Source organism: Intestinimonas sp. RTP31139st1_F5_RTP31139_211217 (assembly GCF_040226735.1).
In the GTDB taxonomy this organism is placed as follows: domain Bacteria; phylum Bacillota; class Clostridia; order Oscillospirales; family Oscillospiraceae; genus Intestinimonas; species Intestinimonas butyriciproducens.
Window position 1 is genome coordinate 4,222 of the sequence record NZ_JBCOAQ010000026.1, and the last position, 42,337, is coordinate 46,558.

Genomic DNA, 42,337 nt, shown 5'->3' on the forward strand with positions numbered 1-42,337 from the left:
CCCGGCAAACTGCCCGGCCCTGATGCTTCACAGGACCGCGGCCCGGACGGGCTCAGCCCAGATCCTGCCCCAAGTCCTGGAGAGAGCCGTACATGCCGCCGAAAATAGCGTTTACCAGCTCGAACGACGGGGCGATCTTCCAGTGGTCCTCCTCATAGGTGAGCTCCAGAGTCACGGTGTTGGTCACCGTCTGGATGTCCTGGCTGTCCAGAAGGCCGGAGAGGATATCCGCCAGGGCGGCGGTCTGCTCCTCCTCGGTGGGCTGCTGGTCTTCGGGCAGGAAAATGGTGGACATCATCTGGCTGAAGGCCTCCTGGAGAAAGGCCGCGATCAGTGCGCCCAGGTCCCGGTTGGTGATCTCCGCCGTTATGGCGGCGCTGTCGCCCTCCTCCTTGACATCGGTGAAGGTCCAGGACAACCCCTCGGTGAAGCGGGGCATCATCTGCTCCATCGCGTCGTCAGCGGCGGAAGCCGTCTCTTCCGGCGCTTCCTCTCCGCCCTGCAGAATTTCGGAGCCGAAGTAGGCGCCCGCCGTCTTTTCATCCCACTTCTGCACCGCCGTCAGGGCGTTGTCCGCCGCCTGTTCGGCGCTCTCCCGAGAGGGCGCGCAGCCCGTTAGTCCCAGGAGCAGCGCCAGGGCCGTCAGGCCGGCCGCAAGTTTCCGGTTCATTTTGTCTCCTCCTCCAAAATCATGTTTGGGGTCCAGGGCTATCGTAGCACAAGGGACGGGAAGGCGCAACCGGAAACCCGCCTCCCTTCTTGTCGTTTGCGCTGCAGCCGGCCATCCGCACGAGGAGGCGCCAATGGAGCGCACATCATGTCGCTTTTTCCCGGCACTCGCTGCACGCGCCGTCGTGAACAGAAATAATGCCGCCGCATTTGGAACAGGTATAGGTCTCTTTCTGTATCTGCATAAACATATCTAACCCGTGCCGCTGTACGAACCTGCTGTTTTCAATAAGGCTTGCCTGATATCTTTTGTTGTAGCTTTTTTCAAGATTTTTTATAAATTTACAGGGAAAATCGGAACACGCAAAACAGTACGGCAGCCCTTTTTGTCCAACGCAGTCCTTTATCCCGCATTTTCGGCAGTGCCCGGGCTTCCCCATATCGCTGTTCAGACAGCCGGCGCATGGCTTGGGGTGGGAACAGTGCCGATAGCAAACCATACAATTCATTCCGCAGGGAGCGAACATAGCGGTATCGATCTTTTCTTCCGGCATTTTCATAACGCGCGTCTCCTCTCCTGTGACCCCCGGCTTGTCGGGTTTATTATACCATGCCGCAGGACCCTCCTCAACCGGGACTTTTGCCGGAGTCGGTCCGGACGGGATACGGTGCCTGACGCAAAACGGGACGGGCGCTTCGCCCTTTTACCTTTCGTGTTGCTACTGCTCTACTTCCTAAATTCTTCGTCAAAGTGACGGTTCAGAATGTATAAAATACAGGGGGAGTGAATGTTAGCAATCACCCTATCTTTTTGCAAGCATCCCATATAATTCCGGACGTCTGTTTCCCAAATTCTGATGCTCCCGTTTTTGAAATTCCCTTAACATATCGATATCTAGCTCGGCAAGGAACAGTCCTTCTGACTCATCCGTCTCTAATATGCAGGTATCTCTTGATCCTGATAGTTTCGGCAGATATACCACACCGTCAAACAACGTAGAATGACCATTACAATCCAGGTGTGGGGCTGGGTAATTGCAGGTTGCAATCGCAAACATATTTTCATATGCGCGTCCCCGGAGTTGTGACAGGCGATTGATCTCCATCGGGCAGGCGTTCGGCACAAGCACCAACTCTGCCCCTTTGAGCATTAGTATTCTGGCACTTTCCGGAAATTCACGGTCATAGCATATCATGGAACCCACTTTGAGTTTTCCCTTTGCCGTATCCAACTCGGCAACAATAAACTCATCCCCTGCACACAATACACTCTCATCATCCGCTTCTCCAAAATTGCAGATATGCACTTTGGAATACTTGTAAACAGATTTTCCATAATGGTCATAAAGACAGATTGTATTTCGCGGCCTGGACTTGCGTCTTTCCAGAAAGGTGATTCCAATCGCCATATCCAACTCCTTTGCAAGTTCCGCATAGCATGTGACAAATTCACCGTCGGTCGGAATTGCCAGCTCGTTCAACTTTTTCAAATCGTGAGGGATATGATACCCACAGCTCCACATCTCTGGAAACAAGGCAATATCGGCGCCCAGTTTTCTAGCCTCTTTACAATAATGAATACCTTTTTCCATATTTTCTTCCACGCACTCAGATGGGAGCAGTTGGAGAAATGCAATTTTTATCATACTATGGACATCTCCTCAAAGATTGCTTTGTTTCTCTGAGTATAACACGGTAAATTTGACTTTCAAACTGTGGTTAGTGAAATCGACGGAGTTTAATTCCAGCAACACTTAAGGTAAAAGGGGAGGCGCTTTCCACCCTTGTGTTTTCCCGGGGGAAATGATAAAATAATCTGAAAAATTGTTTTCCAATGGAGGCGCCGCTTTGAATCAGACCACCACACGGATCTCCGGGGAGGAGATCGCCCGACAGAAGGATTTCTGCGCCCAGATCAAGGCCATGAACGCCCCCCTCCCGGCCCGGCCTCTGGCCTTTGTGGACACCTACGGCTGCCAGCAGAACGAGGCCGACTCCGAGCGCATCCGGGGGTACCTCACCGAGATGGGGTACGGCTTTACTCAGGACGAGGCCGCGGCGGACGTAATCGTCATCAACACCTGCGCCGTCCGGGAGCACGCCGAGCAGCGGGTGCTGGGCAATGTGGGGGCCCTCACCCACACCAAGCGCAAGAATCCCAATCAGATCATCTGCCTATGCGGCTGCATGATGCAGGAGCCCCATGTGGCGGAGAAGATCCGGCAGTCCTTCCGCCATGTGGACCTGGTCTTCGGGCCCCATGCCCTTTGGCGCTTTCCTGAGCTCCTCTGGCGCATCCAGACGAGGAGAGGGCGCATCTTCGAGACCCCCGACGAGCCCGGCTCCATCGCCGAGGGACTTCCCGTCCGGCGGGAGGGGACGGTCAAGGCCTGGGCCTCCATCATGTATGGGTGCAATAACTTCTGTTCCTACTGCATCGTCCCCTATGTCCGGGGCCGGGAGCGCTCCCGCCGCCCGGAGGACATCCTGTCCGAGGTAAGGGAGCTGGCCCGGGCCGGATACAAGGATATCACCCTGCTGGGGCAGAATGTGAACTCCTACGGCAAGGACCTGCCTGAGGATGTGGACTTTGCCTGGCTCCTGCGGGACGTGAACGCCGTTCCCGGCGATTTCCTCATCCGGTTCATGACCAGCCACCCAAAGGACGCCTCGGAGCGGCTCTTCGACGCCATGGCGGCATGCGAAAAGGTGGCCCCCCATCTCCACCTCCCCTTCCAGGCGGGAAACGACCGGGTGCTCCGCGCCATGAACCGGGGCTACACCCGGGAGCACTATCTGGGCCTTATCCGGGCGCTGCGCGCGCGCATCCCGGACATCGTGCTCACCTCTGACATCATTGTGGGTTTCCCCGGTGAGACCACGGAGGAATTTGAGGACACGCTGAAGGTGCTGAAGGAGGTGCGCTTCGACGCCCTCTTTACGTTTATCTACTCCCCCCGGGAGGGGACACCGGCCGCCCGGCTGCCCGACCCGCTCTCCAGAGAGGAAAAGGCAGCCAATTTCCAGCGCCTGGTGGAGCTCCAGAACGCCATTTCGGCGGAAAAGCAGGCCGCCTATGTGGGAAAGACCCTGCGCTGCCTGGTGGACGTGGTGTCCGAGGACCCCCGTCACAACCTCAATGCCCGGACGGCGGGGGGCAGGCTGGTCCACTTCTCGGGCGACCCCGCGCTGCTGGGCAGCTATGTGCGGCTGAAGATCACGGGGGCCTCTACCTGGGCCCTCTTTGGGGAACCGGCGGACTGATCCGCCGGCCTCTCCGCCCCGGCGCAAATCCGGAAAAAGGAGAAAAAGAGCATGGCTGAGCTGACCCCCATGATGAAGCAGTACAATCAGATGAAGGCGGAGCACCCCGACTGCATCCTGATGTTCCGGCTGGGCGACTTTTATGAGATGTTCAACGAGGACGCCAAGCTGGTGTCCAAGGAGCTGGACCTCACCCTCACCACCCGGGACCGGAACAAGCCCGCCGAGGAGCGCACCCCCATGTGCGGCGTGCCCTACCACTCGGCGGAGGCCTATCTGGCCCGGCTCATCGCCAAGGGGTACAAGGTGGCTATCTGCGAGCAGATGGAGGACCCTGCCCTGGCCAAGGGGCTGGTGGACCGGGATATCATCCGCATCGTCACCCCCGGTACCGTGATCGACGCCTCCATGCTGGAGGAGGGGAAGAACAACTTCATCGCCGCCGTCTGCCGGACCGGGTCCGGCGCGGGGGCATGCTTCTGCGACATCTCCACCGGCGAGGTGTCCGCCACCGCCTTTTCGGGGCGGGACTGGCAGGAGCACCTCTTCAACGAGCTGGGGCGCTTCGCCCCCCGGGAGGCGGTGCTGGACACGGCCGCCTGGGAGGATGTGGAGCTGCGGGAATTCCTGCGCCTCCGGCTGGACTGCCGCTGTGAGCTGGGCCGGGAGGAGGATTTCGCCCCCGACCGGGCCATGGAGACGGCCCGAAAGCAGTTCCGCACCGGCCTGGAGGACCTTCCCGGCGAGGCGGAGGCCGCGGTCCGGGCCTGCGGAGGACTGCTCATCTATCTCTATGAGACCCAGAAGACCGACCTGTCCCATCTCACCGCCTTCCGGTACTACACCGGGGGGGAGTTTATGGAGCTGGACCTTACCGCCCGGCGAAATCTGGAGCTCACCGAGACCATGCGCGGCAAGGAGAAGAAGGGCTCCCTCCTCTGGGTGCTGGACAAGACCCGCACCGCTATGGGGCACCGGCTCATCCGCTCCTGGATGGAGCGGCCCCTCCTCTCCCCGGTGCAGGTGAACAAGCGCCTGGACGCCGTGGAGGATCTGGTGGGGGACGCCATCGCCCGGCAGGAGATCGCCGAGTGCCTCCGGGAGGTGACGGACCTGGAGCGGCTCATCGGGCGCATCGTTTACGGCACCGCAGGGGCCCGGGACTTGGTGGCCCTCTCCGGCGGCCTGGGGAAGCTGCCCCGGCTCCGGGCGCTCCTCGCTCCGTTCCGCTCCTCCCTGCTCACGGTCCTGCGGGAGTCCATCGACGACCTCCAGGACCTGCGGGAGCACATTGCCCGGGCGCTGGTGGAGGAGCCGCCCTTCTCCGTCCGGGAGGGCGGCTTCATCAAAGCGGGCTACAATAGCGACGTGGACTACCTCCGGGACATCATGACCAACGGCAAGTCCATGGTGGCCTCCATCGAACAGTCGGAGCGGGAAAAGACCGGCATCAAGAACCTGAAGGTGGGCTACAACAAGGTGTTCGGGTATTACATCGAGGTCTCCAAGGCCAATTACGACCTGGTGCCCGACACCTATATCCGCAAGCAGACCCTGGTGAACTGCGAGCGGTTCATCACCCAGGAGCTCAAGGACATGGAGCACACCATCCTCTCCGCCCAGGACCGGATCGTGGCGCTGGAGTACGAGCTCTTCTGCGCCCTTCGGGAGACGGTGGCCAAAGAGGTCAGCCGCATCCAGCAGACCGCCGCCGCCGTGGCCCAGGTGGACGTGCTGACCTCCTTCGCCACCGTGGCTGCCGCCGGCGGCTACTGCAAGCCCACGGTGGACCTCTCCGACAAGCTGGACATCACGGAGGGCCGCCATCCGGTGGTGGAGAAGGTCCTCAAAGACGCCCTCTTCGTTCCCAACGACGTACATATGGACGCGGGGGAAAACCTGGTGGCCATCATTACGGGCCCCAACATGGCGGGCAAATCCACCTACATGCGGCAGACCGCCCTCATCGTCCTCATGGCCCAGATGGGCGCCTTCGTCCCCGCCAGGAGCGCCCATGTGGGCATTGTGGACCGGGTATTCACCCGGGTGGGCGCCTCGGACGATCTGGCCGCCGGGCAGTCCACGTTCATGGTGGAGATGACCGAGGTGGCCGAGCTGCTGCGCAACGCCACGGCCAAGAGCCTGCTGATCCTGGACGAGATCGGCCGGGGCACCAGCACCTACGACGGCATGTCCATCGCCCGCGCGGTGCTGGAATACTGCGCCGACAAACGCCGCCTGGGGTGCAAGACCCTCTTTGCCACCCACTACCATGAGCTCACCTGCCTGGAGGGACAGATCCCCGGGGTGAAGAACTACAATGTGGCCGCCAAGAAGCGGAAGGACGATGTGATTTTCCTGCGCAAGATCGTCCCCGGCCCCGCCGACCAGAGCTACGGCATCGAGGTTGCGGGCCTGGCGGGAGTGCCGAGCCGGGTCATCGACCGGGCCCGGGACATCCTCTCCGAGCTGGAGGCCGAGGGCTGCCCTGCGCCGGCGCCCGCGGCCCCGGCGGCGGACAGCGGCCAGGTGTCCTTTCTGGATATGGGGGCCTCCGAGGTGGCGGACCGCCTGCGGCAGGTGGATATCGACACGCTGACCCCCATCGAGGCGATGAATCTGCTGTACGAGCTGAAAAAGAAGCTGTAAACCCTGTCTGAGAAAGGAGCCCTGCCCATGTCAAGCCGGCGCCAATGGCGGCCCCAGTTCTCCCCCTCTGAATTTCGGCGGGGATGGGTGTTCTTCGCCCTCTATCTGGTGGTGTTCCCCGTGCTCATGGGGCAGATCCAGCGGATGCTCAGCCAGCGGTTTGAGTTTTTCCTCCAGGCCCCTGAGTTCAGCCTCATCTATTATTTCCTTCTGCTCTGCGCCACGGTGTTCCTCTTTTGGGGCTTTCTCCGGCACAGCTTCGATATCCTCCTGGACTGGCTGCCGGAAAACCTGTTCGCCTTCGCGGCGGGGCTTGTGGGGGCCGGGGCGCTCCACTTCCTGGCGATGCGCCTGCCCTATCCGGTGGAGAACCCCAATGCGCTCCTCTACCCCGAGCAGTTTGCCGCGGCGCCCCAGGCCACCGTCCTGATCCTGGTGGTCCTGATGCCCCTCATCGAGGAGGTGCTGTTCCGGGGGCTCCTCTTCGGCGGCCTGCGGCGCTACAGCCGCCCCATGGCCTTTGCGGTCTCCACCCTGGGCTATGCTCTCTTCTGCGTGGCCTCCTTCGTGTTTCAGCCGGAGGGGGCGGACCTCCGGTATCTGCTGCTGGCCGTCCAGTACCTGCCCATGAGTCTGGCCCTCTCCTGGTGCTACGACCACGGGGGCTCCATCTGGTCGGCGGTGGCCCTCCATATGGCCGTCAACGGCGCTTCCCTCTTCCTGGCGGTGGGCTGAGGTCCACTGCACATGCAGCGCAGGACGGGCTCGCCTGTTTCAGAAAAGCCCTAAGAAAGGTGGTGGCACAGTGCCCCGCATTCAGGTATTGGAATCCCACGTTGCCGACCTCATTGCCGCCGGCGAGGTGGTGGAACGTCCCGCCTCCGTGGTAAAGGAGCTGGTGGAAAACGCCATCGACGCCGGAGCGTCCGCCCTCACGGTGGAGATCCAGCACGGCGGCATGACCTATATCCGTATCACCGACGACGGCTGCGGCATGGAACCCGGCGACGTGGAGACGGCCTTCCTCCGCCACGCCACCAGCAAGATCCGCACGGAGTACGACCTGGAGGCCATCGGCACCCTGGGATTCCGGGGAGAGGCTCTGGCCGCCATCGCCGCCGTGGCCCGGGTGGAGGTGCTCACCCGGACGGCGGAGCGGGATTTCGGCGTCTCCCTCACGCTGGAGGGAGGCGCGGTTCCGGGCCGGGAGGAGGCCGGCTGTCCCAAGGCCACCACCAAGGTGGTGCGGGACCTCTTTTACAATACGCCAGCCCGCCTCAACTATATGAAAAAGGACGCCGCCGAGGGGGCCGCCGTTTTCGCCGCCGTCCAGCGGGAGGCGCTGGCCCACCCCGAGGTGTCCATGCGTTTCCTCCGGGATGGGAAACAGGAGCTGCTCACCCCCGGGGACGGACAGCTCCGCTCTGCCGTTTACGCGGTCCTGGGACGGGACCTGGCGCTGGGCTTTACGGAGGTAAAGGGCTCCGGGGAGGATGGCGTCACTGTGGAGGGCTTCGCCTCCCTCCCGGCCTGCTGCCGGGGCTCCCGGAGCTGTCAGTATTTTTTTGTCAACGGGCGCTTCATCAAATCCCGCACGCTGATGGCCGCCCTGGAGGAGGCCTACCGCAACCAGCACATGGTAGGGAAGTTTCCCGGCTGCGTCCTCCACGTGCACACCCGGCTCAACGGCGTGGATGTGAACGTCCACCCCGCCAAGACCGAGGTGAAGTTCGTCAGTGAAAAACGGGCCTTTGACGCGGTGTATCACGCGGTAAGGGGCGCCCTGGAGGGGGAGGTCCGCCGCCCGCAGGCGGTGATCCCCGCTGCCCGGCCCCGGGCCCATGATACCGTGACCCCCAATCAGACCGCCTTTTCCGCCGTCCGCGCGGACCCGGTCCGCCCGGTCCGGCCCGCCTCTCCGCCCCCCGCCGCCCGGCCCGCTGCTTACGCCGCCGGTCCTCTGGAGCCCACCGGCGGGCTGCCCCTCCACGATTTTGCCCGGCCCCGGTTCGAGTCCCGGCCGGTCCCCGAGACGGCGGACAAGGGCGCCGCGGCCGCGCCGGCAGAGTGCGGGAAGCCGCCCGCCCCGTCCTCCCCGGCGGGGGCCGCACCCCGGCCGGCCGGCCCCTCCCCCGCACCGGAGAGACCGGCGCCCGCCCCCGGGCCGCAGCGGGCGCCGGCGCCGGAGACCGACACCTGGGCGGTGCGGGGAGAACTCTTTCACACCTATATCCTGGTGGAACAGGGGGAGAAGGCCTACTTCATCGACAAGCACGCCGCCCATGAGCGGATGAACTTTGATCGGCTGAAGGCGGCGGGCTATACCCCCATGGTCCAGCGGCTCCTCACCCCTGTGGTGTTCACTCCCGCCCCCGAGGAGGGGGCGGCGCTCCTCCAAAACCTGGATGTCCTATCCGCCTTTGGGTTTGAGTGCGAGGATTTCGGCGGCGGCGCCGTTCTGGTCCGCCAGTGCCCGGACTATGTGGACGCCGGAGACGTGGAGGCCACCCTCCTGGAGCTGGCCGGTACCCTGGCCGAGGGGGGGCGGGCCGACCCCGACGGGGCCCGGGACGCCCTGATGGCCACCATGTCCTGCAAGGCGGCCATCAAAGGGGGACAGAAAAACGGCCCCGAGGAGCTGCGGCGGGTGGCCGAGGCGGTGATGAGCGGCGCCGTCAAGTACTGCCCCCACGGCCGCCCCGTGGCCGTTGAGCTCACCCGGAACCAGTTGGAGAAGCTCTTCAAGCGAGCATGATCCGGAAGAGCCGGCCCGCCGTCTGCATGCCCTGCCGGAAGGCGGCGCGGCAGCGCAGTTCGGAGAGCTCTTCGGCGGCGTTCCGGACCTTCTCCGCGAATTCCTCCCCCATCCCCTCCTGGAGCCGCCGGTCCAGGGATCGGGTAAGGTGATCCAGCTCCTCCAGGTTTTCCTCCCAGGGGGAGTCTGTTATACTGTTCCACAGCAGCTCCAGCAAGGCATGATCCACAGCAAACACTCCTTAGTTATTTTCTAAATTAAGTATATTAGAAAATAACTAATATGTCAAGGAGGGCCGGCATGTTCACAAAAAAAATGTTTGGGGAACGATTTCGCCGGCTTCGGAAGGCAAAAGGAGAAGCGCAGACGGCCATCGCGCAGGTCTTGGGGGTGACTGTGACCCAAATCAGCGATATGGACAATGGGAAGACCATGACGACGCTGGAAAAGCTTACAATCATTTGCCAGCACTATCATGTCTCGGCAGACTATCTGCTGGGCCTGACCGACGACCCGGCGCCCCACGGGAGAAAAGAACCATAGGAGGAGATGGGAGTGGCCCCGAACATCCTTGTCATCTGCGGCCCGACCGCCTCGGGCAAGACCGCCCTGGCGGTGGAGCTGGCCCTGCTGCTGGGAGGCGAGGTGGTCTCCGCCGACTCCATGCAGATCTACCGCGGTATGGACATCGGCACCGCCAAGCCCACCCCGGAGGAGATGCGGGGGGTGCCCCACCACATGCTGGACGTGGCGGACCCGGCGGAGGACTACTCCGTGGCCCGGTATGTCCGGGCGGCCTCCGCCTGTGTGGACGACATCCTCTCCCGGGGGCGGCTGCCCATTGTGGCCGGGGGCACCGGACTCTACATCGACAACCTGGTGGCCGGACGGGAATTTGCCTCCTTTACGGGCCGGTGGCGGGAGCGTCTCCAGGCCAGGGCACGGGAGGAGGGCCTGCCTGCCCTCTATGAGGAGCTGCGGCGGGTGGACCCCCAGCGGGCGGAGCGGCTCCCCCTCAGCGATGAAAAGCGCATCCTCCGGGCTCTGGAGGTCTGGTACGAGACCGGGGAGACCATCACCGACCACGACCGCCGGACCGCCCAGCTTCCCTCCAGGTACCGCGCCCTGCGGATCGGCCTGGACTTCGCCCAGCGCCCCGACCTGTGGGTGCGCATCGACGCCCGGGTGGACGAGATGATGGACCGGGGGCTGGAGGGGGAGGTCCGCAGGCTGCTCTCCGCCGGTGTGCCGGAGGGCTGTACCGCCATGCAGGCCATCGGCTATAAGGAGTTTGCCGCCGCCCTTCGGGGGGAGGAGCCCCTGTCCGACGCGGTGGCGGCGGTGAAGCTCCGCTCCCGGCAGTACGCCAAGCGCCAGCGCACCTGGTTCCGGCGGAACCGGGATACGAACTGGATCTTTTGGGAAAAATCGCCCGACCTTGCAGCGGCGCGACAGAAAGCGACAGCATTTCTGGAAGATCTTGGATTATCATAGGTGCATTCCAATAGATAGAGGAGTGTACATAGACTATGCAGAACAAGATCAATCTCCAGGACAACTTTCTCACCCGCGCCCGCCGGGGCAAGCTGAACGTAACGGTCTTTTTGATGAACGGCTACCAACTCCGGGGGGTCATCGCCGGATTCGACCCCTTTGTGGTGGTGCTCATGACCGACAACAAGCAGCAGGTCATCTACAAGCACGCCATCTCCACCATCGTGCCCGAGCGGGCCCTGGAACTGGAGGCGGCGGTGGACTGAGGACCTGCGGAGATCGATAAGAGGGTTTTCTACGTATGAAGCAAGGCACCGTTCTCACCCGCGCCGTCATGCTGCTGCTCTTTGCCGCGGTGTGCGCTTATTTCGCGGTGGCCGCCTGGCAGAGCTTTCACCAGAGCGAGTACACCATGGCCACCTACGCCTACACGGTGGACGACGCCGTGGAGGCCACCGGGCTCCTGGTGCGGCAGGAGGAGGTCATTCTCTCCGGGCAGGCGGCGGCCATCGTGGATGTGATCCCCGACCAGGGGGAAAAGGTGAACGCGGGGGGAACGGTCGCCTATCTCTATCGGGACGAGGCGGCCTTGGAGCGCAAGCGGGAGCTGCGGACCCTGGAGCTGGAGCGGGAACAGCTCATCTACTCCCTCCAGCGGGGGGACACGGGCTGGGACAACGCCCGGCTGGACCAGAGCATCGTGGACGCGATGGTAGGGCTCAAGACCTCCGCCGCCTATGGGGATCTCACCGGCCTGGAGGACCAGGTCCTCTCCTTCAAGAGCCTGGTCATCCGGCGGGGGGCCTCCTCCGCCGGCGGCGCGGCGGACATCCAGCCCAAGGTGGAGGAGATCGACGCCCAGCACGCGGCGCTTCAGGCCGCGGCGGGACAGGACACCACCCCCATCCGGGTGGACAAGTCCGGCAGCTTTTCCGCCGTGGCGGACGGGTACGAGGCCCTGCTCACGCCGGATATGCTCTCCACCCTCACCGTCTCCGATCTGACCGCGCTGCTGGTCCGGAAACCGGAGGCACCGGAGGGCGCGGTGGGAAAGCTCATCACCAGCTCCACCTGGTACTTCACCGCCGCCCTGCCCGTAAAGACGGCGGAGCGGCTGGTGGAAGGGCGCTCCGTGAAGGTGCGCTTTTCCCGGGATTGGTCCGGCGAGGTGAGCATGACCATAGAGCGGGTGGGCGAGGAGGAGGACGGAAAGTGCCCGGTGGTGCTCTCGTCCAGCCGGAGCCTGGCGGATACCAGCCTTTTGCGGAAACAGACGGTGGACATCATATTCAGCAGCACCACCGGCATCCGCGTGCCCAAAAAGGCGGTGCGGGACGGACTGGTGACCTCCACCGACCCGGAGACACAGGCCGAGGTCACCACCCGGGTCATCGGAGTCTATGTCCTCACCGGCGCCCAGTCGGAATTCAAGCAGGTGGAGATCCTGGCGGACGACGGGGACTTTTATCTCGTCCGGGCCTCTCTGCCGGACAACCCCACCGAGCTTCAGATCAAAAAGGCCTTCCGGGCCGGGGACGAGGTGATCGTCTCCTCGGAAGAGATCTACGACGGCAAGGTCATCCTTGCCCCCAGATAGAGAATGGAGGGATCCTTATGTCGCCGTTGGCGGAAAACATTGCGAAGGTAAAGGAAGCGATCGTCCGGGCGGCCCGGGAGGCGGGCCGCGATCCGGCGGAGGTCACGCTGGTGGCAGCCACCAAGGTCCAGACATCGGACACCATCCGGGCGGCCATTGCCGCCGGGGTGACGGTCTGCGGGGAGAACCGGGTGCAGGAGCTCACCGGGCACCTGGACGATTACGCCTACGACGGGGCCCGGGTCCATTTCATCGGGCACCTCCAGACCAACAAGGTAAAGTATGTGGTGGGCCGGGTGGACCTCATCGAGTCGGTGGACTCCCCGCGCCTGCTGGAGGCGGTGGACAGGCAGGCCGAGAAGCTGGGCATCGTCCAGGATATCCTCCTGGAGGTGAACATCGGCCGAGAGGAGAGCAAGGGGGGCTGTATGCCCGAGGATATCCCGGCCCTGGCCCGGCTGGCCCTCCAGGCGGAGCATGTCCGGCTGCGGGGACTGATGTGCATCCCCCCTGTCGCGGAGGGTCCCGGCGGGAACAGACCCTTTTTTCAGGAGACACACCAGCTTTTTGTTGACATAAGAAACAAAATAGAGGATAATAAGTCCGATATCAATTGCCTGTCCATGGGTATGAGCGGCGACTACGAGGACGCGGTCCGGGAGGGGGCCACCCTGGTGCGGGTGGGCACCGCCTTGTTCGGGCCCCGCCCGCCTCTGCACCGTCCCGAGTGAGCCCTTACGACACGAAAGGATGTACATCATATGGGATTCATTGACGAGATCAAGCGGCTGGCCCGCCCCTATGAGGATGAGGAAGACGAGGAGGAGTTCGACGACTTCGAGCCCCCCGTCTCCCGTGTGGAGCGCAAGGAGAAGGCCCGGGATGCCCGGGAGTCCACCGGCACGCTCTATTCCGCGGACCCTGAGCCCCGCCGCAGCAACAAGGTGGTCAACATCCACACCACCACCCAGCTTCAGGTGGTGCTGGTAAAGCCCGACCGCTTTGAGAACGCGGCGGAGATCGCCGACCACCTGCGGGAGAAGCGCACGGTGGTGCTCAATCTGGAGCAGACCAACAAGGACATTGCCCGCCGTCTGCTGGACTTTCTCTCCGGCGTGGCCTATGCCAACGAGGGGAAGATCAAAAAGGTTGCCATTTCCACCTATATCATCACGCCCTATAATGTGGATATCCTGGGCGACCTGATCGACGAGCTGGAGAACAACGGATTGTATTTCTAAGAAGCGCGGAGGCCGCGAGCAGGGCAAATAAGACCGAGCGGAGGCAAAAACAGGTGCGCGGAGCGCACGGCATTTTTGCGAAGCGGCAGGCTTATTTGCCCGAATGCGAGCGAGCCGCAGCGTGACAGGAGAGAAGCGCGGAGCGCACGGGAACAGGCACACAGAGGGCCGCCCAAAGGGGCCCCGTAAAGCCGCAAGGCTTTGTGGGGAGAGGAGGAAGAACGGAGCGCAGCGGATGCCGGACGCAAGACCGGCGGGGCAGAGCGGAGTTTCTTCCGACAACGAAGCGCGGAGGCGCAAAGAGCGGTTTGCGCTCCGCCACACTTGTCCGATCACCTTTTACAGATAGAGAAATGAGGGATTACCATGCTGACGCCTCAGGAGGTCTCTGAGCACGCCTTTGCAAAAGCCGGTTTCGGCGGCTACAATATGGCCATGGTGGACGAGTTCTTGGATCAGTTGACCGAGGACTATACCACCCTGTATAAGGAAAATGCGGCGCTTAAGAGCAAGATGAAGGTGCTGGTGGACAAGGTGGAGGAATACCGCTCCACCGAGGACGCCATGCGTAAGACACTGCTCACCGCCCAGAAGATGGCGGACGACATGGTGAAGGAGGCCGAGGAAAAGCGGGCCTCCCTGGTGTCTCACGCGGAGGAGGAGGCCCGGAAACGGGTGAGCGGCCTCCGCCAGGAGGTGGAGGCGGAGCAGCTCCGCCTCACCGCCGCCCAGAACGCCACCGCGGCCTATGTGGCCAAGCTCAAGGAGCTCTACCAGCATGAGCTGGACTATATGAACAGCCTCTCTCAGCTCACGCCGTCCGCGCCCAAGGCGCCCGATCCGGTGGTGACCGCGGTGCAGGACATCGAGGCCTCGGTGCAGCGCATCGTGGAGGAAGAACAGGAGGACCTGGAGGACACCAAGGAGTTGCCCACGGAGGAGCTGGACGCCGAGATCTCAGAGGAGAAGCCAGGCGGTCTGTACGGTGAACTGACCGCCACCTTCCTGGACCGGGATGGCGAGACCGAGCGGAAGATGAAGGTAAACCCGGAGCGCCGGGCGGCCGACCGGGCGGAGGGCGCGCCTTCCGCGGAGGAGCCCACCAAGCGCCTGAACATCGATTTGGAGCATCTTCAGTTCGGGAAAGATTACGAAATCAAGTAAACCCCCTTGACAAAGAGGGCGGAAGCGGATAAAATGCACTGGCAATAGGAAAAACGCGTGGAAAAGGACGAGTAGCGCCCCTGTAACCGTACAGAGAGCCGCCGTTTGGGTGAGAGGCGGACGGAGAAGGGGTGGGAAGATCACCTTGGAGCGTTCCGCTGAAGGAGGAGTAGGCGGCTACGGTTGGCCCCGTTACCGGCCATGCGAGGGGCCGCGGCATGTCCGCGGCAAGAAGAGTGGTACCGCAGAGGCTTTCAACGCCTTTGTCTCTTTTTGGAGAGACAAAGGCGTTTTTTCGTGCGCGTCCCCATACCGAGAAGCAGAACAGAAGAGAAAAGGAGAACGCAAGACATGGACTATAATAAGACCGTCAACCTGCCCCAGACCGATTTCCCCATGCGGGCGGGGCTCCCCAGGCGCGAGCCAGAGATGCTCCAGGCGATGTATGACAAGGACCTCTACCACAAGATGGTCGCCCGCAACGACGGGAAACCCCTCTTCGTCCTCCACGACGGGCCTCCCTACGCCAACGGAAACATCCACATCGGTACCGCGCTGAACAAGATCCTCAAGGATATCATCGTCAAAGAGAAAAACATGACGGGCTACTGCTCCCCCTATGTCCCCGGCTGGGACACCCACGGCCTGCCCATCGAATCCGCCATCCTGAAAAACAAAAAGGTGAAGCGGGATGCGCTCACCACCTCCGAGTTTCGGGAGAAGTGCAAGGAGTACGCCCTCGATTTTGTGGACAAGCAGCGGGAGCAGTTCAAGCGCCTGGGCGTGCTGGGAGAGTGGGACGATCCCTACCTCACGCTGAAGCCCTATTTTGAAGCCAAGCAGGTGAAGGTGTTTGGCGAGATGGCCAAAAAGGGCTTTATCTATAAGGGGATGAAGCCGGTGTACTGGTGCCCCCATGACCAGACCGCCCTGGCCGAGGCCGAGATCGAGTATGCCGACGACCCCTGCACCACCATCTTCGTGAAGTTCCCTGTCCGCGACGACAAGGGAATGCTGGCCCAATACTGCGACCTCTCCAAGCTCTTCTTCGTCATCTGGACCACCACGCCCTGGACCATCCCGGGCAATATGGCCATCTGCCTCAACGCCGAGCTGGACTATGTGCTGCTGGAGGTTCCCTCCGGAGAAGTCTATGTCCTGGCCCAGGCCCTGGCCGAGGGCGTATGCAAGGCTGCGGGCATCGATTTCGGCGCCTGCAAGGTGCTGGCCACCCTCAAGGGCGCCGCGTTCGAGCTCATGACCGCCGCTCACCCGCTTTTCGACCGGGACTCCGTGATCCTCAACGGTGAGCACGTCACCCTGGACGCCGGCACCGGCTGCGTGCACACCGCCCCCGGCTTCGGCGCGGAGGACTTCCAGATCTGCCAGCAGTACGACAAGGCGGGCCTCACCCACATCGGCGTGCCCGTGCCGGTGAACGCCAAGGGCGTTATGACCGACGAGCGGTACAACGGACAGTTCTACGCCGTGGGCAACGACATGGTGGTGGAGGATCTGGGCGCCTGCGGGGCGCTGCTTGCCAGCGAGAAGATTACCCACTCCTACCCCCACTGCTGGCGCTGCAAGCACCCCATCATCTACCGCGCCACAGAGCAGTGGTTCTGCTCCGTGGACGCCATCAAGGACGCGGCGGTGAAGGCCTGCGACGCCATCCAGTGGAAGCCCGACTGGGGCAAAGACCGCATGACCTCCATGATCACCGAGCGCAACGACTGGTGCATCAGCCGCCAGCGGGTCTGGGGCGTGCCCATCCCCATCTTCTACTGCGATGCCTGCGGCGCGGATATCGTCACCCCTGAGACCATCGACCACGTCTCCGAGCTGTTCCGGGCGCACGGGTCCAACGTCTGGTTCGACCGGGAGGCCGAAGAGCTGCTCCCCGACGGATTCAAATGTCCCAAGTGCGGCCACACCCATTTTACCAAGGAGACCGACATCATGGATGTGTGGTTCGACTCCGGCTCCACCCACGCCGCCGTCCTGGACGAGCGCCCCTATCTCCACTTCCCCGCCGACATCTATCTGGAGGGCGGCGACCAGTACCGCGGCTGGTTCCAATCCTCTATGCTCACCAGCATCGCCGCCAAGGGCGTGGCGCCCTACCGGCAGATCATCACCCACGGCTGGACCGTGGACGGCGAGGGCCGGGCCATGCACAAGTCCCTGGGCAACGCCGTGGCGCCCGAAGAGATCATCAAGGACTACGGCGCGGACATGCTCCGGCTGTGGGTGGCCTCCGCCGACTACACCCAGGATATGCGCATCTCCAAGGACATCATGAAGCAGCTCTCCGAGGCCTACCTCAAGATCCGCAATACCGCCCGGTATATGCTGGGCAACCTGGCGGGCTTTGATCCGGACAGGGATCAGGTGCCCTACGCCCAGATGCAGGCGCTGGATCGGTACGCCCTCTCCCGCTACAACGAGCTGGTAAAGACCGTCCGCGCCGCCTATGACCGGTATGAGTTCCATGCCGTCTACCGCGCGGTTTACAATTTCTGCGTCATCGATCTGTCCAACCTGTACCTGGATGTCATCAAGGACCGTCTCTACTGCGAGGGGGCCTCCTCCCCGGAGCGCCGCTCCGCCCAGACCGCCCTGTATGTCATTCTGGACGGCATGACCCGGCTCATCGCCCCCATCCTGGCCTTTACCTCCGACGAGATCTGGGCCGCCATGCCCCACGCCGCCTCCGACAACGGCGAGAGCGTCCTGCTCAACGACATGCCCGACGCTTCGCCGGCCCTGGCGCTGGACGAGTCCGCCGCCGGGCGCTGGGACAAGCTCATCTCTCTCCGCGACGCCGTGAACAAAGCCCTGGAAAACGCCCGCAAGGCCGGCGTACTCAAGAAGAACCAGGACGCTGAGATCCGGCTCTGGGTTTCGGAGGAGGACGCCGCCTTCCTGAAGGACGTGGATCTGGCCACGCTGTGCATCGTCTCGAAGATGGAGGTCCTCACCGGCGACGGCGAGGGAGAGACGGCGGAGGACTGCCTGGTGCCCGCCACCATCGCTGTGACCCTGTCCGACGCCCCCAAGTGCGTCCGCTGCTGGAACCACAACGGGCATGTGGGCGAGGATCACGACCACGCCGAGCTGTGCCCCCGCTGTGCCGCAGTGGTGAGAGCCCTGTAAGTTCCCGGCCGGATAGACCAAACCGCCGCGGGGAGAATAAGAGAATAAGAGCGGCCCGCCTGATAAGAGGCGGGCCGCTTCTTCGTACAAGGGGAGCGATCTGTGGGATCGCTGCTACCGCTCCAGCAGCTCTTTGGCGGAAATGCCCGGCTCGGTCATGGAGTAGGGGTCCAAAATTTTTTCAAGGGTCTCCTCATCCAGAACGCCCTCCTCCAGGATGAGATCCTTCACGGAGCCGCCGGTCTCAATGGCCCGTTTGGCCAGGTCGGCCGCCGCCTCGTAGCCGATATGGGGGCACAGGGCCGTGATGATGCCCACGCTGTTGTCCACCATGGCCTTGCACCGCGCGGCGTTGGCCGTGATCCCCACGATGCAGTTGTCCACCAGTGTATGTACCGCGTAGGTCAGGGTCTCCACCGACTGGATGAGATGATAAAAGATAATGGGCTCAAAGGCGTTGAGCTCCAACTGTCCGGCCTCCGCCGCCATGGTCACGGTCATGTCTCCGCCAATGATATGGAAGGCCACCTGATTGACCACCTCCGGGATCACCGGGTTTACCTTGCCCGGCATGATGGAGGAGCCGTTCTGGCGGGGCGGCAGGTTGATCTCATTGAAGCCGCAGCGGGGGCCCGAGGAGAGCAGCCTGAGGTCGTTGCACATCTTGGAGAGATTGACCGCACAGGTCTTTACCGCGCCGGAGACAGCCACAAATTCGTCCAGATTCTGGGTGGCGTCAATGAGGTCAAAGGCCTGGATGAGCCGCAGGCCCGTGACCTTGGAGAGATTGGGCACGATGCGGCGGAGGTACTGTTCGTCGGCGTTGATGCCGGTGCCGATGGCGGTGCCGCCCATATTGAGGCAGCGCATCTCATCCTGCGCCCGCTCCAGGCGGACGATGTCCCGGCGGATGGCCTCACTGTAGGCGCGGAATTCCTGCCCCAGACGGATGGGGACCGCGTCCTGCATCTGGGTGCGTCCCATCTTGATCACCCCGTCGAACTCCTCCGCCTTCTGGGTGAGGGCGGCATACAGCCGCTCCAACTGGATCTGAGCACGGATGAGGAGCTTGAGCACTGCCATCTTTCCCGCAGAGGGAAAAACATCGTTGGTGGACTGCCCATAGTTCACATGATCATTGGGATTCACCAGGGCGTAGTCCCCCTTTTCCCCTCCCAGCAGCTCGATGGCCCGGTTGGCGATGACCTCGTTGGCGTTCATGTTGAGACTGGTGCCCGCGCCCCCCTGGATGGGATCCACGATGAAGGCCTCGTGGAGCTTGCCCGCCGCAATCTCGTCACAGGCGCGGACGATGGCGTCCGCCACCCGTTTGTCCAGCAGGCCGATCTCATAGTTAGTGATAGCCGATGCCTTTTTGATCTCGGCAATGGAGTTGATGATCTCCGGGTGCATGGTCAGCCCCGTGATGTGAAAGTTTTCCGCCGCCCGCAGGGACTGTACGCCGTAATACACGTCCTTGGGCACAGACCGCTCTCCAATGGAGTCGTGCTCGGAACGATAGACCGTCTTGACCGCCGCCATAAAAACCCCTCCATGAAATTATAGTTTCATTTTCGAGATTTATTATAGCATGTGTTCCAACATTTGCAAGCATATTTGCAATAAATATTTCAAATGACGGATAACTTGTAAAAATAGCCCCGCCGGATTCCGGCGGGGCTGCTGCAAAAGACGAGGGGCGGGCGGGGCGGAACGGAACTGTGTAAACAGACCCTAGCGGTCGCCTGCCCGAAGGGCGCGCATGGCGTTGAGAATGGCGATGACGGACACCCCCACGTCGGCAAAGACGGCCTCCCACATGTTGGCCATGCCCAGGGCGCCCAGGGCCAGCACCAGCAGCTTCACCCCCAGGGCGAACACGATGTTTTGACGGACAATGCGCAGCGTCTGCTTGGAGATGCGGATGGCGGCGGCGATTTTGGAGGGCTTGTCGTCCATGAGCACGATATCGGCGGCCTCGATGGCGGCGTCGGAGCCCAGGCCGCCCATGGCGATGCCCAGGTCCGCCCTGCTGAGCACGGGAGCGTCGTTAATGCCGTCGCCTACGAAGGCCAGCTTTCCCCTGCCGGTCTTTTCCTTCAGCAGGGCCTCCACACGCTCTACCTTGCCGGCGGGCAGGAGCTGGGTGTGGACCTCATCCAGGCCCAGCCGGGCGGCCACATCCTCGCCCACCGCCCTGGTGTCTCCGGTGAGCATGACAGTCTTGCGGACACCCATGGCCTTGAGGGCGGAGATGGCCTGGACGGCGTCTTCCTTCACCTCGTCGGAGATGACGATGTGTCCCAGATACCGGCCCTCCGACGCCACGTGGACCGTGGTGCCGACCCGGTGGCAGGGGTGCCATTCCACGCCCACGCGCTCCATGAGCTTGTCATTGCCCACGGCCACCGGGATCCCGTCCACCTCGGCCCTCACGCCATGGCCCGCGATCTCCTCCACGTCCGTGACCCGGCCCGCGTCGATTTCCCTGCCGTAGGCCTCCCGCAGGGATCTGGAGATGGGGTGGTCGGAATAGCTCTCCGCTAGGGCGGCCAGCTCCAGCAGCCGTTCCTCCGAGCATTCACCGGGGTGGATGGCGGTGACATTGAATACGCCCTTGGTAAGCGTGCCCGTCTTGTCAAAGACCACGATCTCCGTGTCGGCGAGCACCTCCAGATAGTTGCCGCCCTTGACCAGAATGCCCGCCCGGGAGGCGCCGCCGATGCCGCCGAAGAAGGAGAGCGGCACCGAGATGACCAGGGCGCAGGGGCAGGAGATGACCAGGAAGATAAGGGCTCGGTTGAGGCTCTCCGTCCAGTGCATCAGTCCCAGAAGGGGCGGGACCACGGCCAGCAGGACGGCGGCAATGACCACCACAGGGGTATAGTAGCGGGCGAACTTGGTGATGAAGTTCTCGGCCCGGGCTTTTTTGCTGCTGGAGTTTTCCACCAGGTCCAGGATCTTGGCCACGGTGGACTCCTCAAAGGCTTTGGTCACACGGACCTTCAGGAGGCCGGAGAGATTGACGCAGCCGGAGATCACGTCGTCCCCCGGCTCGGCCTCCCGGGGGAGGGATTCACCGGTGAGGGCGGCGGTGTCCAGTGTGGACTTGCCCTCCAGCACCACGCCGTCCAGGGGCACCCGCTCCCCTGCCTTGATGACGATGGTGTCCCCCACCGACACCTCGTCAGGGTCCACCTGCACCAGCTCGCCGCCCCGCTCTATATTGGCATAGTCGGGCCGGATATCCATCAGGGCGGTGATGGACTGCCGGGACTTGCCCACGGCGTAGGACTGGAAGAGCTCGCCCACCTGATAGAAGAGCATGACGAACACGGCCTCGGGGTACTCGCCGATGCAGAACGCACCCAGAGTGGCCAGCGCCATCAGAAAGTTTTCATCAAAGACCTGACCATGGGAGATGTTCCGCGCCGCCCGCCACAAGACGTCCCAGCCGATGACGGCATAGGGGACCAAAAAGGCGCACAGCCGGAACCAGCCCTCCAACGGAAGGAGGACCGCCGCTGCCAGCAGCACGGCGCTGGCCAGAATGCGCCAGAGGGTTTGCTTCTGCTTCTTGCTCATGATAACAGCCTCCAAAAGCGGGACCTGGGCGTCCGTGTCCAGGTCCTGCGGGTTTCAGGCGGGGGAAGGACCCGGCGCCCGCCCGCCTGCGGGTTTACCGGACGATCTGACAGTCGGGCTCCACCTTTTTGCACACCCGGACCACTTCATCCAGCACGGCCTCGAACCGTGCGTCCTCCGCATCCAGCGTGAGCTTCTGCGTTAAAAAACTCACAGTGGCGTCGTTGACGCCGTCGATCTTCTTGATGGCGCCCTCCATCTTAGCAGCACAGTTGGCACAGTCCAGATCGACCAGCTTGAATTTCTTTTTCATGACAAACTTCTCCTCCTTATCAATAACCAATTACATGGGGTAGTATCCTTAGGGGACGCTTCATGCGTCTTACTCGCTGATGTGCTCGATACCCTGGTCCAGAATGGTCCGCACGTGGCCGTCGGCCAGGGCGTAATAGACCTGCTTGCCCTCCCGGCGGTACTTCACCAGCTTCGACTGCTTCAGCGCCCGGAGCTGATGGGAGATGGCCGACTGCGTCATGCCCAGGAGCTGGGCGATGTCGCACACGCACATCTCGGACTCAAAGAGGACGTACAGGATCTTGATGCGGGTGGAATCTCCAAAGATCTTGAAGAGCTCCGCCAGATCGTAGAGGATCTCCTCGTCGGGCATATCCGCGTCCACCTTTTCCACGATCTCCTCATGGATGTGGAAGTCCGCGCACTGCTCCAGCTCCTTCTGTTCCGCCATAAGCTCACCTCAAAAACAAACATATGAGTTATTGTTCATATGTATTATTATATGCAGGCCGCGTCAAATGTCAATAGGGGCGGAGAAAAAATTTTTTCTTTGCCCCAAAAGCCGTGCGCGGCATACATTAAGCCTTGTTTTGTCCAAATTTTGTGATATACTATTTGGGCATTTGTTTGTCATACATGATTACTTTGATATAAAGGAGCACGACATGATCACAGTTTCCGACCTGAGCCTTCAGTACAGCGGCCAGCCCCTTTTCTCCCATGTGGATCTGCAGTTCATCAAGGGGAACTGCTACGGCATCATCGGCGCCAACGGCGCAGGCAAGTCCACCTTTTTGAAGATCCTCTCCGGTGAGCTGGAGCCTTCCTCCGGCGAGGTGTCCATCCTGCCCAAGACCCGCATGTCCGTCCTTCGGCAGGATCAGAACGCCTACAACGCCTATACCGTCATGGATACGGTCATCATGGGCAACCAGCGCCTTTATGACATCGGCAGGGAGAAGGAGGCCCTCTACGCCAAGGAGGAGATGACGGAGGAGGACGGCATCCGCGCCTGCGAGCTGGAGGAGGAGTACGCCGAGCTGGGCGGCTGGGAGTCTGAGTCCGACGCCTCACGCATCCTCCAGGGCCTGGGGCTGCCCGTGTCCATGCACTACGATGTCATGGAGAACGTGGACGGCCGCCTGAAGGTGAAGGTCCTGCTGGCCCAGGCCCTGTTCGGGAACCCCGACATCCTCCTGCTGGACGAGCCCACCAACAACCTGGACATCAACGCCATCAACTGGCTGGAGGACTTCCTGCTGGACTTTGAGGGCACCGTTATCGTGGTGAGCCATGACCGGCACTTCCTCAATACCATCTGCACCCATATCGTGGACATCGACTACAACAAGATCAAGATGTATGTGGGCAACTACGACTTCTGGTACGACGCCTCCCAGCTCATGCAGAATCTGATGAAGAACCAGAACAAAAAGAACGAGGAGAAGGCCCAGGAGCTCAAGGAGTTCATCTCCCGCTTCTCCGCCAACAAGTCCAAGAGCAAGCAGGCCACCGCCCGCCGGAAGCTGCTGGAGAAGATCACGCTGGAGGAGATCCCCGCCTCCTCCCGCCGCTATCCTTGGGTGGCCTTCAGCCCCGACCGGGAGGTGGGCAAGGACATCCTCTTCGTCACCGAGGTCTCCAAAACGGTGGACGGCGTGAAGCTGCTGGACAAGGTGAGCTTTACGGTGAACCACGGGGACAAAATCGCCTTTGTGGGCGAGAACGAGAACGCCCAGACCGCCCTCTTCAAGATCCTCACCGGCGAGTGGGAGCCCGACGAGGGCACGGTCAAGTGGGGACAGACCGCCACTTGGTCCTATTTCCCCAAGGACAACACCGAGTTCTTCAAGGACTGCGACGACAACCTGGTGGAGTGGCTCCGCCAGTTCTCCTCCGACCCCCACGAGGCCTATCTCCGGGGCTTCCTGGGCCGGATGCTCTTTTCGGGCGACGAGGTGTACAAGCCCGTGAAGGTCCTCTCCGGCGGCGAGAAGGTGCGGTGCATGCTCTCCCGGATGATGCTCTCCGGCGCCAATGTGCTGCTGCTGGATCAGCCCACCAACCACCTGGATCTGGAGTCCATCGCCGCCGTGAACAACGGCCTGGAGGCGGTGAAGTGCAACGTCCTCTTCTCCTCTCACGACCATCAGATGGTCCAGACTGTGGCCAACCGCATCTTCGACTTTACCCCTGACGGCAAGCTCATCGACCGGCAGATGACCTATGACGAGTATCTGGAGCGGACCGCGCAGGAGGCCAGGGCCTGAGCCGTGCCTTCCCCATCGGCACCGGCAGGGCGGATTTGCTGAACATTCCCCGATGATCCGGTGGAGGCGGCTGACACGGCCCCCAATTTGTGATATACTATGGCTTGCTGAAGATTGGGAACAGGCCCGGCGCTGGGACGTGTTCACCATTTTCAAATAGGCTCCAAGTGAAAAACCACGCCAAGAGAGGACTGGAACGCATGCGCAAAGAGCTTGTCCTGCCGGTGACCGCCGCCGTGAGCGGCGCGGCCGGCTTTTTCCTGCGCCGCTGGGAGCTGGCCTCCGCTTTCGAGGCGGATACCGGACTGCCCATACCGGGAATGCCCGCCACCTGGGCCCTTATCGCCCTGTCCGCGGCGGCGGTGCTGGCGCTGGCCCTGCTGTGCAGGGGCAGCCACCGGGTATTCCCCGGCGGCTATGACGAGGCATTCTCCGCCCGGGGCCGTACCCTCTACATGGCCGGCATGGTGGCGGCCGCCTTCCTCATGGTCATCGCCGGGGCCCTCTTCCTGATGGAGCTGCCTCAGCTCTATGCCGAGGCCAAGCTCCAGACCAAGGGCACCCCCATGCTGGGGCTGCTGCCCAGGGCGTTGCTGGCCGTCCTGGCCCTGTGCTCGGGCTGGAGCCTCTTCCAACTGGGAAAGAACAACTACCGTGGCGAGGGACAGGGGAAATACAGCTCCAGCCTCCTCATTCCGGCCTATACCGCCTGCATGTGGCTCATCGTGGCCTATCAGGCCCGCTCCGGGGACCCTATCATCCTCGACTACGTCTATCAGCTCTTTGCCGTCATCGCCGCGGTGCTGGGCTCCTATTTTATGGCGGGCTTTGGCTTCGAGCGGGCCAAGACCTTTCGGAGCGCCTTCTTCTCCCTGTGCGCCATGTACTTCATCCTGGTCACGCTGGCCGATACCCACGAGCCGGGCTTCCTGGCCCTGTATCTGGCCTTTTTCCTCTATTTTGCCGCCTCTTCCGCGGTGCTGCTCTACAACGCCCGGCAGCCCCGGGGACCGCGAATGCCGGGGAAGCGGCTTTTGAAGGACACTGAAACAGAAGATTTGAATAGGGAGGGAACCCCTGATGAAGGATAACAACACATTTTATATCACCACGCCCATCTATTACCCCTCGGATAAGCTCCACATCGGCCACACCTACTGTACCGTGGCCACCGACGCCATGGCCCGCTATAAACGGCTGAAGGGCTGCGACGTGCTTTTCCTCACCGGCACCGACGAGCACGGCCAGAAGATCGAGGACAAGGCCAGGGAGGCGGGCATGGAGCCCAAGGCCTTTGTGGACAATATCGTGGAGGGCCCCCGGGGCGTGCTGGATCTGTGGAAGCTGATGGACATCTCCAATGACCGCTTCATCCGCACCACCGACGATTACCACATGGAGTCGGTCCAGAAGATCTTCAAGCGCCTCTATGAACAGGGCGACATCTACAAGGGCAAATACGTGGGCAAGTACTGCAAGCCCTGCGAGTCCTTCTGGACCGAGACGCAGCTGGTGGACGGCAAGTGCCCCGACTGCGGCCGCGAGGTGGTGGATGCCGAGGAGGAGGCCTATTTCTTCCGCCTCTCCAAATACGCGGGCCGCATCCAGGAGTTGCTGGAGAACACCGACTTCCTAGAGCCCCGCAGCCGGGTGAACGAGATGGTGAACAATTTCATCAAGCCCGGCCTGGAGGATCTGTGCGTCTCCCGGACCAGCTTTACTTGGGGCGTGCCCGTGGACTTCGACCCGGGCCACGTGGTCTATGTGTGGATCGACGCCCTCTCCAACTATATCAACGCCCTGGGTTATGAGAACGGCAGATACCATGACTTTGAGAAGTACTGGCCCGCCGACGTCCACTTTGTGGGCAAGGAGATCGTCCGCTTCCACTCCATTATCTGGCCCGCCATCCTCATGGCGCTGGACCTGCCCCTCCCCAAGAAGGTGTACGGCCACGGCTGGCTGCTGCTGGACGGCGGCAAGATGTCCAAATCCAAGGGCAACGTGGTGGATCCCTATGTACTGGCCGAACGCTATGGCGTGGACGCCCTGCGGTACTTCCTGCTGCGGGAGTTCCCCTTCGGCTCCGACGGCAATTTTTCCAACGAGGCCCTCATCGGGCGCATCAATACTGATCTTGCCAATGACCTAGGCAATCTGGTGAGCCGGACCGTGTCCATGGCGGGCAAGTATTTTGAGGGCGGCCGCCTTCCGGCGGAGCAGGCCGAGGGGCCGGAGGACGCCGAGCTCATCGCCCTGTGCGCCGGCGTGCGGGACCGGTATGAGCAGCGCATGGAGAAATTCGCCTTCCAGGAGGCCCTGGTGGACGTCTTCGCCGTGGTCTCCCGCGCCAACAAGTATATCGACGAGACCAAGCCCTGGGTCCTGGGCAAGGAGGCGGCCCACAAGGCCCGCCTGGCCCGGGTGATGTACAATCTGCTGGAGAGCATCCGCATCTCTGCGGTGCTGCTGCGGCCCTTCATGCCCTCCACCTGCGAAAAGATCTTTGCCCAGGTGGGCGCGGGGAGCGAGGCGCAGTCCTGGGCGAGCGCCGGGACCTGGGGCGTTCTGCCCGCCGATGTGGCCGTCAAGCGGGGCGAGAACCTCTTCCCCCGCATCGACATGGAAAAGGAGCTGAAGGAATTGGAATCTATGGAGAAAAAGCCCGCCGAGGCCGCCGCTCCGGCACCCGAGGCCAAGGCCGAGGGCAAGCAGGAGGCGCCTGCCGCCCCGGCGTATATTACCATTGACGACTTTGACAAGGTGAAGTTCGTGACCGCCAAGGTCCTGGCCTGTGAGGCCGTGCCCAAGTCCAGCAAGCTGCTGCGCTTCACCCTGGACTGCGGAGAGGAGTTCCCCCGTCAGATCCTTTCCGGCATCCACGAGTGGTATGAGCCCGAGGCGCTGGTGGGCAAGACCGTGGTGGCCTGCACCAACCTCAAGCCCCGGAAGATGATGGGGATCATGTCCAACGGCATGCTCATCTCCGCGGTGAAGGAGGAGCCCGACGGTACGGAGAAGCTCCATCTCATCATCCTGGACGACAAGGTGCCCGCCGGCTACGGTCTGTGCTGAGACGCTGAATAAAACCGTGCGCCCCCGCCGAAGGCGGGGCGCACGGTTTTATATTCGGTCCCCTCCCGCTCCATAGCCCTCCTCCAGGAGCCGGAGCATCCGGGGAACGATCACCGCCGGGGAGACCGCGCCCACCACCGCGCCCATGACGGCGGCATCCAGAGTGGACACTCCCATCAGCCGGGGGGCCAGCAGCACCATCCCCAGCACCTCCAGGCCGGCGGGCAGGAAGCACAGCAGCAGAGCGGGCCTGCCTTGTTTTTTCCCGCAAAGTATTGTATCATGAGGGCAGAATCAACCCCGGACATGTGCCGGAAGGAGGCTTTTCCATGATTTTCGACACCCACGCCCACTACTATGACGGGGCCTTCGACCCGGACCGGGACGAACTGCTTGCGGCCCTCCCCTCCATGGGGGTGGCCCTGGTGCTCTGCCCCGGCTGCGATCTGGAGTCCTCCCGGGCCTCCATCGCCTTGGCGGAAAGATTCGGCTATCTTTACGCCGCCGTGGGCTTCCACCCGGAGAACCTGGAGGGGGCCTCTCTGGACCAGCTCGACCAGGTGCGGACCATGTCCGCCCACCCCAAGGTGAAGGCCATCGGAGAGATCGGTCTGGACTACTACTGGGTCAAGACCCCCGAGGCCCGGGCCTTCTCACGGGATTTTTTTGACGCCCAGCTCTCCCTCGCGGAGGAGCTGGACCTGCCTGCCGTCGTCCATGACCGGGACGCACACCGGGACTGTCTGGACATCGTGCGGGCCCATCCCGGCTGCCGGGGGGTGTTCCACTGCTATTCGGGCAGCGTCGAGGATGCGAAGGTACTGCTGGATCGGGGCTGGATGCTCTCCTTTACCGGGAACATCACCTTTGCCAATGCCCGGCGTGGCCCCGAGGTAGTAAAATTTATGCCCATGGACCGCCTGATGCTGGAGACCGACGCCCCCTATATGGCCCCCGAGCCCTTCCGTGGAAAGCGGTGCGACTCCACCATGATCCGCCTCACCGCCGAGCGGGTGGCCGAGTGGAAGGGGCTCTCCGCAGAGGAAGTGCTGGACATCACGCTGGAGAACGGGGAGCGGTTCTTCGGTATCGACTGAAGGGAAGGATAAGTATGGAAACCATCTCCTATGAGTACGGCGACGCGCTGTATGTCAACCTCACCAACCGCTGCGACTGCGCCTGTATCTTCTGCCTGCGCAACAACGGCCACAAGGGCTCCATCTATGCCGACGACCTGTGGCTGGAGCATGAGCCCAGCCGGGAGGAGGCTCTGAAGGACCTGCTCTCCCGGGACCTCTCCCGGTATACCGAGCTGGTGTTCTGCGGCTTCGGCGAGCCCACCTACCGGATCGACGACCTGCTGTGGCTGGTGGACGAGCTGAAAAAGGCGGTGCCCCATCTGCCGCCGGTGCGCATCAATACCAACGGCCATGCCAACCTCATCCATGGCCGGGATGTGACGCCCGGGCTGGCCGGACGTATCGATGTGCTCTCTATTTCCCTCAACGGCTCCACCCCTGAGGAGTATGTGGCCGTCACCCGCCCCAGGGAGGGGGCGAAGGCATGGGACGCCATGCTGGACTTTACCCGCAGCGCAGCCCAGTACGTCCCCACCGTCATGATGACCATCGTCAACAAGGACAAGACGCCGGAGGAGATCGAGGCCTGCCGCCGGATGTGTGAGCGCCTGGGGGCCACCCTCCGGGTGCGGGAATACATTCCGGACTGAAATGCAAAAAACGTCGGAGAGGCATAAGCGGGCGTGCGTAAGACAGCATTGAGTACGCCCGAAGAATCCTAAACTTCTTCGGGCGTTTCCCTGTGTGAATGATAGGCTTTCCATATTTTGCTGATATACTTTGTTCAGCAAAAGAGTGAGAAAAATCGAAATTTGAGGATTGAATATGAATATACTACTTCTTTCTGGAAGCCCCAGAAAGAATGGAAATACCAATGCGATTGTGCAACGGGTCGCCGAAAGATTAAAGACAAACCACAACGTGGAAATTTGCCGCATCACAGACTATCAGATCAACGGTTGTTTGGGCTGCAATCACTGCCAAAGCGTTCTGGATAAACCCGGCTGTGTGCAGGATGATGATGTGACCCGGCTGTTGGGCAAGGTCATGGACGCCGCTGTACGGGCACTCTTACTCAGGGCAGTTAAAGCTTCTGATGGATCGTCATGTAGCGCTGTTCAAATTTGTCGGAGGCTCTGACAAGGCTGTGGACGAAATGGAAATCAAGTCCTTTATTGAGAATAGGCCCGTGGGACTGATTGTTTCCTGTCAGGGACCAGGGGAAAACAATACGGAACTGGTACAAATGCAGTTCCGCAAATTCTGCGAATCCTCTTTGGCCTTCTGTTTGGGTACGTATATCTTCCCATGGTGTTCTCCTGATGTGATAGGCAGCCAATTCTCTGAAGATACACTCAATCAGATTGTCTGTGATGTGGAAGCTCAGAATAAGTGAAATAATTTTATCAAACAAACAGGCACGACTTAAAACGTCAGCTATGCTCATGTGCGCGTTTCGGCGCGGGATTGCTATATCTTTAGTTATAAAGAGTTCGACAATTCCAGTTTGTCGGGATGCTGCAAAATCCTTTCGGAACAAAAGGACGCACTTCTATACTTTCCTATCAGGAGTATTGTACGTCCTGCGCAACTTCTTTCTCCGTCAGCAAGTTTGAATATCATGCAGAAAACAATCCTCCGTATGATTGCAGCATACGGAGGATTCCCTGTTTTACGGACGCCGCCCAATGCCCCTCCGACGTTTTTTTATGCCGCGGCGTCCTCCAGCTCGTGGTAGGCCTCGGCCTCGCTGTCCGCTGAAAAGAGGAAGCGGCCCGCTCTGTCGTAGACCTCCACATGCCCTCTGACCCATTTCATCGTGTACTCCATTTCGTACCGCTCCTTTCTGTTCCTTCAGGATGGTATCAGTATATCGGAGTACATGTCCCATAAAACGGACTTTTAGAAAAGCTCCATGGCGCGGCAATGCGCGCCATGGAGCTGAGCGCACGGCGTCCGCGCGCAGAGCGAATGGATGGGGGGAAGAATGGCGCCCTGGGCTATGTTTCATAGCGGACCTTCTTCCGCCGATACCAGACGTAGTTGAATACGTTGCCCAGGATCAGGATATTCCCGCACAGATACAGCCACACCAGCAGGATGATAACCGAGGCTAGGGAGCCGTACACCAGAGAATATCGGGAGGACATACCGATGAACCAGGAAAAAAGCATGGAGGCGCACACCAGCGCGGCGGAGGCCAGCACCCCGCCGGTGAGGATGGGCGGCCGGGGCTTGCCTCTGGGGGCCGCCATGCGATAGGTGAGCAGGACAAAGAGCATGACCAGACAGAAGAGGACCCAAAAGCGGATCCACTGCCAGTCCCCCACCACCTGCCTCACCCAGGGCAGATAGGTCTCCACCAGATGGAGGAACCAGCTTCCGGTGAGGAGGACCGCCAGGGAGAGGTAGATGGTGATAAGAAACAGAACGGAGAAAGCCACGCTGGCCACGACCTGGCCTACCCCCCGATAGGTGGTGCGCCCATAGATGTCCGCCATGATATTCATGAGGGCCCGAAAGGCCGCGGAGGCGGAAAAGAGCGTCATGGTGAGGCCCGCGAAGAGCATGGCGTTGGACTGGTTATCGGTGATGTAGAGGATATAGTCCCCCAGGATGGAACGGCTCTCCTTGGGGAGAAATTCCTCGGTCCCGGCGAGGATCAGGTTCACGTCCAGGTGCAGCAGCCCCACAAAAGCATTGACGCAGATCAGCACCGGAAAGAAGCTGAGAATGAGAAAATAGGCCAGCTCCGCGGCGGACCTGGACACCCGGCGGTCAAAATATACCTCCAGGATCTCGCGCACAAACCGCACCCCAGCGGATTCCCACAGCCGCCTCATCTTCTCGCCTGCCTCTCTGTTTTGAAATGAGTTTATACAGTATATCATAGTGTGCCAGAAATTTCAAATCCCACTCATAGCGTCCCGCAGGTCCGCATATGGTGTTAGAGAACAGAAGAAAGGACGGGGATGCCGATGAGAAGGGGACAAGGCCGGTGGTCAAAAATGCTCCGGCGGGGGACGGCCCTCTTTTTGACCACGGTCACGGTGTGGGTGCTGTCGCTGACAGCGGACATGGGAGCGGCGGCCCAGACGTTCCAGACACTGGCGGAGAGCCCCGCCTTTGTCTCCGCCGCCCTCCGGGCGGAGCTGGGGAACCTCCCGCTGGAGGACGACCCCATGAACGGCCTGGAAGGCTGGCAACGGCTGATCCTCCGCCAATCCCCGGCGCTCATGGCGTTTGAAGGCGGGCCGGACCTCTCCGGGGAACAGCCGGAGCAGGAGCCGGGGGCCACGCAGGCCCCCTCCATGGAGCCGGACGACCCGGAGGACCCCCACCAGCTTCCGGAGGTGACGACGGCCCCGGAGGACATCGTTGGAAAGACCCTCCTCCCGGTCAGCGCCGACGGCTATGACGCCGCCCAGGGGGTGTACATCGAGAACCGGCCCGGACTGCCCCTGGATGTGGCCGCGCTGGCCTCCGCCCAACTGGAACTCACCCTTCCGGAGGAGGGCCCGCAGGTGCTCATCATGCACACCCACGGCAGCGAGGCCTATACCCCGGACGGCGAGGACGTCTACACTCCCAGCGGGGAATGCCGCACGACAGACAAGACCCACAGCGTGGTCCGGGTGGGAGAGGAGATCGCCCAGGTGCTCACCGAGATGGGGCTCTCGGTGATCCATGACACCGAGCTCTATGACTACCCGGAGTACAACGGCTCCTATGACCGCTCCCTGGCGGCGGTGGAGACCTACCTGGAGCGGTATCCGACCATCAAGGTGGTGATGGACGTCCACCGGGACGCGCTGATCGGCGAGGACGGCACCATTTACAAACCCATTACCACCATCAATAGTGAAAAATGTGCCCAGGTCATGCTGGTCATGGGCTCGGACGCCAAGTACACGCACCCGAACTGGCGGCAGAACCTGAGCCTGGCGGTGAAGATCCAGAAGGAGATGAACACCCTCTGGCCCACCCTGGCCCGGCCCATCGGCCTGCGGGAAAACCGCTACAATCAACAGCTCACCACCGGCTCCTTGCTGGTGGAGGTGGGCTCTCACGGCAACACCCTCCAGGAGGCCCTGGCTGCGGCGCGTATGTTCGCCCGGGCCGCGGGGGCGGTGCTGCTGGAGCAGGAGTGAGCCCATGCGCAAACGCCCCCCTGTGCAGCGCCGTTTTGCTGTACAGGGGGGTGTCTCTCTCGTGGGGCAAATTTACCCCAGGGCCTGCGCCAGGTCCTCCAGGATGTCGTCGATATGCTCCGTGCCGATGGAAAGCCGGATGGTGTTGGGCTTGATGCCCTGGTCCAGCAGCTCTTCCGGGCTGAGCTGAGAGTGGGTGGTGGTGGCCGGGTGGATGACCAGGCTCTTCACATCGGCCACATTGGCCAGCAGGGAGAAGATCTTGAGTTTGTCGATAAACCGCTGAGCATCCTCCAGGCCGCCCTTGATCTCAAAGGTAAAAATAGAGGCGCCGCCGTTGGGGAAATACTTCTGATACAGGGCGTGGTCCGGGTGCCCTGGCAGGGAGGGGTGATTTACGCGCTCCACCTTGGGGTGCCTGCTCAGGTAGTCCACCACCTTCCTGGTGTTCTCCGCATGGCGGTCCAGCCGCAGGGAGAGGGTCTCCACCCCCTGGAGCAGCAGAAAGGCGTTGAAGGGAGAGATGGTGGCGCCGGTGTCCCGCAGGAGAATGGCGCGGATATAGGTGACAAAGGCGGCGGGGCCGGCGGCGTCCGCAAAGGATACGCCGTGATAGCTGGGGTTGGGCTCGGCGATGGGGGCGTACTTCCCCGCGGCCTTCCAGTCGAATTTGCCGGAGTCCACGATGATGCCGCCCAGGGTGGTGCCGTGGCCGCCCAGGAACTTGGTGGCCGAGTGGACCACGATATCGGCGCCATGCGCAATGGGACGGATGAGATAGGGCGTGCCGAAGGTGTTGTCGATGACCAGGGGCAGACCGTGCCTGTGGGCGATGGCGGCGATGGCGTCAATGTCCGGGATGTCGCTGTTGGGATTGCCCAGCGTCTCCAGGTAAATTGCCTTGGTGTTTGGCCGGATTGCTCCCTCCACCTGGGACAGGTCGTGGGCGTCCACAAAGGTGGTGGAGATCCCGAACTGGGGCAGGGTGTGGGCCAGAAGGTTATAGCTGCCGCCGTAAATGGTCTTTTGGGCTACGATATGCTCCCCCGCCTGGGCCAGAGCCTGGACGGCGTAAGTGATGGCCGCCGCGCCGGAGGCCAGCGCCAGGGCCGCCACGCCGCCCTCCAGGGCCGCCACGCGCTGCTCCAGCACGTCCTGGGTGGGATTGGTGAGACGCCCGTAGATATTGCCCGCGTCGGAGAGTCCGAACCGGGCCGCGGCCTGGGCGCAGTCGCGGAACACGTAGGAGGTGGTCTGATAGATGGGTACCGCCCGGGCGCCGGTGGCGGGATCGGGCTGCTCCTGACCCGCGTGGAGCTGGAGGGTCTCAAAGCGATAGGTGTCGTGGTTCATAAAAAATACCCGCTTTCTTTTTGATTTTTTTGGTGTCCATTCAAAAAGCGGCGCGGTACATTCGGCTGTTCCGCCACCGGCACAGCCCGGTTTCCAGCTCCAGATCCGTCCGGTTCACGGCGGCGTCCCCCTCTCTGCGCATTAAATTCATATTAAAATACTATGCTTTGCAGTATAAGACCGCTGCTCCCATTTGTCAAGTAGGATTTTTTCGTTGCACATTGGGCTTTGGCGTGGTAAAATAACCCCCAACGAAAAAAAGGGGTTTTTGCTATGAAGCTGTCGGAACTTCTCTCACGGGGGCGGCCCACCGTCTCCTGTGAACTCTTCCCGCCCAAGGTGGGGACCACGCTGGACCAGGTGGAGGGCGTCCTCCGGGACACCGCCGCGCTGAGACCCGATTTTATCAGCGTTACCTACGGGGCGGGCGGGAGCACGTCCAAGCGCACCCAGGAGATCGCCGTACGGCTGCAGGACACCTATCATGTCCCCGCCCTGGCCCACCTCACCTGCGTGTCCTCCACCCGGGAGGAGATATCCTCTATGGTGGCTGCCCTCCGCGCCGCGGGGATCGAGAACATCTTGGCGCTCCGGGGGGATATCCCCCGGGATGCGGACTTCCCTTCCCCGGAACACTACCACTATGCCAGTGAGCTCATCGGCCACATCCGAAGCCTGGAGGGCGGAAAGGAGCTGTGCATCGGCGCGGCTTGCTATCCCGAGGGGCACGTGGAATGTCCCCACCGGGAGGACGATATCGATTTCCTGAAGCGGAAGGTGGACATGGGGGTGGACTTCCTCACCACCCAGATGTTCTTTGACAACGATGTGCTCTACCGTTTTCTCTACCGGGTGCTGGCGAAGGGGATCACGGTGCCGGTGATCGCGGGCATCATGCCGGTGATGAGCGTCAAGCAGATCCGCCGCTCCTGTGAGCTCTCGGGCACTGTGATGCCCCCGCGGCTCCAAGGCATAGCCGACCGCTTCGGCGACGACCCCGCCGCCATGCGGCAGGCGGGCATCGCCTACGCCACAGAACAGATCGTGGACCTCGTCGCCCACGGGGTGGAGCACATCCACATCTACACGATGAACAAGCCCGATGTGGCGGCCAGGATCATGGCCAACCTCTCGGATATCATCCGGCCCCGTGGCTGAGATCGACTGGAAGGAGGCGCGCCGCTACCTGGGGCTCCACAGGGGCGGCGGTACGGTGGACGAGGTCCTGGAGGCCGGCCTGCGGGACTGCGGACGGGCGCTCATGGCCTGTGCCCGTCCCAGGAGCGTCTGGCGGCGCTTTCCCCTGGCGCTGGGCGAGGGCTGGGTGGAGACGGCGGGCCTGCAGGTGGAGAGCCTCCACCTCCGCCGGCATCTGGAGGGCTGCACGGCGGTCTGACTCTTCGCGGCCACACTGGGACCGGAGGTGGACCGGCTCCTCCACCGCGCCTCGGTCACCGACGTGAGCCGGGCGGTCATGATCCAGGCCTGCGCCGCCTCCCTGCTGGAGGTCTACTGCGACGAGTGCTGCGCCGCCATCGCGGCCCAGACGGCCGCCGAAGGGCTCACCCTCCGCCCCCGGTTCAGCCCCGGCTACGGGGACTTCCCCATCTCCTGCCAGCGCGCCCTCCTGCGTGCGCTGGAGGCCCCGAAGCGCATCGGCCTCACCGCCACGGAGACCATGATGCTCACCCCTACCAAATCGGTCACGGCTCTGGTGGGCCTCTCTCCGGAGGCCGCTCCCTGCCGGCCAGGCGGCTGCCGTGCCTGCGGCAAGGCCGACTGCGCCTTCCGTCTGGAGTGAGGGCCTGGCCCCATCCGCAGAGCACAGCAGCCAGACCCTGAACAACATTCCAAGGAGGACTTTTCATGGATATCCGAACCGAGCTGGGCCGCCGCATCCTCTTCTGCGACGGAGCCATGGGCACGATGCTCCAGGCCGCCGGCCTGCCCGCCGGGCGGGAGCCGGAGCTCTGGAACCTGGAGCGTCCCGAGGTGGTCCGCGCCCTCCACGGGCAATATCTGGCCGCCGGAGCGGACATCATTGCCACCAATACCTTTGGAGCCAACGGCGTGAAGCTCTCCGGCCACCCGCTGGAGGAGATCGTCGCCGCCGCCGTCCGCCTGGCGCGGGAGGCGGTGGAGGAGGCCGGCCGCGGCTGGGTGGCCCTGGACGTGGGGCCCACCGGACGGCTCCTTCAGCCCATGGGGGACCTGCCCTTTGAGGCCGCTGTGGAGGCCTATGCCCGGGAGATCCGGGCGGGCGTACAAGCGGGGGCGGATTTGGTCTTTCTGGAGACCATGAGCGACCTGTATGAGGCCAAGGCGGCGGTGGTGGCCGCCAAGGAGAACAGCGACCTGCCCATCTTTGTCACCCTGGTGCTGGATGAAAAGGGGCGGCTCCTCACCGGAGGCGACATCCCCTCCGCCGTCACGCTGCTGGAGGGGCTGAGGGTGGACGCTCAGGGACTCACCTGCGGCCTGGGGCCGGACCAGATGGCGGAGCTGCTCCCCACCCTGCGGGCCTATACCCGCCTGCCCATCATCCTCAACCCGAACGCGGGGCTTCCCGAGTGCGTGGACGGTTGTACCCGCTTCGGTGTGGGGCCGGAGGCGTTCTCCGCCGATCTGGCCGGGCTGGCCCGGGCCGGCGCCTGGGTGGTGGGAGGGTGCTGCGGCACCACCCCCGACCACATTGCAGCCGTCGTACAGGCCTGCTCCGGCATCACGCCGCGCCCCCTGTGCGCGGAGCGGCGGACCCGGGTCTCCTCCTACGCCCGGACCGTACCGTTCGGCGACGGCCCGGTGCTCATCGGCGAGCGCATCAACCCCACCGGTAAATCCCGGCTCAAGCAGGCTCTGCGGGAGCGGGATATGGACTATATCCTCCGGGAGGCCGTCTGCCAGCAGGAGAGCGGGGCCATGGTGCTGGACGTGAATGTGGGCCTGCCGGAGCTGGACGAGCCGGAGATGATGGCCCTCCTCATCCCGCAGCTTCAGAGCGTCACCGACCTCCCTCTTCAGATCGACACCTCCGATCCCGCCGCTATGGAGCGGGGGATGCGGCTCTACAACGGCTGCCCGCTGGTAAACTCGGTAAGCGGCAAAACCGAGAGCATGGAAGCGGTATTCCCGCTGATGAAGAAGTACGGCGGCGTGGCCATTGCCCTGACGCTGGACGAACAGGGCATTCCGGCCACGGCGGAGGCACGTCTGGCCATCGCCCGGCGCATTGTGGAGACGGCGGCGCGTTACGGCATCCCCAAGGAGGACCTGGTGTTTGACACGCTGGCCATGGCGGTGAGTGCGGAGCCCACTGCCGCACGGACCACCTTGGAGGCCCTGGCCCTCATTCGGTCGGAGCTGGGCTGTCACACCTCCCTGGGGGTCTCCAACATCTCGTTCGGGCTCCCCCAGCGGGAGAAGGTGAACGCAGCCTTTTTCCTCATGGCGCTGGAGCGTGGGCTCTCGGCGGCCATCCTCAACCCCAATTCCGCGGCCATGATGGACGCGTTCCGCGCGTTTTGCGCCCTGAACGGCCAGGACGCCAACTGTCAGGCGTACATTGCGGCCATGGCGGGAGAAACCTCCGCGCCGCCGGACCGGGCACCGGCGGCTTCCGCCGCGCCGGATCTGCCCTCTGCCGTGATCCGGGGCCTCCGGGAGAGCGCCGTCCAGGCCGCACAGGCGGCGCTTGCGGAAAAGACGCCGATGGAGATCATCGATGCCGCGCTGATTCCCGCCCTGGACCATGTGGGGACCGAGTTTGAACAGGGCCGGATGTATCTCCCTCAGCTCCTCATGAGCGCCGAGGCGGCCAAGGCCGTCTTTGAGCTGCTACGGGAGCGGATGAGCCAGGGGGACGGCGGCCTTCCCGCCTCCAAGGGCAAGGTGGTGCTGGCCACCGTCAAGGGTGATGTCCACGACATCGGCAAAAACATCGTCAAGGTACTGCTGGAGAATTACGGGTATCAGGTCATTGACCTGGGAAAGGACGTCTCCCCCGAGACCGTGGCCGATGCGGCGGTCCGGGAGGGGGCCGGCCTGGTGGGGCTCTCCGCCCTCATGACCACCACGGTGGGAAAGATGGAGGAGACCATCCGGCTCCTGCGGGAGCGAGCCCCTGGGTGCAGGATCATGGCCGGAGGAGCGGTGCTCACCGAGGAGTACGCCCGGCGCATCGGCGCGGATTTCTACGGCAAGGACGCCATGAGCGACGTGCGGTATGCCGACGGCGTGACCGGACGGGAGTGACGCCTCAGCGGGCCCCGGAACTACTTCCGGGGCCCGCTTTTTCAGCCGGTGTCCGACGCTTTGGGATGCTCAAAAAATGGAATTGGTCAAAAGCGGCATACTTCCAGTTGCTTTTTTGGGACGGGAACGTTATACTTTATAATAATACCTGCTGTAGATTTTTATGTATACCGTTTGTAACGGTCCACTCCTTGGAGGTGCGCTGAATGAAAACGAACCGACTCCTCTCCTGCGCGCTGGCGCTGGCCGTGACTGTGTCCGCGCTGGCGCTGCCCGCGTCCGCCGCCACCGCGTTCCCCGATATCCAGAGCCACTGGGCCAAGAGCTATATCGAGGAAATGACCGACGCCAATATGTTCAAGGGCTATGAGGACGGGACCTTTAAGCCGGAGAACAAGCTGACCACCGCGGAGGCGCTGGCTCTCTGCGCCCGGGCCGTGGGACTGGATGAGAACACCAGTGCCGAGATCGCCGACGACTATAAAGAGGCGGTGGACGACGTACTGGACGACAGCCAGTCCTGGTTCTACCGGGAGTTCGCCATCTGCCTGGCCGCGGGGATCCTCACCGAATCCGATCTGAAGAGCCTTACCCAGTCCGGCGCGCTCACCAAGCCCATCGTCAAGGAGGATCTGGCGGTCTACCTGATCCGCGCCATGCAGCTCGGCCCCATGTCCGAGCGGCTCTCCTCCTACCCCATGAGCTTTGACGACACCGCCTCCATCAGTGAGAGTGCCAAGCCGTCGGTCTATCTGCTGAGCGTGTACGGCATCGTCCAGGGGGATCAGAACAACGATTTCGGCCCAGACGGGCAGGTCACCCGGGCCATTATGGCCACCATGCTCTCCCGGGCCATTCGCTACATGGACGCCCACGGCACCGATCCGGACCTGCCGGAGTACACCAGCTATGCCTTCCAGCAGGGCGTCATCGCGGCCACGCCCGCCGAGGGCAGCGGCGGCGCGCTGATCCTCACCCTCAACGACGATCTCACCGGAGCCACGGCCTATTCGGTGTCCCTGCCCTCCGGCGTGACCATCTATGAAAACAATATGGAGTCCACTACCTCCGCCCTGAAGGCCGGCCGTCACGCACGGGTCTGCCTGGACGGCAGGGGGACCGCCTATGCCGTCCGCGTCAGTGATGCGCTGGAGGAGTTTGAGGCCACCGTCAACGGCATTGACGGCTACGACATTGCGATTACCCGCAGCGGCCAGGGGGAGATACTCACCATGGACCGCTTCACTCAGGTCCAGGTGGGCTCCAAGACCACCGGGGACCGCTCCATCGTGGATGCGGATGCCGGGTATACCAGCGCGGTCTGCAAGCTGGATGACCAGGGGCGTCTGGTGGCCATCCGCCTCGATGGCGGTACCCGTACCGAAGAGGGCATTCTTGCCGGGTATACCAAGGCCAGCGGCACCACTGCCGCCAGCATCCAGGTCATCGGGTTCGACGGTGTGACCCGTACCTTCTCCGTCCCCTCCGGCGCCACCACCACCGTCAACAGTCTGGTGAGCAACCTCAATAGCAGCTATGAGGGCGACTATGTGTCCCTGCGGGTCTCCAACGACAGCAATGCCGTGGTCACCGCCGCAGTGGATACCGTTACGGAGTATGTGCAGGGTGCGGTGAAAGCCACCTCCTACGCCAGCGACGTCAATACCATCACGGTGACCAATTTCGACACAGGCAAGGCCACCTCTTATGACGTGTCTAAATCCGCCGTCATCACCTATAACGGCGAGACGACTCTTCTGCGGAACATCAAGAAGGACTACTTTGTCACCCTCCGCCTCTCCGGAGGCGATGCCGCCCTGATTGAGGCCTATCCCGGCTCCACCGTCACCGAGGGCGTCATTACCGAGCGGATCTTCAGCGATACCGACACCACCGTCACCTTCGTCGTGACGCAGGAGGACGATACCCAAGTGAGCTTCAAGGTGGACCTGTCCAATCCCCCCGACATTGAACGGGACGAAGCCGACAGCACCATCGACAAGCTCCGCACCGGAGACTCTGTGGAGGTCACCGTCCGCTACAATGAGGTCACTCGCATCACAGCAACCTCTCAGAGCGCCACTGTCATCGGCACCGTGGACCGCATCATCCAGGAGAAGAACGGCTACACGCTGGAGATGACGCTCTCCGACGGGGAGGAGGTCTCCTACACCGTTACCTCCGGCGTCTCCGTTACCCAGAGCGGCAAGAGCGTCAACCTCTCCTCCCTGCGGCCCGGCTACAAGCTGGGACTGGTGGTGAGCGGCGAGCAGGTGGTCTCCATTGAGATCCAGCAGGCCGTCAACTCCAGCAATAAACTCACCGGCACCGTCATCTATGTGAGCACCTCGGACAAATACATCTATCTCCGCTGTGTGGACGAGGCCGGCAACGAGGAGATCGTTACCGTGAACGCGCCCTCCGGCACGGTCATTCTGGATGTGTCCACCGGCGACAGCCTCAGCCTGAAGTATCTGGAGGCGGGCGACATCATTGAGGCGAATGGCGCCTACGACGGCGCGGAGTTCGATGCCACCGTGATCCTGAGACAGTGATTGTATGAAAAAAAGGTCCTCCGCCGCCCTTGCGGCGGAGGACCTTTTTTTGTGTGCGGAACGGTTTTTATTTTGAGATTCCAAATAGAGATTGACAGCGGCAGGGAAACCGTGTATGATGCATATGCTTTGATATTCAAATAAATATGGAAGGAGGAACCAGTGTGAAGGGGAATCGGGCTGAGCTCAACCGCTTTCTGGTGGAGGTATTCGACGAGATTTTGAAAACAGAGGAGGAGAGCCTTGCCGGGAGCTTCAGCGACTTGTCCCTGCGGGAGCTGCACCTCATCGAGGAGGTGTGCCGGGCGGAGGATGAGGCCCGTGACAATCGGGCCACCGCCATTGCTGCGGCCCAGCGGGTGACGGCGGGAACCCTGACCACTGCGGTCTCCCTTCTGGAGCGGAAGGGCTACCTGGAACGGCGGCGGGACGAGCGGGACCGCCGGGCCGTTCGAATTTGGCCCACAGAGAAGGCCCGGGCGGCCGACCAGGTACACGCCGCATTTCACCGCGAGATGGTGGACGAGATCCTGAAGACGCTCTCCGACCAGGAGGCCCAGGTGCTGGTCAGGGCGTTGGGCAGTCTCACCGCCTTTTTTCGGGAAAAGTACGAGGCGTAGCGCCCGGGACGCCTACTTTTAAACTGCGAGGAGAAGAAATATGGTACGCATCATCACTGACAGCACCTGCGATCTGTCCAAGTCCCGCCAGGTGGAACTGGGGGTGGAGGTGGCTCCGCTCTCCGTCCACTTTGGAGCGGAGACCTTCCGGGACGGCGTAGATCTTACAAACGGGGACTTCTATGCCCGGCTCCGCCGGGCGGAGTCCCTGCCCACTACGTCCCAGGTCAATCCCGAGGATTTTGCCGCCCGCTTCCGGGCCTGCCGGGAGGCGGGAGACGAGGTGGTGGGGATTTTTATCTCCTCCCTGCTCTCCGGCACCTGTCAGTCCGCCTGCATTGCCCGGGGTATGGTGGAAGATACGCATATCTTTGTGGTGGACTCGGGGACGGTCACCTTCGGGCTGGGACTGTTGGTGGAGCGGGCCGCGTTTCTGCGGGACCAGGGCCTCTCCGCCGGCGAGATCGCGTCCGAAGTCGAGCGGCTCTCCGGGAGGCTGCGGTTCTACGCCGTGGTGGAGACCCTCAAATATCTCAAAATGGGCGGGCGCATTTCCGCCGCCACCGCCGTTGTGGGCGGGATGCTGGGGATCACGCCGATCCTGAACATTCGGGACGGTGTGGTAGAGGCAGCCGGAAAGTCCCGGGGGCGCAAGGGCGCCTACCAGTGGATGGAGGAACGGATTAAAAAGGAGCCGGTGGATACCGCGCTGCCGGTGGCCTTTGGACACTCCGACGCTCCGGCCGTTATGGCGGAGTGCGAGGAGTACTTCCGGGCGCGTATCCCTGGGATGACCGTCTATGAGAGCGATATCGGCGCCGTCGTGGGCACGCATGCCGGACCTGGATGCGCCGGGATCGCCTATTTCGTGAAGGAGTGAGCACAGCCTGGGGCAAGAGGAGCGTGCCCACGGCGGTACGCCGCGCAGCGGCCTCCAAGGGATCTGTCCGTGAGGATGGATCCTTGCCGCAGGCGGAATTGATTTCCGCCGCGCAAGTAAAATCTAAGGGGCCCCTTCGCGGTCGGCCGCGAGGGGAGCGCCATCAACGCCTGGACGCTGGAACAGAGCAAAAAGCTGTGGGGAGCGCTCAACCGCAGGAGCTACTAACACGCGG

The 42,337-nt window shown here is 62.4% G+C and carries 38 protein-coding genes, 1 pseudogene and 1 other annotated feature; of the genes and pseudogenes, 26 read left to right on the forward strand and 13 right to left on the reverse strand.

The genetic code is table 11. The features are described 5' to 3' along the window. Positions 1-52: 52 nt before the first annotated feature. The 3 genes from ABUA09_RS13590 to ABUA09_RS13600 all read right to left on the reverse strand — a co-directional run bounded on the left by ABUA09_RS13590 (position 53) and on the right by ABUA09_RS13600 (position 2,315). The gene (locus ABUA09_RS13590; protein ID WP_033119174.1) at positions 53-670 is read right to left on the reverse strand and encodes a hypothetical protein; all 618 of its coding nucleotides are present in this window, start codon (positions 668-670) and stop codon (positions 53-55) included. A gap of 145 nt (positions 671-815) precedes the next feature. Further along, positions 816-1,229 (reverse strand): DUF3795 domain-containing protein, encoded by a 414-nt coding sequence (locus ABUA09_RS13595; protein WP_195608077.1) that lies wholly within the window; start codon positions 1,227-1,229, stop codon positions 816-818. A 243-nt stretch (positions 1,230-1,472) separates the two neighbouring features. Then, the gene (locus ABUA09_RS13600; RefSeq protein ID WP_052082897.1) at positions 1,473-2,315 is read right to left on the reverse strand and encodes a carbon-nitrogen hydrolase family protein; all 843 of its coding nucleotides are present in this window, start codon (positions 2,313-2,315) and stop codon (positions 1,473-1,475) included. Positions 2,316-2,517: 202 nt separating this feature from the next. Here ABUA09_RS13600 and miaB point away from each other — a divergent pair, with 202 nt between their 5' ends. The 4 genes from miaB (at position 2,518) to mutL (ending at position 9,337) form a co-directional block, all read left to right on the forward strand. Further along, positions 2,518-3,933, forward strand: a complete 1,416-nt coding sequence (miaB, locus tag ABUA09_RS13605) for a tRNA (N6-isopentenyl adenosine(37)-C2)-methylthiotransferase MiaB (protein ID WP_349949417.1) — start codon at positions 2,518-2,520, stop codon at positions 3,931-3,933. Between the two features lie 51 nt (positions 3,934-3,984). Beyond that, positions 3,985-6,582 (forward strand): DNA mismatch repair protein MutS, encoded by a 2,598-nt coding sequence (gene mutS, locus ABUA09_RS13610; RefSeq protein ID WP_349949418.1) that lies wholly within the window; start codon positions 3,985-3,987, stop codon positions 6,580-6,582. A 27-nt stretch (positions 6,583-6,609) separates the two neighbouring features. Further along, complete coding sequence (locus ABUA09_RS13615; RefSeq protein ID WP_349949419.1) at positions 6,610-7,317, forward strand: CPBP family intramembrane glutamic endopeptidase; 708 nt, start codon at positions 6,610-6,612, stop codon at positions 7,315-7,317. A gap of 70 nt (positions 7,318-7,387) precedes the next feature. Continuing rightward, positions 7,388-9,337 (forward strand): DNA mismatch repair endonuclease MutL, encoded by a 1,950-nt coding sequence (gene mutL, locus ABUA09_RS13620; RefSeq protein ID WP_349949420.1) that lies wholly within the window; start codon positions 7,388-7,390, stop codon positions 9,335-9,337. On the opposite strand, the gene ABUA09_RS13625 is transcribed toward mutL, so the two are convergent. Then, positions 9,324-9,566, reverse strand: coding sequence for a hypothetical protein (locus ABUA09_RS13625; protein ID WP_195973639.1), 243 nt, complete (start codon positions 9,564-9,566; stop codon positions 9,324-9,326). The two genes, mutL and ABUA09_RS13625, sit on opposite strands and share 14 nt — an antisense overlap. Before the next feature lie 71 nt (positions 9,567-9,637). On the opposite strand from ABUA09_RS13625, the gene ABUA09_RS13630 reads away from it, so the two are divergent. The 8 genes from ABUA09_RS13630 (at position 9,638) to ileS (ending at position 17,989) form a co-directional block, all read left to right on the forward strand. Further along, positions 9,638-9,880 carry a helix-turn-helix domain-containing protein gene (locus tag ABUA09_RS13630; RefSeq protein ID WP_349949421.1) on the forward strand — a complete coding sequence of 81 codons (243 nt, stop codon included), beginning with the start codon at positions 9,638-9,640 and terminating at the stop codon, positions 9,878-9,880. Positions 9,881-9,886: 6 nt separating this feature from the next. After that, a complete protein-coding gene (miaA, locus tag ABUA09_RS13635; RefSeq protein ID WP_349949422.1) occupies positions 9,887-10,831 on the forward strand; it encodes a tRNA (adenosine(37)-N6)-dimethylallyltransferase MiaA in 945 nt (314 codons plus the stop codon). A 35-nt stretch (positions 10,832-10,866) separates the two neighbouring features. Next, positions 10,867-11,097, forward strand: coding sequence for an RNA chaperone Hfq (gene hfq, locus ABUA09_RS13640; protein WP_033118774.1), 231 nt, complete (start codon positions 10,867-10,869; stop codon positions 11,095-11,097). Positions 11,098-11,132: 35 nt separating this feature from the next. Next, on the forward strand, positions 11,133-12,428 hold the full coding sequence (locus ABUA09_RS13645) for a biotin/lipoyl attachment domain-containing protein (protein WP_349949423.1): 1,296 nt from the start codon (positions 11,133-11,135) through the stop codon (positions 12,426-12,428). Positions 12,429-12,445: 17 nt separating this feature from the next. Beyond that, the gene (locus ABUA09_RS13650) at positions 12,446-13,159 is read left to right on the forward strand and encodes a YggS family pyridoxal phosphate-dependent enzyme (RefSeq protein WP_033118776.1); all 714 of its coding nucleotides are present in this window, start codon (positions 12,446-12,448) and stop codon (positions 13,157-13,159) included. Positions 13,160-13,189: 30 nt separating this feature from the next. Next, positions 13,190-13,669, forward strand: a complete 480-nt coding sequence (locus tag ABUA09_RS13655) for a cell division protein SepF (RefSeq protein WP_058116819.1) — start codon at positions 13,190-13,192, stop codon at positions 13,667-13,669. 366 nt (positions 13,670-14,035) lie between these two features. Then, on the forward strand, positions 14,036-14,833 hold the full coding sequence (locus ABUA09_RS13660) for a DivIVA domain-containing protein (RefSeq protein ID WP_033118778.1): 798 nt from the start codon (positions 14,036-14,038) through the stop codon (positions 14,831-14,833). A 49-nt stretch (positions 14,834-14,882) separates the two neighbouring features. Then, positions 14,883-15,107: a binding site (T-box leader), on the forward strand. A gap of 77 nt (positions 15,108-15,184) precedes the next feature. Continuing rightward, positions 15,185-17,989, forward strand: coding sequence for an isoleucine--tRNA ligase (gene ileS, locus ABUA09_RS13665; protein WP_349949424.1), 2,805 nt, complete (start codon positions 15,185-15,187; stop codon positions 17,987-17,989). Positions 17,990-18,103: 114 nt separating this feature from the next. On the opposite strand, the gene ABUA09_RS13670 is transcribed toward ileS, so the two are convergent. From ABUA09_RS13670 to ABUA09_RS13685, 4 genes are all read right to left on the reverse strand, one after another. Continuing rightward, positions 18,104-19,531 (reverse strand): aspartate ammonia-lyase, encoded by a 1,428-nt coding sequence (locus ABUA09_RS13670; RefSeq protein ID WP_033118780.1) that lies wholly within the window; start codon positions 19,529-19,531, stop codon positions 18,104-18,106. A 192-nt stretch (positions 19,532-19,723) separates the two neighbouring features. Continuing rightward, the gene (locus tag ABUA09_RS13675) at positions 19,724-21,574 is read right to left on the reverse strand and encodes a heavy metal translocating P-type ATPase (RefSeq protein ID WP_033118781.1); all 1,851 of its coding nucleotides are present in this window, start codon (positions 21,572-21,574) and stop codon (positions 19,724-19,726) included. A gap of 94 nt (positions 21,575-21,668) precedes the next feature. Then, on the reverse strand, positions 21,669-21,887 hold the full coding sequence (locus tag ABUA09_RS13680; RefSeq protein ID WP_033118782.1) for a cation transporter: 219 nt from the start codon (positions 21,885-21,887) through the stop codon (positions 21,669-21,671). Positions 21,888-21,956: 69 nt separating this feature from the next. Beyond that, on the reverse strand, positions 21,957-22,319 hold the full coding sequence (locus ABUA09_RS13685) for an ArsR/SmtB family transcription factor (protein WP_033118783.1): 363 nt from the start codon (positions 22,317-22,319) through the stop codon (positions 21,957-21,959). A 214-nt stretch (positions 22,320-22,533) separates the two neighbouring features. Between ABUA09_RS13685 and ABUA09_RS13690 the strand changes: the two genes are divergently transcribed. The 3 genes from ABUA09_RS13690 to metG all read left to right on the forward strand — a co-directional run bounded on the left by ABUA09_RS13690 (position 22,534) and on the right by metG (position 27,213). Continuing rightward, positions 22,534-24,138, forward strand: a complete 1,605-nt coding sequence (locus ABUA09_RS13690; RefSeq protein ID WP_033118784.1) for an ABC-F family ATP-binding cassette domain-containing protein — start codon at positions 22,534-22,536, stop codon at positions 24,136-24,138. A 200-nt stretch (positions 24,139-24,338) separates the two neighbouring features. Continuing rightward, positions 24,339-25,229: a hypothetical protein gene (locus ABUA09_RS13695; RefSeq protein ID WP_075704959.1), complete on the forward strand. Its 891-nt coding sequence runs from the start codon at positions 24,339-24,341 to the stop codon at positions 25,227-25,229. Continuing rightward, positions 25,219-27,213, forward strand: coding sequence for a methionine--tRNA ligase (metG, locus tag ABUA09_RS13700; protein WP_033118785.1), 1,995 nt, complete (start codon positions 25,219-25,221; stop codon positions 27,211-27,213). Before ABUA09_RS13695 ends, metG begins: the two co-directional genes overlap by 11 nt. A gap of 69 nt (positions 27,214-27,282) precedes the next feature. Here the strand turns inward: metG and ABUA09_RS13705 are convergent. Then, positions 27,283-27,477, reverse strand: a pseudogene (locus ABUA09_RS13705) (cation:proton antiporter); the annotation flags it as partial. 65 nt (positions 27,478-27,542) lie between these two features. Between ABUA09_RS13705 and ABUA09_RS13710 the strand changes: the two are divergent. From ABUA09_RS13710 to ABUA09_RS13720, 3 genes are all read left to right on the forward strand, one after another. Continuing rightward, positions 27,543-28,310 carry a TatD family hydrolase gene (locus ABUA09_RS13710; RefSeq protein ID WP_195608067.1) on the forward strand — a complete coding sequence of 256 codons (768 nt, stop codon included), beginning with the start codon at positions 27,543-27,545 and terminating at the stop codon, positions 28,308-28,310. A 14-nt stretch (positions 28,311-28,324) separates the two neighbouring features. Continuing rightward, positions 28,325-28,942: a TatD family nuclease-associated radical SAM protein gene (locus ABUA09_RS13715; RefSeq protein WP_058116823.1), complete on the forward strand. Its 618-nt coding sequence runs from the start codon at positions 28,325-28,327 to the stop codon at positions 28,940-28,942. Positions 28,943-29,117: 175 nt separating this feature from the next. Then, complete coding sequence (locus ABUA09_RS13720) at positions 29,118-29,432, forward strand: flavodoxin family protein (RefSeq protein ID WP_075704961.1); 315 nt, start codon at positions 29,118-29,120, stop codon at positions 29,430-29,432. Here ABUA09_RS13720 and ABUA09_RS13725 read toward each other — a convergent pair. The 3 genes from ABUA09_RS13725 to ABUA09_RS13735 form a co-directional block, all read right to left on the reverse strand. Beyond that, positions 29,377-29,832: a hypothetical protein gene (locus tag ABUA09_RS13725; protein ID WP_178388436.1), complete on the reverse strand. Its 456-nt coding sequence runs from the start codon at positions 29,830-29,832 to the stop codon at positions 29,377-29,379. The two genes, ABUA09_RS13720 and ABUA09_RS13725, sit on opposite strands and share 56 nt — an antisense overlap. Before the next feature lie 167 nt (positions 29,833-29,999). Then, positions 30,000-30,122: a hypothetical protein gene (locus ABUA09_RS13730; RefSeq protein WP_257534796.1), complete on the reverse strand. Its 123-nt coding sequence runs from the start codon at positions 30,120-30,122 to the stop codon at positions 30,000-30,002. A gap of 170 nt (positions 30,123-30,292) precedes the next feature. Continuing rightward, positions 30,293-31,135, reverse strand: coding sequence for a YihY/virulence factor BrkB family protein (locus ABUA09_RS13735; RefSeq protein ID WP_075704962.1), 843 nt, complete (start codon positions 31,133-31,135; stop codon positions 30,293-30,295). A gap of 135 nt (positions 31,136-31,270) precedes the next feature. On the opposite strand from ABUA09_RS13735, the gene spoIIP reads away from it, so the two are divergent. Further along, a complete protein-coding gene (spoIIP, locus tag ABUA09_RS13740; protein ID WP_195969507.1) occupies positions 31,271-32,443 on the forward strand; it encodes a stage II sporulation protein P in 1,173 nt (390 codons plus the stop codon). Positions 32,444-32,515: 72 nt separating this feature from the next. Here the strand turns inward: spoIIP and ABUA09_RS13745 are convergent, their stop codons facing one another. Then, positions 32,516-33,796 (reverse strand): O-acetylhomoserine aminocarboxypropyltransferase/cysteine synthase family protein, encoded by a 1,281-nt coding sequence (locus ABUA09_RS13745; protein WP_349949425.1) that lies wholly within the window; start codon positions 33,794-33,796, stop codon positions 32,516-32,518. A 273-nt stretch (positions 33,797-34,069) separates the two neighbouring features. Here ABUA09_RS13745 and metF point away from each other — a divergent pair, with 273 nt between their 5' ends. The 7 genes from metF (at position 34,070) to ABUA09_RS13780 (ending at position 42,102) form a co-directional block, all read left to right on the forward strand. After that, a complete protein-coding gene (gene metF / locus ABUA09_RS13750) occupies positions 34,070-34,954 on the forward strand; it encodes a methylenetetrahydrofolate reductase [NAD(P)H] (RefSeq protein WP_058116827.1) in 885 nt (294 codons plus the stop codon). After that, a complete protein-coding gene (locus ABUA09_RS13755; RefSeq protein WP_349949426.1) occupies positions 34,947-35,192 on the forward strand; it encodes a hypothetical protein in 246 nt (81 codons plus the stop codon). The genes metF and ABUA09_RS13755 overlap by 8 nt, the downstream gene beginning before the upstream one ends. A 27-nt stretch (positions 35,193-35,219) precedes the next feature. Then, on the forward strand, positions 35,220-35,597 hold the full coding sequence (locus ABUA09_RS13760) for a hypothetical protein (RefSeq protein WP_349949427.1): 378 nt from the start codon (positions 35,220-35,222) through the stop codon (positions 35,595-35,597). A gap of 65 nt (positions 35,598-35,662) precedes the next feature. Then, positions 35,663-38,047, forward strand: a complete 2,385-nt coding sequence (locus ABUA09_RS13765; protein ID WP_349949428.1) for a homocysteine S-methyltransferase family protein — start codon at positions 35,663-35,665, stop codon at positions 38,045-38,047. A 206-nt stretch (positions 38,048-38,253) separates the two neighbouring features. After that, the gene (locus tag ABUA09_RS13770; protein ID WP_349949429.1) at positions 38,254-40,602 is read left to right on the forward strand and encodes an S-layer homology domain-containing protein; all 2,349 of its coding nucleotides are present in this window, start codon (positions 38,254-38,256) and stop codon (positions 40,600-40,602) included. Positions 40,603-40,766: 164 nt separating this feature from the next. Then, positions 40,767-41,222, forward strand: a complete 456-nt coding sequence (locus ABUA09_RS13775; RefSeq protein ID WP_033118795.1) for a MarR family winged helix-turn-helix transcriptional regulator — start codon at positions 40,767-40,769, stop codon at positions 41,220-41,222. Between the two features lie 40 nt (positions 41,223-41,262). Continuing rightward, positions 41,263-42,102 carry a DegV family protein gene (locus ABUA09_RS13780; protein ID WP_033118796.1) on the forward strand — a complete coding sequence of 280 codons (840 nt, stop codon included), beginning with the start codon at positions 41,263-41,265 and terminating at the stop codon, positions 42,100-42,102. Positions 42,103-42,337 lie beyond the last annotated feature (235 nt).

Coding starts and splice junctions, on each gene's coding strand:
- ABUA09_RS13590 (WP_033119174.1), bottom strand. CDS start 670: ATGAACCGGAAACTTGCGGCCGGCCTGACGGCCCTGGCGCTGCTCCTG.
- ABUA09_RS13595 (WP_195608077.1), bottom strand. CDS start 1,229: ATGAAAATGCCGGAAGAAAAGATCGATACCGCTATGTTCGCTCCCTGC.
- ABUA09_RS13600 (WP_052082897.1), bottom strand. CDS start 2,315: ATGATAAAAATTGCATTTCTCCAACTGCTCCCATCTGAGTGCGTGGAA.
- mutS (WP_349949418.1), top strand. CDS start 3,985: ATGGCTGAGCTGACCCCCATGATGAAGCAGTACAATCAGATGAAGGCG.
- ABUA09_RS13615 (WP_349949419.1), top strand. CDS start 6,610: ATGTCAAGCCGGCGCCAATGGCGGCCCCAGTTCTCCCCCTCTGAATTT.
- ABUA09_RS13630 (WP_349949421.1), top strand. CDS start 9,638: ATGTTCACAAAAAAAATGTTTGGGGAACGATTTCGCCGGCTTCGGAAG.
- miaA (WP_349949422.1), top strand. CDS start 9,887: ATGGGAGTGGCCCCGAACATCCTTGTCATCTGCGGCCCGACCGCCTCG.
- hfq (WP_033118774.1), top strand. CDS start 10,867: ATGCAGAACAAGATCAATCTCCAGGACAACTTTCTCACCCGCGCCCGC.
- ABUA09_RS13645 (WP_349949423.1), top strand. CDS start 11,133: ATGAAGCAAGGCACCGTTCTCACCCGCGCCGTCATGCTGCTGCTCTTT.
- ABUA09_RS13650 (WP_033118776.1), top strand. CDS start 12,446: ATGTCGCCGTTGGCGGAAAACATTGCGAAGGTAAAGGAAGCGATCGTC.
- ABUA09_RS13655 (WP_058116819.1), top strand. CDS start 13,190: ATGGGATTCATTGACGAGATCAAGCGGCTGGCCCGCCCCTATGAGGAT.
- ABUA09_RS13660 (WP_033118778.1), top strand. CDS start 14,036: ATGCTGACGCCTCAGGAGGTCTCTGAGCACGCCTTTGCAAAAGCCGGT.
- ileS (WP_349949424.1), top strand. CDS start 15,185: ATGGACTATAATAAGACCGTCAACCTGCCCCAGACCGATTTCCCCATG.
- ABUA09_RS13670 (WP_033118780.1), bottom strand. CDS start 19,531: ATGGCGGCGGTCAAGACGGTCTATCGTTCCGAGCACGACTCCATTGGA.
- ABUA09_RS13675 (WP_033118781.1), bottom strand. CDS start 21,574: ATGAGCAAGAAGCAGAAGCAAACCCTCTGGCGCATTCTGGCCAGCGCC.
- ABUA09_RS13680 (WP_033118782.1), bottom strand. CDS start 21,887: ATGAAAAAGAAATTCAAGCTGGTCGATCTGGACTGTGCCAACTGTGCT.
- ABUA09_RS13685 (WP_033118783.1), bottom strand. CDS start 22,319: ATGGCGGAACAGAAGGAGCTGGAGCAGTGCGCGGACTTCCACATCCAT.
- ABUA09_RS13690 (WP_033118784.1), top strand. CDS start 22,534: ATGATCACAGTTTCCGACCTGAGCCTTCAGTACAGCGGCCAGCCCCTT.
- ABUA09_RS13695 (WP_075704959.1), top strand. CDS start 24,339: ATGCGCAAAGAGCTTGTCCTGCCGGTGACCGCCGCCGTGAGCGGCGCG.
- metG (WP_033118785.1), top strand. CDS start 25,219: ATGAAGGATAACAACACATTTTATATCACCACGCCCATCTATTACCCC.
- ABUA09_RS13710 (WP_195608067.1), top strand. CDS start 27,543: ATGATTTTCGACACCCACGCCCACTACTATGACGGGGCCTTCGACCCG.
- ABUA09_RS13715 (WP_058116823.1), top strand. CDS start 28,325: ATGGAAACCATCTCCTATGAGTACGGCGACGCGCTGTATGTCAACCTC.
- ABUA09_RS13720 (WP_075704961.1), top strand. CDS start 29,118: ATGAATATACTACTTCTTTCTGGAAGCCCCAGAAAGAATGGAAATACC.
- ABUA09_RS13730 (WP_257534796.1), bottom strand. CDS start 30,122: ATGGAGTACACGATGAAATGGGTCAGAGGGCATGTGGAGGTCTACGAC.
- ABUA09_RS13735 (WP_075704962.1), bottom strand. CDS start 31,135: ATGAGGCGGCTGTGGGAATCCGCTGGGGTGCGGTTTGTGCGCGAGATC.
- spoIIP (WP_195969507.1), top strand. CDS start 31,271: ATGAGAAGGGGACAAGGCCGGTGGTCAAAAATGCTCCGGCGGGGGACG.
- ABUA09_RS13745 (WP_349949425.1), bottom strand. CDS start 33,796: ATGAACCACGACACCTATCGCTTTGAGACCCTCCAGCTCCACGCGGGT.
- metF (WP_058116827.1), top strand. CDS start 34,070: ATGAAGCTGTCGGAACTTCTCTCACGGGGGCGGCCCACCGTCTCCTGT.
- ABUA09_RS13765 (WP_349949428.1), top strand. CDS start 35,663: ATGGATATCCGAACCGAGCTGGGCCGCCGCATCCTCTTCTGCGACGGA.
- ABUA09_RS13770 (WP_349949429.1), top strand. CDS start 38,254: ATGAAAACGAACCGACTCCTCTCCTGCGCGCTGGCGCTGGCCGTGACT.
- ABUA09_RS13780 (WP_033118796.1), top strand. CDS start 41,263: ATGGTACGCATCATCACTGACAGCACCTGCGATCTGTCCAAGTCCCGC.